The organism is Burkholderia sp. Ax-1719 (genome assembly GCF_011753055.1).
Classification (GTDB): domain Bacteria; phylum Pseudomonadota; class Gammaproteobacteria; order Burkholderiales; family Burkholderiaceae; genus Paraburkholderia.
Genome location: NZ_VWWJ01000041.1, coordinates 1 through 44,544 on the forward strand (window position 1 = coordinate 1; position 44,544 = coordinate 44,544).

General features: G+C 63.4%; 41 protein-coding genes and 3 pseudogenes. 24 read left to right on the forward strand and 20 right to left on the reverse strand.

What is annotated here, in order from left to right; all coding sequences use genetic code 11:
- The first annotated feature begins 788 nt into the window (after positions 1-788).
- Positions 789-1,952: a porin gene (locus tag F3J17_RS34145; protein ID WP_167069961.1), complete on the forward strand. Its 1,164-nt coding sequence runs from the start codon at positions 789-791 to the stop codon at positions 1,950-1,952.
- 96 nt (positions 1,953-2,048) lie between these two features.
- Here the strand turns inward: F3J17_RS34145 and F3J17_RS34150 are convergent, their stop codons facing one another.
- Positions 2,049-2,507: a DUF2917 domain-containing protein gene (locus F3J17_RS34150; RefSeq protein WP_167069962.1), complete on the reverse strand. Its 459-nt coding sequence runs from the start codon at positions 2,505-2,507 to the stop codon at positions 2,049-2,051.
- Positions 2,508-3,015: 508 nt separating this feature from the next.
- Here F3J17_RS34150 and F3J17_RS34155 point away from each other — a divergent pair.
- The 5 genes from F3J17_RS34155 to F3J17_RS34175 all read left to right on the forward strand — a co-directional run bounded on the left by F3J17_RS34155 (position 3,016) and on the right by F3J17_RS34175 (position 7,598).
- Positions 3,016-3,240, forward strand: a complete 225-nt coding sequence (locus F3J17_RS34155) for a hypothetical protein (RefSeq protein WP_167069963.1) — start codon at positions 3,016-3,018, stop codon at positions 3,238-3,240.
- A 48-nt stretch (positions 3,241-3,288) separates the two neighbouring features.
- Positions 3,289-4,017 carry a GntR family transcriptional regulator gene (locus F3J17_RS34160; protein WP_027817178.1) on the forward strand — a complete coding sequence of 243 codons (729 nt, stop codon included), beginning with the start codon at positions 3,289-3,291 and terminating at the stop codon, positions 4,015-4,017.
- Positions 4,018-4,437: 420 nt separating this feature from the next.
- Complete coding sequence (gene frc / locus F3J17_RS34165) at positions 4,438-5,685, forward strand: formyl-CoA transferase (RefSeq protein ID WP_167069965.1); 1,248 nt, start codon at positions 4,438-4,440, stop codon at positions 5,683-5,685.
- 93 nt (positions 5,686-5,778) lie between these two features.
- Complete coding sequence (locus F3J17_RS34170) at positions 5,779-6,591, forward strand: fumarylacetoacetate hydrolase family protein (protein ID WP_167069966.1); 813 nt, start codon at positions 5,779-5,781, stop codon at positions 6,589-6,591.
- Between the two features lie 41 nt (positions 6,592-6,632).
- Complete coding sequence (locus F3J17_RS34175) at positions 6,633-7,598, forward strand: hypothetical protein (protein ID WP_167069968.1); 966 nt, start codon at positions 6,633-6,635, stop codon at positions 7,596-7,598.
- Positions 7,599-7,633: 35 nt separating this feature from the next.
- Here F3J17_RS34175 and F3J17_RS34180 read toward each other — a convergent pair whose 3' ends face one another.
- On the reverse strand, positions 7,634-8,578 hold the full coding sequence (locus tag F3J17_RS34180) for a LysR family transcriptional regulator (protein ID WP_167069969.1): 945 nt from the start codon (positions 8,576-8,578) through the stop codon (positions 7,634-7,636).
- A gap of 362 nt (positions 8,579-8,940) precedes the next feature.
- On the opposite strand from F3J17_RS34180, the gene oxlT reads away from it, so the two are divergent.
- Together oxlT and F3J17_RS34190 are read left to right on the forward strand one after the other, a co-directional pair.
- Positions 8,941-10,269 carry an oxalate/formate MFS antiporter gene (oxlT, locus tag F3J17_RS34185; protein ID WP_167069971.1) on the forward strand — a complete coding sequence of 443 codons (1,329 nt, stop codon included), beginning with the start codon at positions 8,941-8,943 and terminating at the stop codon, positions 10,267-10,269.
- A 22-nt stretch (positions 10,270-10,291) separates the two neighbouring features.
- On the forward strand, positions 10,292-11,278 hold the full coding sequence (locus tag F3J17_RS34190; protein WP_167069972.1) for a LysR family transcriptional regulator: 987 nt from the start codon (positions 10,292-10,294) through the stop codon (positions 11,276-11,278).
- Between the two features lie 42 nt (positions 11,279-11,320).
- Here the strand turns inward: F3J17_RS34190 and F3J17_RS34195 are convergent, their stop codons facing one another.
- Positions 11,321-12,298: a 2-dehydropantoate 2-reductase gene (locus tag F3J17_RS34195; protein ID WP_167069973.1), complete on the reverse strand. Its 978-nt coding sequence runs from the start codon at positions 12,296-12,298 to the stop codon at positions 11,321-11,323.
- A gap of 171 nt (positions 12,299-12,469) precedes the next feature.
- Positions 12,470-13,675: a sodium/glutamate symporter gene (gene gltS / locus F3J17_RS34200; protein ID WP_167069975.1), complete on the reverse strand. Its 1,206-nt coding sequence runs from the start codon at positions 13,673-13,675 to the stop codon at positions 12,470-12,472.
- Positions 13,676-13,927: 252 nt separating this feature from the next.
- On the opposite strand from gltS, the gene F3J17_RS34205 reads away from it, so the two are divergent.
- From F3J17_RS34205 to F3J17_RS34215, 3 genes and pseudogenes are all read left to right on the forward strand, one after another.
- On the forward strand, positions 13,928-15,337 hold the full coding sequence (locus tag F3J17_RS34205) for a DUF2252 domain-containing protein (protein WP_167069977.1): 1,410 nt from the start codon (positions 13,928-13,930) through the stop codon (positions 15,335-15,337).
- Between the two features lie 112 nt (positions 15,338-15,449).
- Positions 15,450-16,328 (forward strand): LysR substrate-binding domain-containing protein, encoded by an 879-nt coding sequence (locus F3J17_RS34210; RefSeq protein WP_167069978.1) that lies wholly within the window; start codon positions 15,450-15,452, stop codon positions 16,326-16,328.
- A gap of 56 nt (positions 16,329-16,384) precedes the next feature.
- Positions 16,385-16,648: pseudogene (locus F3J17_RS34215) on the forward strand (SDR family NAD(P)-dependent oxidoreductase); the annotation flags it as partial.
- 123 nt (positions 16,649-16,771) lie between these two features.
- On the opposite strand, the pseudogene F3J17_RS36395 reads toward F3J17_RS34215, so the two are convergent.
- Positions 16,772-16,876, reverse strand: a pseudogene (locus tag F3J17_RS36395) (H-NS histone family protein); the annotation flags it as partial.
- Between the two features lie 254 nt (positions 16,877-17,130).
- Here F3J17_RS36395 and F3J17_RS34220 point away from each other — a divergent pair.
- The 3 genes from F3J17_RS34220 to F3J17_RS34230 all read left to right on the forward strand — a co-directional run bounded on the left by F3J17_RS34220 (position 17,131) and on the right by F3J17_RS34230 (position 19,774).
- On the forward strand, positions 17,131-17,496 hold the full coding sequence (locus tag F3J17_RS34220) for a tlde1 domain-containing protein (RefSeq protein ID WP_167069982.1): 366 nt from the start codon (positions 17,131-17,133) through the stop codon (positions 17,494-17,496).
- Positions 17,493-17,846 carry a hypothetical protein gene (locus tag F3J17_RS34225; protein WP_167069984.1) on the forward strand — a complete coding sequence of 118 codons (354 nt, stop codon included), beginning with the start codon at positions 17,493-17,495 and terminating at the stop codon, positions 17,844-17,846. The genes F3J17_RS34220 and F3J17_RS34225 overlap by 4 nt, the downstream gene beginning before the upstream one ends.
- A gap of 719 nt (positions 17,847-18,565) precedes the next feature.
- The gene (locus tag F3J17_RS34230; RefSeq protein ID WP_167069986.1) at positions 18,566-19,774 is read left to right on the forward strand and encodes a hypothetical protein; all 1,209 of its coding nucleotides are present in this window, start codon (positions 18,566-18,568) and stop codon (positions 19,772-19,774) included.
- Between the two features lie 7 nt (positions 19,775-19,781).
- Here F3J17_RS34230 and F3J17_RS34235 read toward each other — a convergent pair whose 3' ends face one another.
- Positions 19,782-19,967, reverse strand: a complete 186-nt coding sequence (locus F3J17_RS34235; RefSeq protein WP_167069959.1) for a hypothetical protein — start codon at positions 19,965-19,967, stop codon at positions 19,782-19,784.
- Positions 19,968-20,476: 509 nt separating this feature from the next.
- Between F3J17_RS34235 and F3J17_RS34240 the strand changes: the two are divergent.
- The 7 genes and pseudogenes from F3J17_RS34240 to F3J17_RS34270 form a co-directional block, all read left to right on the forward strand.
- Positions 20,477-20,755: pseudogene (locus tag F3J17_RS34240) on the forward strand (3-oxoacyl-ACP reductase); the annotation flags it as partial.
- A gap of 75 nt (positions 20,756-20,830) precedes the next feature.
- Entirely contained in the window at positions 20,831-21,070 is a 240-nt protein-coding gene (locus F3J17_RS34245; RefSeq protein WP_167069987.1) for an oxidoreductase-like domain-containing protein, read from the forward strand.
- 24 nt (positions 21,071-21,094) lie between these two features.
- Positions 21,095-21,970 (forward strand): NAD-dependent protein deacetylase, encoded by an 876-nt coding sequence (locus F3J17_RS34250; protein ID WP_167069989.1) that lies wholly within the window; start codon positions 21,095-21,097, stop codon positions 21,968-21,970.
- A 51-nt stretch (positions 21,971-22,021) separates the two neighbouring features.
- On the forward strand, positions 22,022-22,639 hold the full coding sequence (locus F3J17_RS34255) for a pyridoxamine 5'-phosphate oxidase family protein (RefSeq protein ID WP_167069991.1): 618 nt from the start codon (positions 22,022-22,024) through the stop codon (positions 22,637-22,639).
- Positions 22,640-22,650: 11 nt separating this feature from the next.
- A complete protein-coding gene (locus F3J17_RS34260; protein ID WP_167069993.1) occupies positions 22,651-23,313 on the forward strand; it encodes a DUF938 domain-containing protein in 663 nt (220 codons plus the stop codon).
- A gap of 205 nt (positions 23,314-23,518) precedes the next feature.
- Positions 23,519-24,931, forward strand: a complete 1,413-nt coding sequence (gndA, locus tag F3J17_RS34265; protein WP_167069995.1) for an NADP-dependent phosphogluconate dehydrogenase — start codon at positions 23,519-23,521, stop codon at positions 24,929-24,931.
- Positions 24,932-25,153: 222 nt separating this feature from the next.
- Complete coding sequence (locus tag F3J17_RS34270; protein ID WP_167069997.1) at positions 25,154-25,483, forward strand: DUF4148 domain-containing protein; 330 nt, start codon at positions 25,154-25,156, stop codon at positions 25,481-25,483.
- A 648-nt stretch (positions 25,484-26,131) separates the two neighbouring features.
- Here F3J17_RS34270 and F3J17_RS34275 read toward each other — a convergent pair.
- A complete protein-coding gene (locus F3J17_RS34275) occupies positions 26,132-26,935 on the reverse strand; it encodes a DUF2968 domain-containing protein (RefSeq protein WP_167069999.1) in 804 nt (267 codons plus the stop codon).
- Between the two features lie 137 nt (positions 26,936-27,072).
- Positions 27,073-27,393, reverse strand: a complete 321-nt coding sequence (locus F3J17_RS34280; RefSeq protein WP_027817161.1) for a hypothetical protein — start codon at positions 27,391-27,393, stop codon at positions 27,073-27,075.
- Positions 27,394-27,741: 348 nt separating this feature from the next.
- On the opposite strand from F3J17_RS34280, the gene F3J17_RS34285 reads away from it, so the two are divergent.
- Complete coding sequence (locus tag F3J17_RS34285; RefSeq protein WP_167070001.1) at positions 27,742-28,485, forward strand: peptidoglycan DD-metalloendopeptidase family protein; 744 nt, start codon at positions 27,742-27,744, stop codon at positions 28,483-28,485.
- Between the two features lie 168 nt (positions 28,486-28,653).
- A complete protein-coding gene (gene ltaE / locus F3J17_RS34290; protein ID WP_167070003.1) occupies positions 28,654-29,658 on the forward strand; it encodes a low-specificity L-threonine aldolase in 1,005 nt (334 codons plus the stop codon).
- Positions 29,659-29,691: 33 nt separating this feature from the next.
- On the opposite strand, the gene F3J17_RS34295 is transcribed toward ltaE, so the two are convergent.
- Positions 29,692-31,092 carry an MFS transporter gene (locus tag F3J17_RS34295; protein ID WP_275692938.1) on the reverse strand — a complete coding sequence of 467 codons (1,401 nt, stop codon included), beginning with the start codon at positions 31,090-31,092 and terminating at the stop codon, positions 29,692-29,694.
- Positions 31,093-31,602: 510 nt separating this feature from the next.
- On the opposite strand from F3J17_RS34295, the gene F3J17_RS34300 reads away from it, so the two are divergent.
- Positions 31,603-34,059 carry a glycogen/starch/alpha-glucan phosphorylase gene (locus F3J17_RS34300; protein ID WP_167070004.1) on the forward strand — a complete coding sequence of 819 codons (2,457 nt, stop codon included), beginning with the start codon at positions 31,603-31,605 and terminating at the stop codon, positions 34,057-34,059.
- Between the two features lie 42 nt (positions 34,060-34,101).
- Here F3J17_RS34300 and F3J17_RS34305 read toward each other — a convergent pair whose 3' ends face one another.
- The 11 genes from F3J17_RS34305 to F3J17_RS34355 form a co-directional block, all read right to left on the reverse strand.
- Positions 34,102-34,509, reverse strand: coding sequence for a DUF6232 family protein (locus F3J17_RS34305; protein ID WP_167070006.1), 408 nt, complete (start codon positions 34,507-34,509; stop codon positions 34,102-34,104).
- A 168-nt stretch (positions 34,510-34,677) separates the two neighbouring features.
- Positions 34,678-35,841, reverse strand: a complete 1,164-nt coding sequence (locus tag F3J17_RS34310; RefSeq protein WP_167070008.1) for a porin — start codon at positions 35,839-35,841, stop codon at positions 34,678-34,680.
- Positions 35,842-36,329: 488 nt separating this feature from the next.
- Complete coding sequence (locus F3J17_RS34315) at positions 36,330-37,445, reverse strand: succinylglutamate desuccinylase/aspartoacylase family protein (protein ID WP_167070010.1); 1,116 nt, start codon at positions 37,443-37,445, stop codon at positions 36,330-36,332.
- Positions 37,446-37,682: 237 nt separating this feature from the next.
- On the reverse strand, positions 37,683-38,450 hold the full coding sequence (locus tag F3J17_RS34320) for an ABC transporter substrate-binding protein (RefSeq protein WP_167070011.1): 768 nt from the start codon (positions 38,448-38,450) through the stop codon (positions 37,683-37,685).
- Positions 38,451-38,910: 460 nt separating this feature from the next.
- Entirely contained in the window at positions 38,911-40,044 is a 1,134-nt protein-coding gene (locus F3J17_RS34325) for an alpha-D-ribose 1-methylphosphonate 5-triphosphate diphosphatase (RefSeq protein WP_167070013.1), read from the reverse strand.
- A gap of 83 nt (positions 40,045-40,127) precedes the next feature.
- The gene (gene phnL, locus F3J17_RS34330) at positions 40,128-40,907 is read right to left on the reverse strand and encodes a phosphonate C-P lyase system protein PhnL (RefSeq protein ID WP_167070015.1); all 780 of its coding nucleotides are present in this window, start codon (positions 40,905-40,907) and stop codon (positions 40,128-40,130) included.
- Between the two features lie 10 nt (positions 40,908-40,917).
- A complete protein-coding gene (gene phnK / locus F3J17_RS34335) occupies positions 40,918-41,688 on the reverse strand; it encodes a phosphonate C-P lyase system protein PhnK (RefSeq protein WP_167070027.1) in 771 nt (256 codons plus the stop codon).
- Between the two features lie 8 nt (positions 41,689-41,696).
- Positions 41,697-42,620 (reverse strand): alpha-D-ribose 1-methylphosphonate 5-phosphate C-P-lyase PhnJ, encoded by a 924-nt coding sequence (locus tag F3J17_RS34340; protein WP_167070017.1) that lies wholly within the window; start codon positions 42,618-42,620, stop codon positions 41,697-41,699.
- Positions 42,617-43,744 (reverse strand): carbon-phosphorus lyase complex subunit PhnI, encoded by a 1,128-nt coding sequence (locus F3J17_RS34345; RefSeq protein ID WP_167070019.1) that lies wholly within the window; start codon positions 43,742-43,744, stop codon positions 42,617-42,619. Before F3J17_RS34345 ends, F3J17_RS34340 begins: the two co-directional genes overlap by 4 nt.
- Complete coding sequence (gene phnH / locus F3J17_RS34350) at positions 43,744-44,403, reverse strand: phosphonate C-P lyase system protein PhnH (protein WP_240161253.1); 660 nt, start codon at positions 44,401-44,403, stop codon at positions 43,744-43,746. Before phnH ends, F3J17_RS34345 begins: the two co-directional genes overlap by 1 nt.
- An 11-nt stretch (positions 44,404-44,414) precedes the next feature.
- Positions 44,415-44,544: phosphonate C-P lyase system protein PhnG (locus F3J17_RS34355; RefSeq protein WP_167070023.1), on the reverse strand; the 130-nt coding region annotated here is incomplete at its 5' end.

The following is a 44,544-nucleotide window of genomic DNA, read 5'->3' on the forward strand; positions in this document are numbered from 1 at the left end:
GCAGATGCCGAGTGCCAGCGCCGGCGCCGCGAAGCGCTGCAGGCGCATGACGCGGGCGCGGCGGCGCAGCGCCACGACGGCGGCGCGCGCGAGGCGCGAAGGAGGCGTTTGGAACATGGGTCGGTCCGGCGGATTCCCGGATGCCGCCTTGGCGCCGTGCTGGCGTCCCCGGGGGCGACATCGCATGTTGGACGTTACGTTCCGGGCGGCGGACCTGGCTGGCGGACCGCTGCGGCCGAGCGAAAACGTAAACGTTTGGTAAATGACTGGTAAAGCAGCAAACGCGCGGGGCGTCTGGACGGTTGACTAGGTAGTTAAAGAAACATCAATTGGGTTCGGATGAAAAATTCACCAACCTGACGTGTCGGGCCGGTATTTTACGCATTGTCGTTCTGCATTTCAGCGATTCGGGCGTGACTTATCCGAATCTTCATGTTTGCAAACGAATGGGATAATCGCCGCGAAAATCGGCGATGAATGACGCGGAAATGAGTCGGCCGTAATGTTACCGGCATCTCAATTAACGGGGCGCTTCGGACACTCAACGCCCGGCTGGTCAGCCATTGCGTCGCGGCGCGACTCAATGCTTTACGGCAACCGCCAACCCTTTCTGAATCCGCTGTTACCAAATCGAGACACACTTTTTAATTCTTTTACTTCGCGTCGCGGTGGAGTTAGTCTGATTCAGTCAAGTGATGTGAACTGCGCCAGGGATCCTGCGATATGCGATCCCGCATAAGGTCTTGCATCGGACCGGGGCACGGACTCCGGTCGACAAGGAGAATGACGTGAAGAGACTCGCGTTGACTTCGCTTTCGCTCGTCGCGCTCGGCGCCGCCGGCGCAGTGCATGCCCAGACCAGTGTCACGCTCTACGGCACCATCGACACTTCGATTACCTACGTCAATCACGCCAACGGCGATAAAAATCTCTGGACGCTTGGCAACAGCAGCTACGGCAATCTCTCGGGTTCGCGCTGGGGCTTGAAGGGCGCGGAAGACCTGGGCGGCGGCCTCAAGGCGATCTTTCAGTTGGAGAGCGGCTTCAATCCGTCGACGGGTTCGTCGGCGCAGGGCGGACGGCTGTTTGGCCGCCAGGCGTACGTCGGCCTGACCGCCGAGCAATATGGATCGCTTACGTTGGGTCGCCAGTACGATCCGCTGATCGATCTCGTCCAGGGGATCACCGAGGACAACTACTTCGGTTCGGCCTTTGCGACGGCCGGCGACGTCGACAACTACGACAACAGCTTCCGCGTGAACAACGCGGTCAAGTACACCACCCCCGTCTGGAATGGCCTGCAGGCCGCCGCGATGTACTCGTTCGGCGGCATTGCGGGCACGACCGGCTCCGAGCAGTCGTATTCGGCGGCGGTTGCCTATAACAATGGGCCGATTGCGGTTGCGGGCGGCTACTTCTACGCCGCCAACAGCCAGGCCGGCCTTGGCGTGCGCACCGATGGCTGGACCAGCACGTCGGACGGCACGTTCGACGGTCCGATCAACACCGGCTATGCGAGCGCTCACTCACTTTCGATCGCGCGGGCGGCGGCGCAGTATTCGCTGGGCCTGTTCACGTTCGGGCTGGGCTACAGCAACGCGCAGTACGCGCCGGATGCCAGTTCGGTGTTCCGCGATACCGAAAAGTACAACACCGGTCAGGGCTTCATGAATTACCAGTTGAGCCCGGCGCTGCTGCTGGGCCTGGGCTACAGCTACACGCACGCGAACGGCGACACCAACGCCACTTACCATCAGGTGTCGATCGGTGCGGACTACAGCCTGTCCAAGCGTACCGATCTCTATATGACGGCGGCCTGGCAGCACGCGAGCGGCGATCAGGGCGACGGCTCGGGCGGTTCGATGCCCGCCGAGGCATCGATCGGCTCGTATGGTTACAACGGCACCTCGTCGCAGACCATGATCAACCTGGGCTTGCGCCACAAGTTCTGAAGACGGCCGCGATACGCTGGCCAATCCAATCACGCCGGGCGTGCCGATTCAAGGCACGCCCGGCGTTTTTTCATGACGGGCGCGGGCCGCTGAGCGCTAGCGCGCCCGGCGCAACGTCAGCAGCGACAGCCACGAAAAACGCGTGACGCAATGCTCGACGATCCGACGCGCGCTGGCCAGCGGAGGCCGCCAGGCGCAGGTAATAGTCACGCGCGCGGTGGTCAGTTCGTTATCGGCTAGCGGAACGGTGGACGCTTCGCTGCTCAGCCAGAGCCGCTCGCCGCGCAACACGCGCAGCGTGTCGCCGGGGTTCAGCCAGTGGTCGTAGGGCGAACGTGCGCGCGTGAGCCAGACGCGCGAGCCGTGCACGCGCACGGTGCTGTCGGCGGCGACGCGCCACGTGAGCGTCTGTCCGGCGGGCACGGCGAAGTGGATCGATTGCGCGGGCAGCGCGGCATCGAGCGGGAAGCGTTCGAGACGTTCGATGCGCTCGAAGCGCTCAAGTCTCAAGGCGGAACAGGCGCCGTCGGCGTCCTGCTGTGAAGCTTGATCCATCGTGTTCTCCATTTCTGAAGCCGACGGACGGAGCGTTACTTCTGCCACCCACAATACAAAAAGCCCCGTCGATTCGGCGGGGCTTGTGGTTTGCGTAACGACAGACTGCCTGGATTGCCTATACGCACACATTCCCCCGTGCCATGCCATGTTTCGGCATATGCCACGGGCGATGAGTCGCGGTCGTGTGGGGAAGGGCGGCAAAGGTGTGCATGGATCGAATGTACGGGGACATTGTTTGCGCTGTCAACAGAATTCCCCGCGAATGTTCCGGACTGCCATGCAAAACGCAAACAACGGCGAGCCGGGTGAACCGGAAGCGCTTGCGACCCTCTTGCCGCGTGCGAATGTTTGGTCCAGCATGAATGCTTCGCAGTTGAGGCCGGGATGTATCGAAGACACCACAGAGGAATCATTGTCTTTGATATATCACATACAGAATATTGATTTTTGTCGCGACGCAGCATATGATTCAGTCATTCGATGACTCAATCTTGCGGAGCTTCAAATGGATTTCGTCTCTCTCGCACTCTTCGGCGCGGCAGTGGTGGGTTTAGGCGCGGCTGCAACGGTTATGATCGCCAAATGGCTGCCGCAGTCGGCCATCGATCAGGCAGGCCAGCATGGACGCTTCGCCGGATTGGGCGAAGCGCCACTTGCGCAGCCGGTTCGCCAGCCAGTCCGTTCGCACGTCGGTCCCAAGGTTGGGCCGCAGGTCGGTCGCATCGGCTGAGTTGGCTGGGCGGCAAAGAAGAGTCAATGAAGGGCAAAAGGGCAATGAATGTCGTCAGAGCACACTGAAGCTGTCGCCACCCGGGACGCCGCGCCGCTTACGCTGGCGCTGCAGCCCATCAATGCCACGCTGAGCCTGCGCGATCAGGCTTATGCAATGTTGCGCCAGGCCATCGCCGACGCGGACATTTACCAGTCGCGCGAAGAAATCCGTCTGGACGAGCGCGTGCTGAGCGAAACGCTCGGCGTCAGTCGCACGCCCGTGCGCGAGGCCATGACGCTGCTGGAGCAGGAAGGTTTTCTGCGCATGGTGCCGCGCCGTGGCATCTATATCGTGCGCAAGAACAAGCGTGAAATTGTCGAGATGATCCAGATGTGGGCCGCGCTGGAAAGCATGGCCGCGCGTCTCGCGACGCTGCACGCCACGGACGAGGAAATCGCCCGGCTGCGCCACATGTTCGACGCCTTCCGCGACAGTACGCCGGCCGAGCATATCGCTGAGTATTCGGATGCCAATATCGCCTTCCATCAGGCGATCGTGGAACTGTCGAAGTCGCAGATCATCCTCGACACGATCAAGAACATCTTCGTGCACGTGCGCGCGATCCGCCGCATGACGATCTCGCAGAGCGACCGCGCATCGCGTTCAATCGTCGATCATCTGCGCATTATCGAAGCGCTTGAAAAGCGCGATACCGAACTTGCCGAGCGCCTCGTGCGTCAGCATTCGCTGGATCTTGCCGTCTTTGTCGAGAAGAACTGCGATTTCCTCGATTGATTGAGATTGCGGCGCGGCATCGGCGCCATTGCTTTGCGAACAACGGGAGACCTTCGGGTCTCCCGTTTTCGTTTGCGGAGAGCCTTCGGGCGCTTGTGCAGTCAGCGTATTGGTCAGAACTTTATGCGCATCAAGGCGCTCGGCCAAGGTAGCAGCCCACGCATCCCGAACACCAAATCTGAAATATCTGCGTTCAAAAGCGTCGGGGTTTTCCCGCGCCTGCAACGCCACATTCCGCTTCCCTTCCAACAAAGCCATACGGGAAAAGGCTGAGCGCGGGTTTGACCGGCCTTTTCAGCGGATAAACCCGCTCTTGCCTCATTGTGATATATCACATACCGTATTGAACAAGGACGCATCAAACAGCTTTCGCGGATTTCGTTTCTCTCGCCCGGCCACGACTAATCAAGGAGACCTGACATGGGCAAGGCACTGGACGGTGTGCGCATTCTCGATTTCACGCATGTGCAGTCGGGCCCGACCTGCACGCAGTTGCTTGCGTGGTTCGGCGCGGATGTGATCAAGGTGGAGCGCGCGGGCGCGGGCGATATCACGCGCGAGCAACTGCGCGATCTCCCCGACGCGGACAGCCTCTACTTCACGATGCTCAACGGCAACAAGCGCTCGCTTACGCTCGACACCAAGAACCCGCAGGGCAAGCGCGTGCTGGAGCGCATGATCCGCGAGTGCGACGTGCTGGTCGAGAATTTCGCGCCGGGTGCGCTCGATCGCATGGGATTTAGCTGGGAGCACATCCAGTCGCTCAATCCACGCCTGATCGTGGCTTCGGTGAAAGGCTTCGGCCCTGGGCCCTACGAGGACTGCAAGGTCTACGAGAATGTGGCGCAATGCGTGGGCGGCGCGGCCTCCACGACGGGTTTCGACGACGGGCCGCCGGTCGTGTCGGGCGCGCAGATCGGCGACAGCGGCACGGGACTGCATCTGGCGCTGGGCATCGTCACGGCGCTGTTCCAGCGTACGCACACGGGGCGCGGCCAGAAGGTGCTGGCGGCCATGCAGGACGGCGTGCTCAATCTGTGTCGCGTCAAGCTGCGCGACCAGCAGCGTCTTGAGCGTACCGGCGTTATGAAGGAGTACCCACAATTTCCTAACGCCGCCTTTGGCGATGCAGTGCCGCGCGCAGGGAACGCATCGGGTGGCGGCCAGCCCGGCTGGATTCTCAAGTGCAAGGGCTGGGAGACCGATCCGAACGCCTATATCTACTTCATCGCCCAGGCGCCGGTGTGGGATCGCATCTGCAAGCTGATCGGCCGCGAGGAATGGATCGACGATCCTCATTACGCAACGCCCAGTGCGCGTCTGCCGCATCTCAAGGATATTTTCGCGGAAATCGAACACTGGACCATGGCTCGCACCAAATTCGAGGCGATGGCCGTGCTCAATCGCCACGACATCCCCTGCGGGCCGATTCTCTCGATGAAGGAAATCGCCAACGATGCTTCGCTGCGCGCAAGCGGCACCATCGTCGAAGTGGAGCATCCGGTACGCGGCAAGTACCTCACGGTTGGCAATCCCATCAAGCTTTCGGATAGTCCAACCGAAGTCACGCGTTCGCCGATGCTGGGCGAGCACACCGATGAAGTGCTCGCCGAGTTCGGCTATAGCGAAACGGAGATCCGTTCGCTGCGCGCATCGGGCGCGATTTGAGGCGCTATCGGCTCAGAGCGCAAAGCGCGGCCACGCGCACGATATCGACTATCGATGCGCGCACAACGAATACCTGAAACGCTGGAGCAGAGCATGGATACATGGATGCGCTTGATGGCGAACGACGGCAGCATCGTGTTCGGTCGCACAGAAAACGGCTATCTGCACGAATACGAAGGGATCGACCATCCCGTGCCGACGGGCGCCGTGCTCTCGCTGCGTGCGCTCACGCCGATTGCGCCCTGTGCGCCTGGCAAGGTCGTTGCGCTCTGGAACAACTTCCATGCGCTCGCGCGCAAGCTGGAAAAGCCGGTGCCGGAACATCCGCTGTTCTTGCTGAAGCCTGCGGAATCGGTGATCGGTTCGGGCGAGACGATCCGGCGACCGGCCCACTATGCGGGAAAAATCGTCTTCGAAGGCGAGTTGGGCATTGTGATCGGCAAGCGCTGCCGCAATGCGAGCCTCGAACAAGCACAGGCGGCGATCTTCGGCTACACCGTCGTCAACGATGTGACGGCGGCAGGACTGCTGACCGAAAATCCGCACTTCCCGCAATGGTGCCGGGCGAAGGGATTCGATACGTTCTGCTGTCTGGGACCGGCGATCGTCTCGGGCTTCGACTGGCGTCAGGCGCGCGTCGTAACGTTGCTCGACGGTGTGGAGCGGCAGAACTATCCACTCGACGACATGGTGTTTTCGCCCGCGCAACAGGTCAGCCTGATTTCGCAGGATCTCACCCTGGAGCCGGGCGACGTGATTGCTTGCGGGACGTCACTGGGCGTGGGTTCGATCGGCGAGGGCGCGATGGTGTCGGTGACGATCGAGGGCATCGGCACGCTTGCGAATACGCTGCGCTCGCCCTTAGCCAGTGAACAGTCGCAAACCGAAGACGCACGCGTGGTTTGAGCGCGGCCCCGCGCCTGGAACGAGACGCACAAGGAGACGAGATGCCCGAGCCCATGGCTGACGTGGCGATATCGCTAGTCGCTGCGGTGCTGTTTGCCTGGTTTGCCTGTGCATTTGCACAGTTTGCGATGCACGGGGCGAGCTGGAAACGCGGGGCGACGACGCGTGCGAAGCCCTCCTGTGTACGCAAAGACGCGCCGCCACGCCGGGCGGCGCGCACGATTTCAGTCGCATTGACAGCGATAGCGATGCCGGGCCTGCTGGCAGCGCTGTTCGTCCATCACGCCCTTGCTGTGGCGGCGGCGGAATCGGGTGTGCTCGTCGGCTGTTGGCTGGCGGCGCACAGCGATTTCATTCGCTGGAAACGTGCGATTGCGGCCGTGGGCTGCGCGCTCGCACTGGCGGCGATGTGCGCGAGCGTGGCGGGCATGCTTGTGCTGCCGCTTCACGCGGTCACGCTACGCATAGCGCTCTACATCAGCGCGATGCTGGGGGCGCTGGCCTTCGGTGCCGCCGCCACCGTTTTTCGATTTGCGCGCGATACGCGCACGATTTCACGTCATCCACTCGCGCCGAGCCGGGGAGAGCACGCGCTCTATCTCGCAGCGTTTGCGCTGATCGTCGCGCTTGGAGCGGGCATCGCGTTGTCCCCGGCGTCAAAAGAGTTCGACGTATCTGCGCTTGGGGCGGCCTGTATGCTTGCCGCCGCGCTGGGCGTGTGCTTGATGGGCGGCGCGCGGTACACGCGGCACAGAGCCAATGTGCGCGTCACGCGCGCGACGCCTGACACGTCAAAACCACCAGCGCCATCCCGATGGAGCGTCGTGCCCGATGCCTGGCTCGTCGCTGCATGCGGGCCAGCCGCCTACGAACCCACCAACTTCGATGACTGGCTCGCCGTGTACCAGCCGCCCGCCGCGCAGACCGGGCCGACCATTCACCGCGCCTCACGCGACTGCCCACGCCGAAGGCGGCGTTCAACGCGCAGAATTGCCGCCGATCATTAACCCGAGCTAAACGTTACGCCTGTAACCATAGTGCCTTACTTATGAAGTGAGGCCTGTGAGACTTGTGTAATGTTCTCGATCAACTGTGCGCCTTCTTCCATGAGGAAGCGCTTGAACGCGAGCGCAACGGGCGGCAAACGCTTGTTCTTGCGGTGCACGACGTACCAGTTGAGCATGACCGGAAAGCCTTCGACATCCAGCACGGTCAGATGACCGACCTGCAGTTCGAGGCTGATCGTATGCGCCGATAGAAACGCGATGCCCATGCCCGCGATCACGGCTTGCTTGATCGTTTCCGTGCTGTGAATCTCCATCGCGATCTTCAGGTTCGTGAGCTTGCCCGCGAACCCTTCTTCCATTGAATTCCACGTATCCGAGCCGCGTTCGCGCACGATGAACGCCTCGTTGGCGAGCGCGCTGAGCTTGATATTGCGCTTGTGCGCAAGCGGATGCGACGGCGCGGCGACGATCACATAGGGATGCGGCGCAAACGTTTCGTTGACGGCGTCCGTCGCATGCGGAGGCCGCACCATGATCGCGAGATCGGTCTGGTTGCTGGAAAGCTGATGCAGCAATTGCTCGCGGTTGTGCACCGAGAGATTGAGCTCCACGCCCTTGTAGCGCCGCGTGAATTCCGCAAGCAGACGCGGAAAAAAGTAATCGCCCGCGCTGATCACCGCCACATTGAGCTTGCCGCCCGAAACGCCCTTTAGCTGGCTCATGGCTTCGTCGACTTCATGGAACTGCTGCATGATCGCGCGGCTGTAATGGAGCATTTCCGTACCGGCCGGCGTGAGATAGATCTTCTTGCCCAGTTGTTCGAAAAGCGGCAGGCCCGCGTGTTCTTCGAGCTGTTTGACCTGAGTGGAAACGGCTGGCTGGGTGAGATGCAACTCTTCGGCGGCACGCGAAAAACTGAGGTGGCGCGCCACGGTCTCGAAGACCTTCAACTGGCGCAGCGTGGCGTTCCGCATGGTCATGGCCGATCCATAAAGGATGGTGAATCCACATACTAACAAACTTTAATTGTGAGTAATTGAGCATTCACCCTAGCATGAGTTGAAAGGAGTCCGAATGCATTGGATTCTGCTTGCGGGTTAACGCGCAAATTCACCAAAAACTGCGTGTTTATAGCGGGAAAACCCGAATCAAACGAATGCCTTTTAAGCGAATTCACGAATCAAAAGAAAGCGGTGCTTCAAAACGATTCAACGAATTTCAATGCGAATTTTCGTGTGACGAATCGAAAAAGAACAAGGAATAGATTCAGAACCATAAGTTGAAGACTATGCAGGCCGGCAAAAGCACCGGCCCCCATGAATGGATAGCGGAGACAAGCGAGATGAATGCAATCGGTCAGAGGAGCGAAGGCGGTCCGTTCTGGACGAACCGCTGGTGTCAACTGGTGGTCGGCATGCTATGCATGGCGCTCGTTGCCAATCTGCAATACGCGTGGACGCTGTTCGTCGCGCCCATGAATGCACGTCATCACTGGGGCGAAGCGTCGATTCAACTGGCGTTCTCGATCTTCATCCTGACCGAAACCTGGCTCGTGCCTGTTGAAGGCTGGCTGGTCGACAAATTCGGCCCGCGCCCGGTCGTGGCGGTGGGCGCGATCTGCGCGGGCCTCGCCTGGGTGCTCAATGCCTATGCGACCACGCTGCCGATGCTCTACGCGTCGTCGGTGATCGCGGGCATTGGCGCGGGCGGCGTGTACGGCACGTGCGTGGGCAATGCGCTCAAACTTTTCCCGGACCGGCGCGGCCTGGCGGCTGGCCTCACAGCGGCGGGCTTCGGTGCGGGCGCAGCGGTCACCGTCATCCCCATCGCCAACATGATCACGCGCTCGGGCTACGAGCAGACGTTTCTTTTCTTCGGCATCCTGCAGGGCGCGGCGATTCTCGTGCTGGCCTTCCTGCTGGTAAAGCCGGTGCCGCGTGCCGTGGGCGCAGCTCGCCGTCTCGTCTCGCGGGTCGATTACACGCCGGGGCAGATGGTGCGCCAACCGGTGTTCTGGATCATCTACGTCTCGTTCGTGGCGGTAGCGGCTGGTGGCCTGATGGCGACGGCGCAGATCGGCCCGATCGCGAAGGACTGGGGCCTCGCACGCATTCCGATGACGGTGTTCGGCGCGACGCTGCCGCTGCTCACGCTCACGCTGTCGATCGACAATATCTGCAACGGCTTTACGCGTCCGCTGTGCGGCTTTATCTCCGACAAGATCGGCCGCGAGAACACCATGTTCATCATCTTCGTGGGCGAGGGCCTGGCGCTGCTGGGCATGATGCAGTACGGCACGAACCCCTATGCGTTCATGACGTTCGCCGCGCTGATCTTCCTGTTCTGGGGCGAGATTTTCTCGATCTTCCCGGCGATCTGCGCCGATACCTTCGGCAGCAAGTTCGCCGCCGCCAATGCGGGCACGCTCTATACCGCCAAGGGCACGGCCGCGCTGCTCGTACCGGTAGCCTCGGTGTTATCGGCAACGGGCGGCTGGAGCGCCGTGTTCATCGTCGCGGCAGTCATCACGATCGCCGCGGGCGTGAGCGCGAAATTCATCCTCGCGCCAATGCGCCAACGCCTGATCGAGCAGAACGGCGAAGCTTCGTCGGCCACGCTCGCGACGCATTCCGGCGCGCTTCAGCAGTGGCAGAACCAGACCGGCGAATGACGCACACACACCGCCGATGTCGATGAACGTTTCACTCCAGCAACTCAAGGTATTCGTCGCGGTCGCGCGCTCGCGCAGCTTCACGCGCGCGGCGCGCGAGTTCGGTCTCACGCAGTCCGCCGTGAGCCGCTGCGTGCGCGAACTCGAAGAGGCCGTCGACCTGAAACTGTTCGATCGCACTACGCGCCAGGTCGAACTCACCTCGGCGGGCAGCGGCTTCGAGCGGCGCATCGCACGACTGCTCGACGAAATCGACATGGCATTGAACGAAGGCCGCGACGCCCATCAGGCGCATCGCGGCGTCGTCATGGTGGCGAGCAACCCGGCGCTGTCGTCGGGCTGGGTGCCCCATGCGATTGCGCGCTGTGCGGCTGCGTTGCCCGCTGTGACGCTGCATTTGCAGGACTCGCCGCAGGAAGCCGTCTTGCAGGCGGTCGAACAGGGCGAGGTGGATTTCGGCTTGATCGCCGAAGTCATTCCCGCGCTGCGGCTCGCGGGCGGCCAGTTCGACGTGCAGCCAATCGCAGCCACGCCGCTGTGCGCCTTGTTGCCAGCGCAACATACGCTCGCGCGAACTGCTCCATTGCATTGGCGCGCGCTTGCCGACGAAGCGCTCGTCACACTCAATCGCGATTCCGGGTTTCGTAGCGCAGTCATGCACGCGCTGGATGGCGTGCGCGCGCCCGATCACGGCCTGCAGGAGCTTGCCCACGCGGCGGGCGTTGCGCGCATGGCGCAGCTCGGCATGGGGATCGGCGTACTGCCCGTTTCGACTGATGCCGCCGATGGCGATACGAGACACTGGCCGTTGCCTGACGGGCCGCACGTCGTGCGTGTGCTGCATCCGGTCGTGCAGGTGAGCACGCTGCTCGTGCGTCGGCGTCATCGTTCGTTGAGGCCGTGCGCGCAGGCCGTGTGGTCGCAGTTCATCGACGCAGGGCATATCGGTCGACCTGCTGCGCAAGAACGTGAAGTCGTCGTTTCAGCCGTCGTTTCAATCGCCCAATAAAAAAGCCGCGCTATCGCGCGGCTTGTCACCTCCACCCTGCCTTCAGGCGGCCATTTTCATCATCTGCTCGCGTTGCTTGACCAGCGCAAGCACCGTATCGATAGCGGGCGTCGCTTCGCCCACCAGCATGCCCATTTCCTGCACCACCGTCAGCAGCGGATCGATCTCCATCGGTCGGCGCTGCTCCAGATCGACCAGCATCGAGGTCTTGTGCGCGCCCACCGCGCCCGCGCCGTCGATGCGCCGTTCGATATCCACGCGGAAATGCACCCCAAAATGCTCGGCGATGCGTTGCGCTTCCAGCATCATCGTGCGCGCCACGGCGCGCGTCGCGGGGTCCTGCGTGATGACGTCGAGCGTCGCGTGCGTGAGCGCGCTGATCGGGTTGAAGCAGAGATTGCCCCACAGCTTGAGCCAGATTTCGTCGCGGATAGTGTCGCGGATCGGCGCTTCAAAACCGGCTGCCGTCATCGCTTCCTGCAACTGCACGATGCGCGAGGTGCGTTCGCCGGACGGCTCGCCGATGGGAAACTTCTTGCCGTACACGTGGCGGATCACGCCGGGCGCATCGATTTCGGCGGCGGGGTAGAGCACGCAGCCAATCGCGCGCTCGGGGCCCAGGCGCGCCCATTGCGTACCGTCGGGATCGATGCTTTCGAGCCGCGTGCCTTCGAACTTGCCGCCGTGACGGTGAAAGTACCAGTACGGAATGCCGTTGGTGCCCGTCACGATGGCGGTATGTTTGCCCAGCAGCGGCTGCATCGCGTCGATTACGCCTGTCACTGAATGCGCCTTGAGTGTGACGATCACGACATCCTGCACGCCTAGCTCGCGCGGATCATTCGTGCACCGAACCTTTGCGACGAATTCCTCGCCATCCATCAAGAGACGCGCGCCGTGTTCGCGCATGGCGGCCAGATGCGGACCGCGTGCGACGAAGCTCACGTCGGCGCCCGCGCGCGCGAGTTGCACGCCCATCATGCCGCCAATCGCGCCGGCTCCGAAGATGCAGATCTTCATGTGATTCCCCAATGACGTTGAAAACCGCGTGTCCGTTGAGCGCTTGCCTGACTTGCCTGAAGCAGACGGACGATGGTTCGAGCATAGGGGCAGCCATCGATTAACGACAGTTAAAGTTTCTCCGCAGGATCATCAAGGATGACTTATGGAATCGACGCTTGTTGCTGCGGGTCACTGGAAGATCGGCAGCGCGAGAAACAGCTTGATGACGATGGCATTGGCGATATCGATGAAGAACGCAGCCACCATCGGCACGACGAGAAATGCGAGGTGCGAGTGACCGAAGCGCGCCGTCACGGCCTGCATATTGGCGATGGCGGTGGGCGTCGCGCCCAGGCCGAAGCCGCAATGGCCCGCCGCAAGCACGACGGCGTCGTAGTTCGCGCCCATCACGCGGAACGTGACGAACATGGCGTAAAGCACCATCAGCACGGTCTGCGCGATGAGGATCGAGAACACCGGCAACGCCAGCGCCGCGAGATCCCACAAACGCAGCGTCATGAGCGCCATCGCGAGGAACAACGCGAGGCTGACGTTGCCGATCAGCGCCACCGCATGCGCGGCGACGGGGCGGCCAGCGAGCGCCAGGCCGTTGGCGAGCAGCACCGCCACGAACAGCACGCACACGAACGCGGGCAACTCGGCGGGCGTGCGCGCGAGCCAGCTCGCAATGACGTTGCCCGCCGCGAGGCTGATGGCGATCAGCGTGAGCGTTTCGATGAAAGCGGCGGCGGTGGTGGCTTGTTCGGCTTTGGGCGCCTCGAAAGCGCGCGACGCGGCTTCGCCGTTTGTATCGGCATTGGCGCCTTCGCCGCGCCCGAGCCGCTTGAGCAGACGCTGCGCGACCGGGCCGCCGAGTATGCCGCCCATCACGAGGCCGAAGGTTGCGCAGGCAATCGCGGCTTCGGTGGCGGACTGCAAGCCATGATGCTCGGTGAAGACCTTGCCCCACGCCGCGCCGGTGCCGTGTCCGCCGGAGAGCGAGACCGAACCGCCCAGCAAGCCGAACAGCGGATCGACGCCCAGCGCATAAGCGAGGCCGATGCCCACCAGGTTTTGCAGCACCAGCAGTCCGACCACCACGACCAGAAAGCGCGCGAGCATCGGGCCACCCGCCTTGAGGCTGGCGAGGTTCGCGTTGAGGCCGATGGTGGCGAAAAACGCCAGCATGAGCGGCGTTTGCAGCGAAGCGTCGAAACTCACATCGACGTTAGCGAACGCGTGTAGACCAAACAGAACGAGCGCGGCCACGAGACCGCCCGCCACGGGTTCGGGAATGGTCCAGCGGCGCAACAGCGGCAGCGCGGCCACCAGCCGGTTGCCGAGCAACAGGACGAGCGACGCGGCGACGAGCGTGCCGTAGACGTCGACATTCATTGAGGCCTCGCGATGCGGCGAAGGTCGAGCCTGGACGGCGTCCAGGACTGCACCCAGTGACGCCGTCTCCGCGTGCGACGTCCATTGCGCAAGGTACACGAGCAGGCCGGACGCTGCGCGCACGGTGGGCGCTTGCGCAAAAGAGGGCCACACGCTTAAATACGGCAGGTGCGTGCTTCTGTCAGATCGACACGCGCGCCGATGCGGGACGAATCACGGCATCCACGAACATCCTCAAAACGGGAGCAGTTCATGAATGGAAAGACCGTTGCGGAACGCGAAGCGGCCGGACGCGCCGCGCGCGAAAAAGCGAAGCGTTCGAGCCACCGCCTGGTGGGCGATATCAAGCGCGATCCGCTCGCGCTGCTCAAGCAAAGCAGCGAGGGCCGCGTGCCCAATCTGGTGCCGCTGCGTTACGGTCGCATGATCGTCTCGCCATTCACATTCTTTCGCGGCAGCGCCGTGCTGCAGGCGCACGATCTCGCCCAGGTGCCCGACACCGGCATGGCGATGCAGATCTGCGGCGACGGTCATCTGCTGAACTTCGGCGGTTTTGCGACGCCAGAACGCCAGCTCGTCTTCGATCTCAACGATTTCGACGAAGTCGCGCCGGGGCCGTGGGAGTGGGATCTCAAACGGCTGGTGGCGAGCTTCGTGGTGGCCGCGCGGCATATGCGCTACTCGCGCGGCGTGGCCGAAGACCTGGTGATGACGGTCGTGAACACCTACCGCGACCGCATGCGCCAGTACTCGGAATACGGTGCGCTCGAACTCTGGTACGACAAGATCACCTTCGACCGCATGGCCGAAAGCGCGCTCACGCCCGATGGCCGCCGCCTGATTCGCCGCGGGATGGAGAAGGCCGCGGGACGCACGCACGAAAGCATGCTGGAGAAGCTCGCGTATCGGGACGGCGCGCACTGGACCATCCGCGATGCGCCGCCCGCGCTCTTTCATGTCCACGGCCCGAACACGCTCTACGAATCGGAAGACAACTGGCTCACGCTGGGCGATTGGCGCACGCTCATCATGCCCACTTACGACGCCTATCTGAAGACGCTCGCGCCCGACCGTCGCGAATTGCTGGAGCACTTCGAGATTCAGGACATGGTTTTCAAGGTGGTGGGCGTGGGCAGCGTGGGCACGCGCTGCCTAGTGATGTTGCTGACCGATCATCACGAAAAGCCGCTGTTCCTGCAGATCAAGGAAGCGCGGCGCTCGGTGATTTCGCAGTATTTCAAGTCGCCCGCGTTCAAGCACGAAGGCCAGCGCGTCGTGCAGGGACAGCGTCTGTTGCAGGCGGCGAGCGATCTATTTCTGGGCTGGTCGACGGGGCCTTCGGGGCGGCACTTCTATTTCCGCCAGTTGCGCGACATGAAGCTCTCGGTCGAACTCGATCTGCTCGATAGCACGCTGCTGGCCGGCTATGCGCGCCTGTGCGGCTGGGCGATGGCGCGTGCGCACGCGAAGTCGAGCAACGCGGCGATCGAGATTGCCGCCTACATCGGCCGCAGCGACCAGTTCGCGGAAGCGCTCTCGGGCTACGGCGCGGCCTACGCGGATCAGGTCGAGCGCGATTACGACGCGTTCGTGAAAGCGGCGCGCAGCGGCGAGATTTCCGCGCGCGGCGACGAAGACATGGCCGCCGATTTCCGCGTGTGAGCTTGACGCACGTTCGCTTACGTCGGCGCATGCGAACGCGCTATCCTTGCGCTTTTGTTTCGCCGCATGCGGGCCGCGATTTCGCGCTTGCCCGCCCGCCGCTCGCGCCCCAATGCGTCTACGTCATATCGAAGTCTTCCACGCGATCATGCGCACAGGCTCGCTCTCGAAAGCCGCCGAGCTGCTGTGCGTCTCCCAGCCCGCCGTAAGCAAGGTGCTCGCGCATGCCGAGCGCAGCGCGGGCCTCAAGCTGTTCGCGCGCGCGCATGGCCGTCTGCAACCCACGCGCGAGGCCGAACTGCTGTTCGCGGAAACGCAGAAGCTGCAATCGAATCTCGATAGCATCCGTGACCTGGCGCGCAACCTTTCGTTGCGTCCGCAAGGATTGCTGCGCATCGGCTGCTTGCCGAGCCTGGGCATGAGTCTGATTCCGCAGGCCGTCGGCGCGTTTCGCGCAAGTTATCCCGAGGTCTCGCTCAAGATCCAGACGCGCCACACGGCGGAATTGCTCAACGCCTTGCTCACGCGCGATCTGGACGTGGGCGTGGCGCTTAATCCGCCCGCGCGGCCCGGCATCGAAGCGGTCGAACTCGGACGCACTGCGGTGGTCTGCGTCGCGCCGCCCGACGATCCTTCCCCTGCGGACGCGCCGCTTGCGCTGGAGGCATGCGTCGCGGGCGACTGGATCAGCATCGGCAATGTCGATCCGCTGGGCGAGGCCATCGGCCATCTGCTTGAAGCGCAGGGTGTCGACGGACAGCTGGCCGTTGTCGAAGCGCAGACCTGGTATGTGGCGCGCTCGCTGGCGGCGCGTGGCGTCGGGCGCGTGCTGCTCGACGAGATCACGGCGCGCAGCGCGGGCGAGCCGGTGGCGATCCGCCGGGTGGAGCCGGAGCTGACGGTGGGCGTGTTTGCGCTGTGGCGCGACGGCGGCATGGATTCGCAGGCGGGCAGGGCGTTCGTGGAGGTGTTGCGCGCGGGGCTGGGCTGAATGGTGATTTCTAGCGGAGAAAGGGACCATGACTGAAGCGGATCGAGCATTGCAGAATGCAGACACAAGCGGCGCGCAAGGTGGCGCTTGTCACCGGCGCGGGCAGCGGGATCGGGCGCGCCTGCGCGCGCAAGCTGCTGGCGAGCGGCTACGCCGTCGTGCTGGTTGGGCGTCGGGCGCAGCCGCTCGAAGCTCTTGAAGCGCAAGCCCGTGCAGCGGGTCACGAGGCGCTGGCCGCGCCCTGCGACGTGACGGACGCTGCCGCCGTCGATGCGCTCTTCGAGACCGTGCGCACGCGTTTTGGCCGTCTCGACCTGCTTAAGCCGTTGTCGCGGAAAAGCGCTAGTCGATTTGTTTTCGCGAGGCAGGCAGTGAGAGCCCGTGATTCACAAGCAGGAACGTGAACAATTCAGCCCTCGTGTCGGAAGTACGAGGACAGCGCGTCACTGCTCGCCAGGCCACCAAGGTTGCGGATGTGGCGCGTCGATCGCATAGTCTTCGAGGCGTTTGCCTACGAGCCATTTAGGGCGGACTCCTCTACTCGACCACTTTTAGGACCGCTTCCGTATGCGGGCGTGTAACGGGGAACTGAGAACCGAGCCTATCAGTACGCGATGCAACTTCGCTTCGGCAATATCCGGGCGGCAGCAGGTCACTTTTCCTATGAAGATTTGCTATCGAGGCTAGAATCCTCGGCTGTGCGAACAGTGGTGATCAGTATTCTATTCGCATAAAGCGTGAAATATTTATCGCGCATTTTCTGTGTGTCGCGAACAGCTTAAACAGCAGAGAGAGTCAAGTAATGCCTTGGACCTACAGTCAGCACAATGGCCGCATCTATCACGACGGTAGCCTTATTGGAATTGGCTACGCAGGGAAGGACGATGGGAAGGACAATCCCGCCGCGCAAAACCTCGTGGGCATCGGGCCGATCCCGCGTGGCATCTATACGATAGGCGCGCCGTTTACCCATCCGCACGCCGGCGTTTATACGCTGCGTCTGGCTCCGCAATCCGGTACGAACACGTTTGGTCGCTCAGGCTTCATGATGCATGGCGACAGCATTGAGCATCCGGGTCATGCGTCGGATGGTTGCATCATCCAGAACCTGATGGTGCGTCGTCAGGTTTGGGAAAGCGGTGATCACACGCTGGAGGTTGTGCAATGAGGGCGCTGACGGTTGCCTCCGTGTTGTTGCTCGCGCCGATCGCGTCATTTGCCGCTTCACCAACTCAATGTGTTAGTTGGCCGAGGAACATCGCAGAAGTGAAGCTCAAGAATGCGGGCATCGTGGAGCTAGCAAATCTCGACAGATCGAAGACACACGCAGTTCGCATCGCGTCAGAGAAGGTTGGAAAAGACCTATATCGCGACGTGTACGACATCACTTTCTACGAGAAGTCGGGTCGGGCCATTGAAGTCATTACGTCAAGCGAGGCATCGTCGTATGAGTGCTCGATGGGCGCCGTCGACGTGTTTGTTGTGAAAGAAAAACTCGCTGATGATTCCGACAAGTAACGTCGCAGGCGATTTACGTTTCTACCGTCCGACCTTCCCGTGAACTCATCGATGAAGCGATGGCTTCTGCTTCAATTGTCCTGTCTTTGGCTGCCTGCCCATAGTGCCGTGATAACTGGCATTTCGTGCTATGGATCAGAGCACGATCTGAAAAAGGCTGTAGCTGAAAATGCTCCGTTTCCTGTCCGCATCGAACTGCGCGTTGAAGAAGATACGGAGACGATGCGATCAAGTGCTGCAGTGAAATACGGCGCAGCGAAGCCATGGATTTCCTTGCGGTACGTGGGCGAGGCCACGGAGAGCCACGGTGGCGAACTGTCCACAACGTGGTCAGAGATTATCGCTGGGCGGCCACATGGGCAGTATGTCGTCACGACTTTCCAGGGTGCGGCTGGTACTGTGACATATACGAACCACACTAAGGGTAAGCGCGTCACTTTCGTGTCAACAGGTGAGGAGGTCGGCACCGCATACGATTCGGCTAGAGAATGCAGGTGGCCAAATTCCGATAACGAATTAAGGTAGAGCCCCCAAACACCGGGAATGATTTCCCCATCGTCCAATTTCGTGCAATCCCGCAAGGCTTGATCCGACACCGGAAGAAGCTGGGCACTTCGTTGCTTTAGTTCGAACGTTCGAGACTCAATGGCAGGCCGCATATTGCGGCAGACAAGCCGCGATAATGGCCTTTGCGTGGCATCCGCGCGTAACGAGATCCCATGATCTTCAACGTGTTCCTCAACAAGCTCCTTCAGAAGATTTCAGGCAAGCGAGAGGGCGGCATCGTCACTGCAGTCACCGGCTACTCTCCTCGCGCTGTCAAGCGGCTCGAAGAAAATGAGGGTGGAGTGGCAACGGTGCTCAGGGCTATCCTGGAGCGAAAGCGCGCGTCGCTCATGAAGGAGGGGGCTTCCTTGGATGAGGCTAGCGTCATCATGGCGCAGATCCCAAGCTTCGCGGGTGACATGTTGACTCCCCGCCCCTTCGGCGATCTTGCGTTCCTGAGCCCAGGAGCGACGCAGGGCCACTATTCGCAGACGCGTTCTGTCGCCCGACGTCTTGACGATCTGAGCGAACGGCTCGCGGCCGTTCGGGGACACGAACCGGTTGACGCTGCACGACAAATTCTCGAAGCAGAAGGATTTCTATCGCCGCTCTGGTTTGCCGACACCAATGAGAGTTCCGATTCAGACCCAGCGGCGTGGCGTGCTCTATTTGCCGCGCGAACATGGGAAGAGATCGATGCCCCGCTGCGAATCTTCGCTTGCCGTGCCTTGTTCGATTGGCTTGCGTGCTGGGATGTCGACTTCTACCTGAGCAATTTTGGTCGTTACACTCCTCGTTCAGTCTTTTCTTTGGTTACACCTCAGCTTTCGCCTCGCGTCCAGGTTACGGATGCCGATGGCCAAGGGCAACAAGAGAATGTCGATAAGCCTACGGTATCAGGGGGTGGCCCCCGGCCACGCAAAGCTCGGCGCGGCTTGATCGTGACGCCCAGCAGCAGGCTACTTGAGGTAAGTGCGACGTTACTCGCCAAGCTTCGGCTTCGGAAATGGCCCGTGTCGACGCCTAAACTAGCGGATCTTGCGTTGTGGTCAGGTGAAGATGCTGGCTGGCTAGCCAAAGTTGGAGCTGGAGAGCGGCCGTTGCCGTTTTCGAAGTTCGAGCAGCTTTGGGATACGGCTGCTACAACTGATGTGATGACAGCAGCAGGCTACGGTGCGGTGTCCGCTCCGTTTCCGCTCTACGCGGCGACACAGGCGTTCGAACTTTTACTCGTGCGACGCCGCAACGCGACACGAAGTGTCGTTCCTGATTCATTCATCATTCTGGGTGAAGATCTTTACCCGTGGGAGGCCAGACTTGAAGCCGCTCGCGCCGGCGGAGCGGCTATTGGGTCCGAGCCTTGGCCCACGGTACTGGGGTGAGGATCCTTCAGTCACCTTTACGCGCGCGGTCTTGCCAGTCCGTTGGACGGCTTTCCTCTCCGCGTGACTGCCAGTACTTATCGTTGTTGTGGTTTAGCTGTTGCTCACGGTTGTGATCGCGCGCTCGGTCCCGCGACGAACCGTTCGAACCGCTGGCATTTCCCTTGCCACCGTTGGTGCTGTTCTTGCTCATTTCAGTCTCCGGTTATGTTCGCCGCCTCAAGTGACGGCGAACACATTCTGATCTGTCGACGACCGAAATTAATCCCGATTGCTTGCGCGGTTATCGTTCGCTCGTTGTCCAGAAGTTCCACGCATTCTGTGTACAACATTGACGCAGAGCTGCTGACCTCGCCATCGGATTGGCCGTCGCCGTCTTCGTTGCGGTTAGCCCGGTTACCGCACGCATGTGCATGTCGTCGATATCCCTTTGCATCGAGCTGTGCGCCGGTATGCGGGCATTCTCGACGATCAACGTCGGCGCGCCGAGCACCTTAAAGTGGCCGTGCCTGGTGACTACCTGCTATTGCGAGCAAGGTGCTCGGGGCCCGGGCGGGAAAAAAGCACCTGCTTGGTCTGTGGGGGCTAGCGGTGCGCCACCTCTGTTTTTCTTGGCGGACGTTCGGGCGAAAGGCGGCCAAAGCTATACCGGCAAAGGCTGTCGGCTGATTTCAGTGAAAGTTATATAAGAGGACGGTGTACAAGCACGCCATCACCGGCCTGACGAAATCGGTCTCGCTCGACGGGCGGCGCTACGACATCGCCTGCGGCCAGATCGACATCGGCAATGCGGCGACCGAGATGGCCGAGCGCATGGCGCGGGGCGTGCCGCAGGCGAACGGCGAGATCGCGGTCGAACCGTTGATGGACGTGGAACTGGTCGCCGATGCGGTGCTGCACATGGCGCAACTGCCGCTCGCCGCGAACGTGCAGTTCATGACGATCATGGCGACGAAGATGCCTTTCGTGGGGCGTGGGTAAGCCAGGCAGAGCGCCCGGCGCGCCAGCGCGCGCTCCCGTATACTGGAAGGCGTTCAGCCCAAACGCCTTTCCCTCATGTCTTTGCCTCTGCGTCCCGAGGACGATCCGCGCCCGCAGCCGCCCGAGCGGCCCGACGACAACGCCTGCTGCCAAAGCGGCTGCGACCCTTGCATCTTCGATCTGTACAACGACGAAGTGACCCGCTATCGCGCCAATCTCGCGGTCTGGGAGCGACGCGAGGCACAGCGCCAGGCAAGCACGGCAGACGCAACAGACGCGGCGAAAACCGCAAAAGCCGAAAAAGCCGCCGGTTAAGACGCCATCCCGCCAAGCCGAGTCATGTCCGATCCCGCCCCGCTCATTGCCGTCCCTCCCGCCGCCGCGCCTGATCCCGCCGCGCTCGACGCGTTGCAGGCCTTCGTCGAGCGCCATCCGCGCCTGTTCGTGCTCACCGGCGCGGGTATCAGCACCGATTCCGGCATTCCCGGCTACCGCGACGACAACGGCGCGTGGAAGCGCTCGCCGCCCATTACGCTGCAGGAATTTCTGGGCTCGGAGAGCTGGCGCCGCCGCTACTGGGCGCGCAGCATGATCGGCTGGCCGACCGTGGGGCTTGCGCAGCCCAACGGCGCGCACCGCGCGCTTGCGCAGCTCGACGCGACGCAGCATGTGGGTGCGCTGGTCACCCAGAACGTCGATGGCCTGCATCAGCGCGCAGGCAGCCGCGATGTGATCGAACTGCACGGCAGCATCGGCCACGTGCATTGCCTCGATTGCGGCGCGCAGTACACGCGCGCTTCGCTACAGCCGCAACTGGTGGCGCGTAATCCGGCCGTCGCCGGCGCATTCGCCGAACCGGCCGCCGATGGCGACGCGCATCTGGATTTCGACGGCGCAAACGCTTTCGACATTCCCGCCTGTGAGGCCTGCGGCGGCATGCTCAAGCCGTCAGTGGTGTTTTTCGGCGAGAACGTGCCGCGTGAGCGCGTCGCTGCGGCCTCGGCGGCGCTCGATGCGGCGGATGCCGTGCTGGTGGTCGGTTCGTCGCTGATGGTGTATTCGGGCTACCGGTTCTGCGCGTGGGCGCAGCAGCGCGGCAAGCCGGTCGCGGCCATCAACCTCGGCAAGACGCGCGCCGATCCGCTGCTCGCACTCAAGGTGGCGGCGCCCTGCGCGGCCACGCTCGAGGCGCTGGTCGCGCGGCTGGCGGTCTGACGTTTTCGTTTCGCCTCGATTTTGCATTGCTCATCCATCAGGAAGCCGCTCATGCTGAACACGACCGCCGAACTCGAAGCGCACTACGGCGCGCCGAACGAACGCTCGCTGCGCAAGGAAATCGACTACATCAACGCGGACTACCGCCGCTTTATCGAGCTGTCGCCGTTTGTGGTTCTGGCCTCTGGCGGCCCGGACGGGCTCGACTGCTCGCCGCGCGGCGACGCGCCCGGCTTCGTGCAGATCCTCGATTCGCGCACGCTCGCGCTGCCCGACCGGCCTGGCAACAACCGCGTCGATAGCCTGCGCAACGTGGTGGCCGAGCCGCAGGTCGGCCTGCTGTTCATGGTGCCGGGCGTGGGCGAGACGCTGCGCGTGAACGGCCGCGCGCGCGTGAGTCTGGATCCTGCGCTGCTGCAAAGCTGCGCCGTGGACGGCAAGCCGCCGCGCTCGGTGCTGCTGATCGAAGTCGAAAGCGTGTACTTCCATTGCGCCAAGGCGATCGCTCGCTCGAATCTTTGGGACCCGGCGCGTCACGTCGAGCGCTCGCAACTGCCGAGCGCAGGCGAAATGCTGCGCCGCGTGAACGACGAGCAATACGGCGAGGGCTTCGACGTCGATCGCTACGAAGCCGATCTCGCCGAGCGCATGAAAAAGAGTCTGTACTGATACCGAAACCGATGAACGAACCGCAAAACCCGCAAGCCAGCCTGCGTTTGAGCGCACCCGCCGCCGCGCGCAACGCCGCGCCGATCCTCGATGTTCTGCGCGCGGCGCTGCCCGCGCACGGCACGGTGCTGGAAATCGCCAGCGGCACGGGCCAGCACGCCGTACATTTCGCCACGGCGCTGCCTGGCGTCGACTGGCAGCCGAGTGACGCCGATCCGCGCGCCCGCGCCTCGATTGCCGCCTGGCGTGCGCACGCGGGGCTCGACAACCTGCGCGAGCCGATCGAGCTGGACGTGCGCAGCGAACCCTGGCCAATCGATGCCGTCGCTGCGATCGTCTGCATCAACATGATCCATATCGCCCCGTGGGAGGCCGCGATTGCGCTGATGAAAGGCGCGGGCGCGCGCATCGCGCCCGGCGGCGCGCTGGTGCTCTATGGGCCTTACCGGCGTGACGGCGCGCACACGGCGCCGTCCAACGAAGCCTTTGACGCCGACCTGCGCGCGCGCGACCCGGCATGGGGCGTGCGCGATCTGGAAGCCGTCGAGGCGCTCGCGCGCGCCGAAGGCTTTGTCCGCGAGGCCGTCGTGCCGATGCCGGCAAACAATTTCACGGTAGTTTTTCGCAAGGAGAAGCAGGCGGCGAGCGCTCATGCGGCGACAACTGAGCGATAATCGCGGCCCTCGATAAGCGGCGCGCACTCACGAAGCGCGTGCCGGACACGACGACGATGACAGCGATGCTTGCCGGGTGAAAGCACTTTGTCGCCCGTGCGCGCGAGTACGCATCGTTGAAGCGTTTCCCTTATCCTTGCACGATCGACGTCTCTCGCAAGACCTGCGCGGGCGTCACCCCAATCGATTGAAGTGGAGAGTCAACATGAGCAAACAGGCAATCGGCGTGGTGGGTCTGGCCGTGATGGGGCGCAATCTTGCGCTCAACATCGAGAGCCGCGGCCATGCGGTGTCGGTGTTCAACCGCAGCCGCGAGAAAACCGATGAGCTGATCGCTGAGTTCCCCGAGCGCAAGCTGGTGCCCACTTTCACGCTCGAAGAGTTCGTGGAATCGCTCGAAAAGCCGCGCCGCATTCTGCTGATGGTGAAAGCGGGCGAGCCGACCGACGCCACCATCGCGGCGCTCAAGCCGCTGCTGGAGAAGGGCGACATCCTGATCGACGGCGGCAACACGCACTTCACCGACACGATCCGCCGCAACCAGGAACTCGCCAAGGCGGGCCTGCATTTCATCGGCACGGGCGTGTCGGGCGGCGAAGAAGGCGCGCTCAAGGGCCCGTCGATCATGCCGGGCGGCCAGCGCGATGCTTACGATCTGGTTGCACCGATCCTCACCGAGATCGCCGCGAAGGCGCCGGCGGACGGCGAGCCGTGCGTGGCCTACATGGGCCCGGACGGCGCAGGCCACTACGTGAAGATGGTGCACAACGGCATCGAATACGGCGACATGCAGCTGATCGCCGAAAGCTATGCGGTGCTCAAGCAGGTCGTTGGCCTGTCGAACGAAGAGCTCGGCAAGGTCTACACGGAATGGAATCAGGGCGAGCTGGACAGCTACCTGATCGAAATCACCTCGAAGATCTTCGACAAGAAGGATGACGAGACGGGTCAATACCTCGTCGACGTGATCCTCGACCGCGCCGCGCAGAAGGGCACGGGCAAGTGGACGAGCCAGAACGCGCTGGATCTGGGCGCGCCGCTGCCGCTCATCACCGAAGCGGTGTTCGCGCGCGTGCTGTCGTCGCTCAAGACGCAGCGCGTGGCCGCGAGCAAGGTGCTCAAGGGCCCGGACGTCAAGCCGTTCGCGGGCGACCGCACGGCCTTCATCGAGGCAGTGCGCCGCGCGCTGTACTTCTCGAAGGTGATTTCGTACGCCCAGGGCTTCGCGCAACTGCGCGCCGCTTCGGACGAGTACAAGTGGGATCTGCAGTACGGCACCATCGCCAAGATCTTCCGTGCGGGCTGCATTATCCGCGCGCGCTTCCTGCAGAAGATCACGGACGCCTACGCGAAGGACGCGCAGCTGGCCAACCTGTTGCTCGATCCCTATTTCAGCGACATCGCTGCGAATTACCAGTCGGCGCTGCGCGACGTGGTGATCGAAGCGGTGAAGGTGGGTGTCGCGGTGCCGGCGTTCTCGTCGGCGATTGCGTACTTCGACGCCTATCGCTCGGAGCGCGTTCCGGCGAATCTGGTGCAGGCGCAACGCGACTTCTTCGGCGCACACACGTTTGAGCGCATCGACAAGCCGGGCAGCTTCCACGCCGACTGGTCGTAATTGGTCGTAAGTCTGCGGCTATTGCCCGCATAGTCGTTGCGGGTATTTGTCGAATGAATAGGGGAACCCCAGGGGGTTCCCCTTTTTTATTACCGTTTTCGCAACGGTGTATTTAGTAATTAGGGTTTTCCCTAGAGCGAATAAGAGCCTAGACTTCAGTCAATCGCAGACGGACATGAACACCAGCCCGAAAGCGTCAATAAAACAGATGGAGGTCGAATCATGAAGAAGCTTATCCCCGCAGTCGTCGTGGCAGCCGCTCTTGTTGTTCCGTCGCTTTCGTTTGCCCAGTCGAGCCAGCAAGGCTTGACCCGCGCCCAGGTGCGCGCCGAGCTGGTCCAGCTCGAAAAGGCTGGCTACAACCCGTCGGCTGATCGTGTGAATTACCCCGAAAATCTTCAAGCCGCACAGGCTCGCGTGACCCAGGAAAAGCTGGCAAGCGGCGATACGAGCGGTTATGGCGCGCCGGCAGTCGGCACGTCGCAGGCAGGCGGCCCGGCAGTGCAACCGGCACATGTCACGCCGTCGCAAGCCGTGTATTTCGGCCACTAAGCAGAACGTGGTCGTGAGTTGAAGCGGAGCTATGGTGTAGAGCGGCTTCGCGATGCAGGCGGTTGGAAATGTAGTGCGAGCAGGTGAAGTTGAAGTTGTTGTTGAAGTTGTTGTTGAAGTTGTTGTTGAAGTTGTAGTGAGCAGAGCACTTGCAGGAAGTAGGGAACACAGAGGTGTGTCAGGCAGTTGTAGTTTGTTGTTTGAGTGGTCAGTAGTGGCAGTTAGTAGTGCGTAGTTGAAGTTGCGGTAGGTAGTAGCAGGTCGCAGTAAGCAAAGAGGTGCAGTTGAAATTGCAGTCAGTAGCGCGCAGTTGTTGTGGTTGTGAAGTTGCTTGAGTTAGCAGTAGAAGTTGCAGTGCGTAGTAGAAGGTCGTAGCAAGCAAAGAGGTGCAGTACGCAGTTGCAGTGAGCAGTAGAGGTTGTTGTAGTTGTTGCGTGAGAAAGAGGCAGTTGCAGTAAGCAGTGCGCAGTAGAAGTGGCAGTGAACAAAGAGGTTGCATGAGTTGTTGCAGTAGGCAGTACTCGCAGTGGTATCCGCAGTAGAGGTAGAAAGTGAAGTACGCAGTAGCAGCATGCAGTCCAGCGCGGCCCGGTTCTTACCGGCCCGCGCTTTTCGTTTTGGGGCGCCAGCTTTCACACAAACCCGCACTCACCTTCCCGGCAAATGCGGCACGCCTTCGTTGCTCGTCACGCTGAGCTGATGAATCGTCCGGTGCGCCTTGTTCAACTGGGCCTGGGCGGCGATGCGTTGCGCCTCCAGTTGCGCCACGTCGCGGCGCACCTGATGCTGGCGCGTGCTCACCTGATGTTCCTGCTCCGCGTGGCGTTGCAGGTCCACGCGCAGCCGCTCGGCATGCGCCTCGGATTCCTCGATCTGCTTCGCGAGCATCGCGTTCTGGGCGCCCAGTTGCGCCAGCCGGGTTTCGCCGTCGGCCAGACGCGTCGCCTGTTCTTCAAGGTGATGAAACACGGCGCCGGCAGAATCGAGATCGGCGGCCCGGAAGGCGTGCCAGAGCGTGTTGTCCTGATACATGGCCACGAAGTACGCCAGCGAGCGCGCGTGAAACAGCAGCGTGACCGAGTAATCGAAGCTGCGAAACACGCGGAAGGTGCTCAGCTCGTCGGCGGCGGCGAGCGCGGCGAACGAGGCGCCGTCCGCGAGCTGGACCGGACGATTGGCCAGGTGTGCGGGTACGGCCGGCACCGCGTGCAGCGTGGAGACGGGGCGCGGCGCTGTGGACGCATCCGCCTCATCCACCGTCGCGCTAACTGGCTGGGCCGCCGCACTTGCGGCGTCGGGCGCGGGGTTTGCTATGAGCGCTTCGGCGCTCACGAGTTCGGCGGCTTCGGCTTGAGCACTCGCGCCATCGGACGAAGGTTCGACGTTCACGGCGACGAGGTGAGATGCGCCGCCCGACAGCACGGCGTTACGGCGATGCAGGAAAGACTTCACGGCGTGTCCCCTGAAATATTCCACCGCTTGCCTGGCCATCCCGTTGATCGGATCACGAATCACGGCTTGCGGCAGACGGTCAGGCAGAGCGGGCGCTCGCGCAGCCCGCTCCGGCGTGGCCAGTGATGAGCCAGGACTCAGTGCAGCAGGCGCGGGCGGCGTGCGATGTCGTCGAAGAGTGCGCGGCCGGGTTCGAGCGCGAATAGCCAGGTTTCGTCGTAGCCGCTCAGGGTGTCGAGCGCATCGCGCAGTCGTTCGACGACGATGGCCGGAATTTCGACGGTCGCGTGCAGGCCGCCGGACAGGCGGGCAACGCTGGCATGCTGCACCAGTTCGTCGGCGGCTTCGGCCACGTCGGCGGCGAACACGAGGTGGTTGTTCAACAATTCGACGAGGCCCGGCGATGCCGCGACGTCTTCGACGTTGATCTGCACGGAAAGAAAGGTGGCTTTGTTCATCCTGGGTTCCCTCAGGGACGTACGTGGCACCACGGCGAGAGGCGGGCGTCGGTTTTTTTGTCTGATTATCGGCAGCGGTAAAAGTCAGTATAGGCGAGGGTGCGATCAGGACCAGCCAGTTTGTACGTCCGGTGTAAGAAACATCGACAGGTTGCGCAGATTTAACAGATGCCCGTGCGCGTGCGCGTTAAAAAAGCCGCCACGCCCGGGACGATATAATGGGGGCCGTTCGCCAATTCCGGCTTAATCAACGGAGAGGGTTTCGCGGGCGAACGCCGGCGGCCCCACGCGCATCCAACAATACGTATCCCCGTCGTACGTAGCGAGGAACCAGCGAGGAACAGCAACATGAATCAACAACGGCGAATTCCAGGCGCGTATGCGGCTCTGGCTGCACTCACGCTTGCCTGCAGCGCCTGTACGCTCACGCCCTGGGAGGGCAGCCCGTCCGCGCCGCCCACCCCGACGTCCAACGGCGTGCCCGCCGGTTACTACCGCGTCAATCCTGGCGACACGCTGTCGCGCATCGCGTCGGCTTACGGCCAGCGCACCCAGGATCTGGCGAGCTGGAACCAGTTGCCGCCGAACGCACAAGTGCTGCCAGGCCAGGTGCTGCGCGTCGCGCCGCCCGCGGGCTACAGCGCTGGCAACGCGCCCCCGCCGCCGCCCGCGTTCACGAGCACCGCGCCCGCCGCAAACGGCGTCGCCGTGCCCAACGCGGTCGGCTCGACGCTCACGCTCATGTGGCCGGCGCGCGGTCCGATCCTGCAGCGTTTTGTGCCCGGCAAGTCCACCGGCATCGTGATCGGCGGCGCGCCGGGCGAGCCGGTCAAGGCCGCCGCCGCGGGCCGCGTGGTCTACGCGGGCTCGGGGATCGAAGCATACGGTCCGCTCGTCATCATCAAGCACAACGACCAGACCGTGACGGCCTATGGCCATAACGGCCGCCTGCTGGTGAAGGAAGACGACGCCGTCTCGCAAGGCCAGCCGATCGCCGAAATGGGCGTCGACAACAACGGCGTCGCGGGCGTGCAGTTCGAAGTGCGCAGCGACGGCAAGCCGGTCGATCCGCTGCCGCTGCTTTCGCGTTAAGCCTTTGCGCTGAGTCACGCGAAACCGGCGCGCCGGGGCCATCGCCGTTTTTTCCGCGATTTGCCACGGCGCGCCGTTTGAAAATACACTCGATGGTTTCCACGCCGCACCGGCGTCCAGGTGCGGCGTCCAGCCGTGCGCCCACGGCCTCCACGAGGATTCCATCGCATGATCGACCTGCGCAGCGACACCGTCACCCGCCCGAATCAGCCCATGCTGGCCGCCATGACCCGCGCCGAAACCGGCGACGATGTCTGGGGCGACGATCCCACCGTGCTGCGCCTGCAGGCGCGCGTGGCCGAACAGGCCGGCAAGGAAGCCGGCCTGTTCTTCCCGAGCGGCACGCAAAGCAACCTCGCCGCGCTGATGGCGCATTGCGGGCGTGGCGATGAATACATCGTCGGCCAGGCGGCGCATACCTATAAGTACGAAGGCGGCGGCGCGGCGGTGCTCGGCAGCATCCAGCCGCAGCCGCTCGACAATGCCGAAGACGGCTCGATCCCGCTCGAACGCGTCGCCGCCGTGATCAAGCCGATCGACGACCACTTCGCGCGCACACGGCTTTTCGCGCTGGAGAACACCATCGGAGGCAAGGTGCTGCCGGCGGCTTATGTCGCCGAGGCCACGCAGTTCGCGCACGGCAAGGGACTCGCGACACACCTGGACGGCGCGCGCGTGTTCAATGCGGCGGTGGCGTCGAACCAGTCGCTCAAGGCGATGACCGAGGGCTTCGATTCGGTGTCGATCTGTTTTTCGAAGGGGCTGGGCGCGCCGGTTGGATCGGTGCTGGTGGGCAGCAAGGCGCTGATCGATGTGGCGCATCGCTGGCGCAAGGTGCTGGGCGGCGGCATGCGCCAGGCGGGCGTGCTGGCTGCAGCCTGCGACTATGCGCTCGATCACAACGTCGCGCGTCTGGCCGACGATCACGCGAACGCCGCGCGCCTCGCGTCCGGGCTGGCGCAGATCGACGAGGTCAAGGTGATGTCGCACGCCACCAATATGGTGTTTGCGCAGTTTCCGCAAGCCGATTGCGCGCCGCTGGAGGCGTGGCTCAAGGAGCGCGGGATTCTCACGCAGATGCTCTACGCGTCGCGATTCGTTACGCATCTGGACGTTAGCGCCGCCGATATCGACACGTTTGTCGACGCCGTGAAGGCGTACTTCAAGCGCTGATGTACGAAGGCGGCGCACCGCGCGCCGCCTCGCTCAATGGCCGCCCGACCGATGCGACGGCGCGAACAGGCGCAGACCGCTCGCCACGCTCGCCGCTGCTGAAAAGGCCGCGCCCAGGCTGAGCGCCAGCGTCGGGCCATGCTTGCCCACGATCCCGAAACACAAGGCCACCAGCGCCGCGCCCGTGGTCTGCCCCAGCAGCCGCGAGACGGCGACGGTGCCGCTCGCGCCACCGCTGCGCTCGGGCGGCGCGGCCGCCATGATCGCGCGCAGATTGGGCGACTGGAAGAAGCCGAAGCCCGCGCCGCAAATTGCCATGCGGATCACGATGTCGATCACGCTCGGGTGGACCGGCAGCATCGCCAGCGACGCCATGCCCGCCGCCAGAATCGCAAGACCGATTGCACCGAGCAGGCCCGGCGGATAACGGTCCGAAAGCCGCCCCGCAATGGGCGCGGCGGCGGCCACCACCACCGGCCACGGTGTCATCAGGAAGCCGGTTTCCACCTGGCTGCGCATCAGCACGGTTTCGAAATAGAACGGCAGCGAGACGAACGCCAGGCCCTGGGCCGCGAACGAGCAGACGGCCGTCAGCGACGAGAGCGCGAACACCGGCCGCTTGAACAGATCGACGGGCAGCATCGGCGCGGGATGGCCGTGCTCGCGGCGGATCAGCAGCGCGCCGAACACGAGCGCGATCACCGCGGCGGTCGCTACCTCCTTGCCGGGCGCGCGCTGCGCCGCCTCGCCGAGCGCAAAGATCAGCGCGGCAAAGGTTACGAGATTGAGCAGCGCCGCAAGCGGATCGAACGCGTGCTTGCCGCGCGCCGTCTGCGGCAGCGCGGGCATGGCGAACACCAGCGCGACCACGCCGAGCGGCACATTGATCGCGAACAGCCACGGCCAGGTGCCCGCCGAGAGAATCAGCGAGGCCATCGTCGGACCCACGGCGAACGATACGCCGACGATCAGCGCGTTCATGCCGAGTCCGCGCCCGAGCCGGTGCGGCGGATAAAGGAAGCGGATCAGCGCTGTATTGACGCTCATGATCGCGCTCGCGCCCAGGCCCTGCAGCACGCGCGCGCCGGCCAGCGCTGTGAGCGTCGGTGCGAGCGCGCAGGCGAGCGACGCCACCGTGAAGATCGCCAGCCCGCTGATATAGATGCGTCGGTGCCCGAGGATATCGCCAAGCGCCGCGAGTGGCAGCAGCGTGGCGACCATCGCAAGCTGATAGGCGTTGATGATCCACACCGAGGCGGCGGGCGCGGCGTGCAGATCGGCGGCGATGGCGGGCAGCGCCGTGTTGGCGATGGCGGTGTCGAGCGTCGCCAGGGCGACGGCGAGCATCACGGCAGCCATCGCGCGGCGGTTCTTCGCCGTCATGGGGGCGTCGGCGCGCCCGGTGTCTTTCGGCGCGGATACGGTTTCGGACAAGGCGGTCTCGGGCGTGATCGGGGCTAGCGGGGCGGGACGGTCGGGCACGGCGCGCGGCGTCGTGCGAACGATTCCGCGATTGTTACAGAGGTAGCGCGATTCTGCAGCGCCTGCTTCAGAGCGTGGGCTAGCTGTAAGGTGCGCTTCATTTGCGCCTCTATCGCAACTAACAGCCAACCCGTGACGCTTCCACGAATGCGCCGCGTGATGGCGCACAGCGCGGATCGCGTCGCAGACAGCGCAGCGTAGATGATGCGCCTTGCATGGTTGCCGCGCCGCCGCACGCCTTGAAAATGTCCTACTCTGCAAACTGATCTGCGCCTGCCTGCCCATCATCGTCCGCTGACCGTCCGTGGGACGGAATGCACCGCGAAGGTGCCCCTGCGTGTTGCCGCGAGAGCGCTTTGCGTCCCGCGCGGCACGCGACGTGCAAGCGCAGCCCGAACGCCCGCGCGCCGCGCCCGCCATCCTGGCATCGCGCAGCGCGCCGCTTTTTCCGGGAGGCATTCGATGACAGCCGTCGGTCTTGAGTTCGACCAGTTGAAGAGCAGCGCCGATGCGCTGCGCCGTTCCATTTCGAACCGTCTGATGTACGGCGTCGGCAAGGACGCCGTCACCGCGCGTCCGCAGGACTGGTTGCACGCCGCCGCGCTGGCCGTGCGCGACCGGCTGGTCGAGCGCTGGATGGTGACCACGCGCCGCCAGTACGATCAGGACGTCAAACGCGTCTATTACCTGTCGATGGAGTTTTTGATCGGCCGGACCTTTTCGAACGCGCTGCTCGCGCTGGGCATCTACGACCAGATGAAAGAGGCGCTCGCGGGCGTCGGCGTCGATATGGAAACGCTGATCGATCTCGAACCCGACGCCGCACTTGGCAACGGCGGCCTCGGCCGGCTGGCGGCCTGTTTTCTCGATTCGATGGCGACGCTCGGCATTCCGGGCTTTGGCTACGGCATCCGCTATGACTACGGCATGTTTCGCCAGCAGATCATCAACGGCGAGCAGGTGGAAGCGCCCGATTACTGGCTGCGCTCGGGCAATCCGTGGGAATTTCCGCGGCCCGAAGTGCAGTATCCCGTGCATTTCGGCGGGCGCACCGTGCAGCGCGACGGTCATGTGGAATGGATCGAAACCACGCACGTCAATGCGATGGCGTACGACACCGTGATTCCCGGCTACGCGACCAGCGCGACCAACACGTTGCGGCTATGGTCCGCACGCGCCGACGAGGAACTCGACCTGTCCGCCTTCAATCAGGGCGATTATCAGCGCGCTGTGGAAGCGCGAAATATTTCGGAGAACGTATCGCGCCTGCTGTATCCGGACGATTCGACCATGGCGGGCCGTGAACTGCGACTGCGCCAGGAGTATTTCTTTGTTTCGGCGACCATGCAGGATCTGATCCGGCGTTATCTGCGCACGCACAGCGCTTTCGGGCGTTTCTCGGATAAAGTCGCGGTGCATCTGAACGACACGCATCCGGTGCTGGCGATTCCCGAATTGATCCGCCTGCTGGTGGACGTCCACCATATGCCGTGGGATGAAGCGATGGGGCATATCAAGCGCGTGTTTTCGTACACGAATCACACGCTGATGCCCGAAGCGCTGGAAACCTGGGATGTCGAACTATTGGCGCGTTTGCTGCCGCGCCACCTGGAAATTATCTTCGACATCAATGCGGCGTTTTTGCGCGAAGCGAGCGACAAGGGCGCGCACGATCTCGACTTTATCCGCCGCATTTCGCTGGTGGATGAGTATGGGCAGCGGCGCGTGCGCATGGCGTATCTGGCGATTGTCGCGAGCCACAAGGTCAATGGCGTCTCCAAACTGCACTCGCAGTTGATGACGCGCGATATCTTCGCGGATTTCGCGCGGCTCTTTCCCGATCGCTTCACCAACGTCACCAACGGCATTACGCCGCGCCGCTGGCTCGCGCAGGCGAGCCCGCCGCTTGCGCTTCTCGTCGACGAGGCGATTGGCCCGAACTGGCGCGGCGATCTGTTCGCGCTGGATGGCTTGCGTAAGTTCAGCGGCGATGCGGCCTTCGGCGAGCGCTTTCGCGCGGCCAAGCGCGAGAACAAATTACGTCTCATCGAGCGCATGAGCGCACGCACGGGGCTAAGCTTCAACCCCGATGCGCTGTTCGACATGCAGGTCAAGCGCATCCACGAGTACAAGCGCCAGTTGCTCAACGTGCTGCACGTCATCACGCGCTACAACCGTATCGTGCAGCAGCCCGAAGCGGCCTGGGTGCCGCGCGTGGTGGTGTTTGCGGGCAAGGCGGCGTCGGCGTACCGGATGGCGAAGACCATCATTCGCCTCATCAACGACGTCGCCGAAAAGATCAATCACGATCCGGTGGTGGGCGACCGGCTGAAAGTGGTGTTTGTGCCGAACTACGGCGTGAGCGTGGCGGAAGTGGTGATTCCATCCGCCGACCTCTCCGAGCAGATTTCGACAGCGGGCACGGAAGCGTCGGGCACCGGCAACATGAAGCTCGCGCTCAACGGCGCGCTGACGATGGGCACGCTCGACGGCGCGAACATCGAAATCTGCGACGCGGTGGGCAACGACAATATCTTCATCTTCGGCCACACGTCCGATCAGGTCGATGCGCTGCGTTGCGCGGGTTATCGGCCCCGTCAGGTGTACGAAGAGAATGCCGAACTGCGTACCGTGCTCGACCAGATCCGCACGGGCTTCTTCTCGCCCGGCGATCCCGCGCGCTACTCGGATATTTTCCACACGCTGGTGGACTGGGGCGATCACTACATGGTGCTGGCGGATTACGCCGCGTTCGTGCAGGCGCAGGAGGCGGCCGACGAGCGCTATGTCGATACGCCGCGCTGGACCGCGAGTGCGATCCTCAACGTGGCCGGGATGGGCACGTTCTCCTCGGACCGAGCGATTGCGGAGTATGCGCGCGACATCTGGCACACGAAGCCGGTCGAGCAGGTGGGCTAGCCTTTAAACGAAGCCCACCTGAAACTTACCTGAGTGGAAAGATTACTGAGCGGCAGGGCGCGGCGCCGGATTGTCGGCGCTGGCTGCCTTGGCCGCGCGCACGGCCTGTTCGACGCGCTCGACAAAGGTGCGGTCGCTGCTGGAGACCGCTTCGCGTGTTTCGCCCTTCGTCACCACCAGCAGGCGGTGCGTGACCTCTTGCCAGATCCACGCGAGCCAGCCCACCACGATCATCATCACGCCGCAGCCCAGGCCCGCGCCCGAGTGGTAAGCGCCGCCAAAAGCCGCGAGCGCCACGCCAAACAGTGACAGCAGCAGCGGCACCACGCGACTGCGATGGATCGTGACGACCCGCAGATCGTCGATATCGCGCAGCGCGAAGATCTGTCCCGCGGCGGAAAGCGAGGTACGTGTGACCGAGACGCCGGCTTCGTTGAAAGGGAGTTCCATCGGATCGAAAGCTGCGAAGGGAAAGGGCGCAGCGTACCAGAAGCGCGCGCGAGGCGGCAGGTTGCACGACGCCGCAGGGCGCATGCAAAAAGCAAAAGGCCTCCCGAAGGAGGCCTTTTGCAGATCGCACACACAGCGCCTGCAAGGCAGGCGCTACGTTCGCAATGCTTAGAACTTGTGGCGGATACCGACGCGCAGTGCGAGCTGGTTCTGCGAACCCGTACCCGACGGAGCGAAGATGCTCGACGACGAATCGCCGATCTGCGCCTGAACCGGCGTGCCCTTGTACGAACCCGAAGCTTCTTCGTAAGCCACCAGGCCGTAGACGTCCGTGCGCTTGCTCAGAGCGTAGTCGACCGAACCGTTGACCTGGTTCCAGTGCGCGTTGAACAGACCCGAAGCGCGCGAGTACGTGTAGCCCACAGCGCCCGTCAGAGCCGGCGTGAAGGCGTACTTGACGCCTGCTTCGTACGCGTTGTACAGCGTCGACGAACCCGTGATCGGCTCGAAACGCGTGTTCGTCCACAGCAGCCATGCCGTAGCCGGGCCGTAGACGTAGCGGCCGCCGAAGCCGAACGAACGCAGGTCACGCACGGCGCTCGGCGTTGCAGCGTTGATGTTGGCCAGCGACGTCGAGAACGTCGTGGTCGATGCCGATGCCGGGTACGTGATGTCCGTGTACGCGCCGCCAATGCTGAACGGGCCGTACGCGTAGTTCGCGCCGAAGCTGTAGGCACGCGACGACGACGTCGTGCTGGTCGTCGAAGCGCCGGCGAACGACGTCGTGTTCGAGAAGCCATACAGGCCGCCGAACGTGAAGCCCGAGAAGTTCACGCTCTGGAACTTGACGGCGTTGTTGATACGGCTCGACGTGAGCTGGTCGACGTCGTTGACGTGATACGCCCAGTTGCCCGAAACCGTGTTGCCGCCGGTCGAGTACAGCGAACCGAGGATGTCCGTGCTGAACGAGTATTGACGGCCGAACGTGATCGAACCGATGTTGCTTTGCGTCAGACCGACATAGGCTTGACGGCCGAACATCGACGAGCCTTGACCTGCCTGGCCGTTGCCGCTGTTGAAGCCGTTTTCAAGGACGAAGATCGCCTTGAGGCCGCCGCCCAGGTCTTCCGAGCCGCGCAGGCCCCAACGGCTGCCTTGAGCGACGCCGTCACCGTACGTGAAGGCCTTCGAGCTGCCCTTCGTCGCGTTCTGCGTGTGGTTGATGTAGTTCACACCAGCGTCGATCAGGCCATACAGCGTCACGCTGCTTTGTGCGTGAGCGGAACCGGCGATCAGGCCGAGGATAGCGGTGGTCAGAATCTTCTTTTTCAACTGTTTCTCCGGATGAAGGAAAGTAAGTCTCCGGCCTCGTACGGACCGGTTGATGTGTCGCGCTGCAATTTAAGGGTCGCTAGCGAAAGAAATGTGACAGTAAGGATATGTCGCTGAAATGTCGCTGTTATGTGGTGTGAATGCGACAGTGGGCTTGTGAGCCGCGGAGATTGGCTGAAATCCTTGTGCTTATTGGCTTTGCGCGAAATTGACCAGCGTTTTTCAGCTCCGGCTGGGTGCCGAATAACCTTTATAAGATTTTCTGCTTTGTAAGGTTGGTCAGGCGATTTGCATGAACGTCTTGTTATTTTTTTGATGCAAATGCGGCGGTGCACTGCCAGTGATGGCGCCCCAAATAAGACAAAAAGTGTCTTTATTGTGTCGATTTCTGCAATATTCGCGATCTTCGGCTAGGTGCCAGATCGAGCAGAAATGACAACGCCCCGGCCTGTTTCCAGACCGGGGCGTTCAACTCAAGCTTCGAAATATCAGAGCGACAGCAGCGAACCCGAACGGATGGGCGTATCGCCCGCAATACGCGCGATTTCCATCCCGGCGGTCGCGAATCGCGCGCTGTGACGCGCATACATCACGCCGCTCACGCTCGCGCTGAGCGTGGTCACTTCATCGGTGAGCGGGTTGACGATGTCGGCCACCGGCGTGCCCGCGTCGATCCATGCGCCGCAGTCCGCGCGGAACACGATCACGCCGCTGGCGGGCGCGACGATCGGCTCGGTGCCCGCGAGCGGGGTGGCCGGATGCGCGAGAGGCGGCAGCGGGGACGCCGTGCCGTCGATCACGCCGCGCGTGATCAGGTAATCGACGATGGCTTGTGCGTCGTGCTCGGCGAATTCGTGCGAGACGTCGCGCTGGCTGCGCAATTCCACCGTCACCGAAATCGAGCCGTGCGGAATCGGGAAGCGCTCGCCAAACTGCTCGCGCAATTCCGTCCAGCAGAAGCTGTGAATCTCGTCGAACGGATTACCGATCGAATTGAGCGCGAGCAACGAGGCTTTCGCATCCAGATAACGCGCGAGCGGCTCGACGTCGGGCCAGAGTTCGGGATTCGTGTAGATGTGCATTGCGGCTTCCCAGTCGCAGTGCAGGTCCAGCACGATATCGGCGTCGTAGGACAGGCGTTGCAGCGCGAGGCGCTGCGAGTCGAGTTCGGTCTTCGGCTGCACGGCGGCCAGGCCTTCGCCCATCAGGGCGCGGATCGCCTTGAGGTTGGCGTGGGCGTCGGGGCCCAGGCGCGACTCGATCTGCGGCAGCACGAGCGCCGTCAGTTCGTGGAAGTTGCGGTTGAAGTTCTGCGCGGTGTTCGATTCGAAGCGGCCCGCGAGATGGCCGAGCCATTGCTGGTTCAGGCCGATCGGGTTCGCCACCGGCACGACCACGACTTCGCCGCGCATGCGCCCTGCGGCTTCGAGCGCGGCGAGCTTGCGGCGCAGTGCCCAGGAGACGAGCATGCCGGGCAATTCGTCGGCATGCAGCGACGACTGCACATAGACCTTGGCGCCGCCGGGCTGGCCGTAGTGGAAACTCGTGATCTCTCGCGCGGTGCCCAGTGCGGGCGCAATCAACGGATGGTGGTGGGTTTGCATGATGGGTGTGCGCGTAGCGCTTGAGGCGCGAGGCGCGTTATCCGAGCCTGTCCGGGTGGGTGGCCCGCAGGCGGGCCGGTGCCCATGATCTTAGCCGATCCGCTGGATGGACAGAACTGCGGACGGAATCCCCTCGCGCAAGCGCGCCGCAGCGCGCGGCCCAAAAAGCAAAAAGCCCGAACCGCGAGGGTTCGGGCTTTCAGCGTCGCGTCTACAAAACCGCGCAGTTAAATCAGCTTAGCCGCCGTACACGTCGAAGTCGAAGTACTTGGCTTCGATCTTCTTGTACGTGCCGTCCTTGATCATGTCGGCGATAGCCTTGTCGATCTTGGTCTTCAGGTCGGCGTCTTCCTTACGCAGGCCGATAGCGGCTGCGCCCGTCGGGATTTCCTTGCCGGCGAACTGGAAGCCAGCGCCGCGCGGCGTCTTCAGGAAGCCCAGATCGGCTTGCACTTCGTCTTGCAGCGCTGCGTCCAGACGGCCCGAGATCAGGTCGGCGTAGACCTGGTCCTGGTTCTGGTAAGGAACGACGTTGACGCCCTTGGGCGCCCAGTTGTCCTTCGCGTAGGTTTCCTGGATCGTGCCTTGCTCGACGCCCACCGACTTGCCCTTGAGCGAGTCAGCCGTCGGCTGGAAGCTGGCGCCCTTCTTTTCGACCAGGCGCGTCGGCGTGTTGAACAGCTTCGCCGAGAAAGCGATCTGTTCCTGGCGCTGCGGGGTGATCGTCATCGACGACAGCACGCCGTCGAACTTCTTGGCCTTCAGGCCGGGGATCATGCCGTCGAAATCCTGCTCGACCCAGACGCACTTTGCGTTCATGCGCTTGCAGATTTCGTTGCCGAGGTCGATGTCGAAGCCGACCAGCTTGCCATCGGGGGCTTTCGATTCGAACGGAGCGTAGCTCGCGTCGACGCCGAAGCGCACGGTGGTCCAATCCTTGGCGTAGGCGGCGCTAGCCGAAACGGCCAGCAGGGCAACCGACAGGGTGGCAAGCAGTTTCTTCACTCTTTGTACTCCTCTTATGGTTCATGGCGCGCCATGTGCGGTCGTGCCGCCACGGTGCATTTTTCCGGCGCGGCTCGCGCCGGAGATTCGGTTGTCCTCGCAAGCGTTGCTGCGAGCGGCGGCGAGAAGCTTACCCGGTCAAAAATGCTGCGTCGCTAGTGAAATACCGGATGGCAAGCGAACAGGCGCTCTAACGACCGTTCGCCGCACGGTGCCGATGGGCTTAAAGCCTTGTGTGACAAGGCTTTCGGCGCGAAAACCATAGGTGAAAAGAGGGCTTTGAAAAACGGATTGCGATGCTCTGCCGCAACAGTCGCAAGTAGGCGCCGACGCTTGTCAGGCTTTAAGCGCGGCGCATGAAGGGAAGTTGAAATCGAAACGATGGCGTGCCGTTGGTTTCGTTGTTGGCTTCGGCACGCCTTTGCCGCATTGCAGCAAGCTCAGACCATCAGATCACGCGTCAGATGACGCGTTGGCCCGCGCGATACGTCGCGCGCGGCACCGGCAGCGTATCCAGCATGGTCACGCGCACGAAGTCGGCGCGCAGACCCGGTTCGATTGCGCCGCGGTCATGCAGACCCGCCTTGCGCGCCGGTTCCCACGACACGGTGCCGAGCGCCCGCGGCAACGTCCAGTCGGCCTTGGTCACGAGGTCGAACGCGGCGGTCAGAAGGCTGGACGGCACGTAATCGGACGAGAGGATGTCGAGCAGATCGGCCTGCGCCATTTCGAGCGCCGACACATTGCCCGAATGCGAGCCGCCGCGCACGACGTTGGGCGCGCCCATGATCGTGGCGATGCCGCGCTTTTTCGCTTCTTCGGCGGCGGCGCGCGTGGTCGGGAATTCGGCCAGCACGATGCCTTCGGCGGCGGCCTGTTCGACGTGCTCGACCAGCGTGTCGTCGTGGCTAGCCAGCGGGATATTGCGCGCGTGGCAGCGCTCGACGATGGCGCGGCGGTGCGCGTCAGCGAAGCGCTCCTGCTCGGTTTCCATCTCGGTGAGCAGGTTGTCGGCGTGTTCGTCGGTCCACTTGCCGTGGCGCTCCTGATAGCGGCGCCACTGCGCGCGGTCGTGCCACTGGCGCTGGCCCGGCGTGTGGTCCATCACCGAGGCGAGGCGCAGCAGCGGATGTTCGCTCAGGATGTCGAACAGTTCGATCACGTCCTGCGTGGCGATTTCGCAGCGCAGGTGCAGAAAGTGGTCGGCGCGCAGCAGCTTGCGCTCGGAAAAGCGCGAGAGCGCGGCGGCGCTGGCCAGTTGCACGTCGCGGCCGCGCACGCCCACGGCCAGACGCGTGCCGATGGCGAGCGCGTCGAATACCGTGGTGATGCCGGCGGCGGCGATCTGCGCGTCGTGGATCACGAAGGCGGCGTCGGTGTTCCAGTGCACGCCGGGGCGCGGCGCGAGGTGCTTTTCCAGGTTGTCGGTGTGCAGCTCGACGAGTCCTGGCAACAGGAAGTCGCCTTCCCAGTCCTCGGCTTCGGGCGCGGCGGTCGAACCGCGCGAAATGTCGCGGATCGTCTCGCCTTCGACGTGCAGCGTGCCGGTGAAAACGTCGTCTCGCGTCACGATGCGAGCGTTCTTGATCAACATCGTCAGGCTCCGGAAATCAGTTCTTGAATCACGGTTAAGGGTACGTAAAACGGATTACGAATACATGTTCTGGCAGCCTGCGCTCAGGCGGCCTGCGCGGCGTCCGCCTCTGCCACGCGCGGCGCGCGCAGCGCCAGCACGCGGGTGGCGACGCGCTCGCGCGTGTCCTCGTCATGGAACACGCCGACGATGGCCGCGCCGCGCTCGCGCGCCTCGACAATCAGGCCCGCCACCACTTCGCGGTTTTCCGCGTCGAGCGAGGCCGTGGGTTCGTCGAGCAACAGCACGCGATGCTGCGCGATCAGACCGCGCGCGATATTCACGCGCTGCTGTTCGCCGCCCGAAAACGTCGCGGGCGCAAGCGGCCACAGACGCTGCGGCACGTTCAGGCGTTCGAGCAAAGCGGCGGCGCGGGCGCGCGCTTCTTCCTCGTCGATACCGCGCGACACCAGCGGCGCAGCCACGATATCGAGCGCCGATACCCGCGGAATCACGCGCAGAAACTGGCTCACATAACCCACCACGTTGCGGCGCAGACGCAGCACGTCATGCGGTTCCGCGCCGGTGATTTCGAGGTGCTGGGTGGGCGCGGCGTCGTCGCGGATCGCGATCGAGCCGCCGCTTGCCAGATAGTTGCCATACAGGCAGCGCAGAAACGTGCTCTTGCCCGCGCCCGAGGGACCGACCAGCACGACGCATTCGCCGCGCTCCACGTCCAGCGAAACGCCCGCCAGCGCGTCGATGCCGATGCCGCCCTGGCCATGCAGCGTAAAGGTCTTGCGCACGTCTTCGGCGCGCAGCATCAGCGCGGGGCGCTCGGCGAACGCGCGCGCGGCCGGAGAAACTGGGGAATTCAGTGTCATGACGTTCATCCTAGACCGGCAGCACGGAGGCTACCAACGTCTGCGTGTAAGGGTGTTGAGGATCGTCCAGGACCTGGTCGGTCAGACCCGATTCGACCACCGTGCCGCCTTGCATCACCATCAAGCGATGCGCGAGCAGACGCGCCACGCCAATATCGTGCGTGACGATCAGCACCGACAGATGCAGCGTAGTCGTGAGCGTGCGCAGCAGATCGAGCAGACGCGCCTGCACGGAAACGTCCAGACCGGCGGTCGGCTCGTCCATGAACACGAGGCGCGGGCCCGTGACCAGATTGCGCGCGATCTGCAGGCGCTGCTGCATGCCGCCGGAGAACGCCGAAGGCAGTTCGTCGATGCGGGTCTCGTCCAGTTCGACGCGGCGCATCCATTGCTGCGCGCTTTCGCGGATGCGCCCGTAATGGCGCGCGCCCACGGCCATCAGCGGCTCGCCGATATTGGCGCCCGCCGACACGCCCGCGCGCAGCCCGTCGCGCGGATTCTGCTGCACGAAGCCCCATTCGGTGCGTGCAAGCAGACGGCGGCGCGGCTCGGACAGCGTGCGCAGATCGAGCGTCTCGCCATTCGCGCTGGTGTAGTCGAGCGAGCCCGCATCGGCGTCGGTGCGCAGCGCGAGCGTGTTGAGCAGCGTGGTCTTGCCCGACCCCGATTCGCCGACGATGCACAGCACCTCGCCCGGATACAGATCGAAGCTCACGTCGCGACAGCCGTTGCGCCCGCCATATTGCTTCGTGAGGCCGCGCGCGCTCAAGAGCGGCTTCATCCCTGAATTCATGCTTGCGCTCCCGTTTGTTCGTGCGCCTGTTCGTGATCCTGATCTTCGCGGCGTTCGTGGCAATAGTCGCTATCCGAACACACGAACATGCGCTTGCCCGCATCGTCGACGATCATTTCGTCGAGGAAGCTCTCGCGCGAACCGCATAGCGCGCAGGCATGTTCCCAGCGCTGCACTTCGAACGGGTGATCGTCGAAATCGAGCGATTTGACCGGCGTATAAGGCGGAATCGCGTAGATGCGGCGCTCGCGGCCCGCGCCGAACAGTTGCAGCGCGGCGTTCATATGCAGCTTCGGGTTGTCGAATTTCGGAATCGGCGAAGGCGAGGTGAGGTAGCGCCCGTTGACCGTCACCGGATAGTCGTACGTGGTCGCGATGCTGCCGTGCTGCACGATATCCTCGTAAAGCTTCACGCTGATCAGGCCGTAATCGGCCAGCGCGTGCAGCTTCTTGCACTCGGCCACGCGCGGCTCCAGACGGAATAGCGGCTCGGGCATCGGCACCTGATAGACGAGAATCTGCTTGTCCGTGAGCGGCGTTTCCGGAATGCGGTGGCGCGTCTGCACGATGGTCGCTTCGCTCGTGCGGCGCGTGGTGGCCACGCCCGTGGTACGCGCGAAAAAGCGGCGGATGTTCACGGCGTTGGTCGTATCGTCCGAACCCTGGTCGATTACCTTGAGCGTGTCCTTCGCGCCGATGATCGCCGCCGTCACCTGAATGCCGCCCGTGCCCCAGCCATACGGCAGCGGCATTTCGCGCGAGGCGAACGGAACCTGATAGCCCGGCACCGCCACGGCCTTGAGCAGCGCGCGGCGGATCATGCGCTTGGTCTGCTCGTCGAGGTAGGCGAAGTTGTAGCCGTCGGCGGCCTGCGTTTCGTGCGAGGCGAGCGACGTGTCGAAAGTATCGGGCGCGTTCATGCGGCCTCTCCGGTTTGCAGTGCGTCGCCGCGCGGTTCGTCAAGCTGTTCGCCATGCTGCGCGCGCAGGCGGCGCACGAGTTCGAGCTCGGCCTGGAAATCGACGTAATGCGGCAATTTCAGATGCTGCACGAAGCCCGACGCCTCCACGTTGTCGCTATGCGACAGCATGAATTCGATATCCTGGGTGGGCGAGGCAAGCGTTTCGCCCAGTTCTTCGGCGCGCAGCGCGCGATCGACCAGCGCCATCGCCATGGCCTTGCGTTCGGCATGGCCGAAGGTGAGGCCGTAACCTTGCGTGAAGGCTGGCGGCATGTCCTTGCTGCCCGCGAACTGGTTGATCATCTGGCATTCGGTCAGATCGATCTCGCCGATTTCGACGGCTTCGCCGAGTTCGTCCAGCACCATTTCCACGGCTACCGTGCCAAAGCGGATCTCGCCCGCGAACGGATGCGAGTGCGCATAGCCGCGTTGCGTGGCGTAACCCATCGCGAGCAGAAAGCCTTCGTCGCCGCGTGCGAGGTTTTGCAGACGCACGCTGCGGTCGGCGGGAAACGACAGCGGTTCGCGTGAGAGATCGCCCGGCTCGACGCCTTCGCCAGTGACCGTTTCCTGCTCGATCAGGCCTTCGTTGTTCAGCAGCGTGACGACGCGCGGCATCGCTTCCTGTTGCGCGCGCGGTTGCGCGTTCGATTGGGCATCCGAAGCATCATCGCCTTCCGCGAGCAAGGCGAAATCCAGCAGACGTTGCGTGTAATCGTAGGTCGCGCCCAGCACCTGTCCGCCGGGCACGTCCTTGAACGTGGCCGAAATGCGGCGCTCGACTTCCATATGTTCGGTTTCCACGGGCAGCGTGTAGCCGAAGCGCGGCAGCGTCGTGCGATAGGCGCGCAGCAGAAAGATCGCCTCGACCAGATCGCCCGCAGCCTGCTTGATGGCGAGCGCGGCGAGTTCTTCGTCGTAGACCGAACCTTCGGCCATCACGCGCGCCACGGCCAGGCGCATCTGTTCGCGGATCTGTGCAACGGAAAGCTCCGGCACGCGCGTGTCGCCACGGCGGGCCTTGTCGAGCAGACGCCACGACGCTTCGATCGCGCGCTCTCCTCCTTTGACGGCGACGTACATCAGTTCACCTCCACGCGCGTGGTGCGCGGCAGACCCACGATCTGGGCACCGCAGACGAAATAGAAGTCGATGCCGCACGGAAAGAGCGGCGCGAGCGCGGCGCGTTCCTGCCAGAGCTGCGCGGGCAGGCCGACGGGCGCGAAAGGCTGGGTCGCCTGAATGCCGGGGCCGCTTAGCGTGAGCGGCGCGCCGCCCGTGAGCGCATCGACGCGCACGAACACGGTGGCCGACTGTTCGGGCGATTCGGCCGAGCCGCAGGCGAAGGCTTCCAGCGGCGGCAGCGTGGCGGCGTCGTGTACGTAGGCGAACGCGGCGTCGCGCGGCGTGGCGGCGAGCGGCGCGTCAGCGTGGAAGCGCAGGGCGGCGGCCAAAGCGGCGTCGGGCTGGGCGAGCCAGATCGGCGTGGCGTAGTCGGCCAGCGCGAGCAGCGCGGCGAAGGCCGCAAGACCGGCGCGCGGCGTGTCGTCAGCGGCACCGGCCGCCTCAGCGACAGGCAGCGGGGTTTCGATCGTCTCGATCGTGCCAGGACGCGAAAGCGCGTTCAGCAGCGTGCGGAACACGGCTTGCGTGTCGTGGACCGGATCGGCGAAGCCCGGCGCGAGTACGTCCAGCGACAGGTGCACCGCGGCGGCGGTCGCCCCGGCGAAATCGGCAGTCATGGCGCGTTCGTTCATGCGTCACCTCGAACCATCGTAAAGAATTCGACCTTGGTGCTGGCGGTGTCGTCGCGGCGCGCAGCGCGTTGTTCGACCAGGCGCGCGGCCAGTGGCTCGATCAACTGGGCGTGCAGGCGGGCGTGA

What these genes read in the sequence shown, in the direction of transcription:
- F3J17_RS34305 (WP_167070006.1), bottom strand. Translation starts at nt 34,509, where the DNA reads ATGGAACTCCCTTTCAACGAAGCCGGCGTCTCGGTCACACGTACCTCG.
- F3J17_RS34340 (WP_167070017.1), bottom strand. Translation starts at nt 42,620, where the DNA reads ATGAACGCGCCCGATACTTTCGACACGTCGCTCGCCTCGCACGAAACG.
- F3J17_RS34315 (WP_167070010.1), bottom strand. Translation starts at nt 37,445, where the DNA reads ATGCAAACCCACCACCATCCGTTGATTGCGCCCGCACTGGGCACCGCG.
- F3J17_RS34325 (WP_167070013.1), bottom strand. Translation starts at nt 40,044, where the DNA reads ATGTTGATCAAGAACGCTCGCATCGTGACGCGAGACGACGTTTTCACC.
- phnK (WP_167070027.1), bottom strand. Translation starts at nt 41,688, where the DNA reads ATGAAGCCGCTCTTGAGCGCGCGCGGCCTCACGAAGCAATATGGCGGG.
- F3J17_RS34195 (WP_167069973.1), bottom strand. Translation starts at nt 12,298, where the DNA reads ATGAAGATCTGCATCTTCGGAGCCGGCGCGATTGGCGGCATGATGGGC.
- ltaE (WP_167070003.1), top strand. Translation starts at nt 28,654, where the DNA reads ATGATCGACCTGCGCAGCGACACCGTCACCCGCCCGAATCAGCCCATG.
- F3J17_RS34285 (WP_167070001.1), top strand. Translation starts at nt 27,742, where the DNA reads ATGAATCAACAACGGCGAATTCCAGGCGCGTATGCGGCTCTGGCTGCA.
- F3J17_RS34205 (WP_167069977.1), top strand. Translation starts at nt 13,928, where the DNA reads ATGAATGGAAAGACCGTTGCGGAACGCGAAGCGGCCGGACGCGCCGCG.
- frc (WP_167069965.1), top strand. Translation starts at nt 4,438, where the DNA reads ATGGGCAAGGCACTGGACGGTGTGCGCATTCTCGATTTCACGCATGTG.
- oxlT (WP_167069971.1), top strand. Translation starts at nt 8,941, where the DNA reads ATGAATGCAATCGGTCAGAGGAGCGAAGGCGGTCCGTTCTGGACGAAC.
- F3J17_RS34210 (WP_167069978.1), top strand. Translation starts at nt 15,450, where the DNA reads ATGCGTCTACGTCATATCGAAGTCTTCCACGCGATCATGCGCACAGGC.
- phnL (WP_167070015.1), bottom strand. Translation starts at nt 40,907, where the DNA reads ATGACACTGAATTCCCCAGTTTCTCCGGCCGCGCGCGCGTTCGCCGAG.
- F3J17_RS34190 (WP_167069972.1), top strand. Translation starts at nt 10,292, where the DNA reads ATGAACGTTTCACTCCAGCAACTCAAGGTATTCGTCGCGGTCGCGCGC.
- F3J17_RS34160 (WP_027817178.1), top strand. Translation starts at nt 3,289, where the DNA reads ATGTCGTCAGAGCACACTGAAGCTGTCGCCACCCGGGACGCCGCGCCG.
- F3J17_RS34175 (WP_167069968.1), top strand. Translation starts at nt 6,633, where the DNA reads ATGCCCGAGCCCATGGCTGACGTGGCGATATCGCTAGTCGCTGCGGTG.
- F3J17_RS34300 (WP_167070004.1), top strand. Translation starts at nt 31,603, where the DNA reads ATGACAGCCGTCGGTCTTGAGTTCGACCAGTTGAAGAGCAGCGCCGAT.
- phnH (WP_240161253.1), bottom strand. Translation starts at nt 44,403, where the DNA reads ATGACTGCCGATTTCGCCGGGGCGACCGCCGCCGCGGTGCACCTGTCG.
- F3J17_RS34235 (WP_167069959.1), bottom strand. Translation starts at nt 19,967, where the DNA reads ATGAGCAAGAACAGCACCAACGGTGGCAAGGGAAATGCCAGCGGTTCG.
- F3J17_RS34255 (WP_167069991.1), top strand. Translation starts at nt 22,022, where the DNA reads ATGCTGAACACGACCGCCGAACTCGAAGCGCACTACGGCGCGCCGAAC.
- F3J17_RS34270 (WP_167069997.1), top strand. Translation starts at nt 25,154, where the DNA reads ATGAAGAAGCTTATCCCCGCAGTCGTCGTGGCAGCCGCTCTTGTTGTT.
- F3J17_RS34170 (WP_167069966.1), top strand. Translation starts at nt 5,779, where the DNA reads ATGGATACATGGATGCGCTTGATGGCGAACGACGGCAGCATCGTGTTC.
- F3J17_RS34225 (WP_167069984.1), top strand. Translation starts at nt 17,493, where the DNA reads ATGAGGGCGCTGACGGTTGCCTCCGTGTTGTTGCTCGCGCCGATCGCG.
- F3J17_RS34180 (WP_167069969.1), bottom strand. Translation starts at nt 8,578, where the DNA reads ATGACCATGCGGAACGCCACGCTGCGCCAGTTGAAGGTCTTCGAGACC.
- F3J17_RS34230 (WP_167069986.1), top strand. Translation starts at nt 18,566, where the DNA reads ATGATCTTCAACGTGTTCCTCAACAAGCTCCTTCAGAAGATTTCAGGC.
- F3J17_RS34260 (WP_167069993.1), top strand. Translation starts at nt 22,651, where the DNA reads ATGAACGAACCGCAAAACCCGCAAGCCAGCCTGCGTTTGAGCGCACCC.
- F3J17_RS34150 (WP_167069962.1), bottom strand. Translation starts at nt 2,507, where the DNA reads ATGGATCAAGCTTCACAGCAGGACGCCGACGGCGCCTGTTCCGCCTTG.
- F3J17_RS34220 (WP_167069982.1), top strand. Translation starts at nt 17,131, where the DNA reads ATGCCTTGGACCTACAGTCAGCACAATGGCCGCATCTATCACGACGGT.
- F3J17_RS34245 (WP_167069987.1), top strand. Translation starts at nt 20,831, where the DNA reads ATGTCTTTGCCTCTGCGTCCCGAGGACGATCCGCGCCCGCAGCCGCCC.
- gndA (WP_167069995.1), top strand. Translation starts at nt 23,519, where the DNA reads ATGAGCAAACAGGCAATCGGCGTGGTGGGTCTGGCCGTGATGGGGCGC.
- F3J17_RS34155 (WP_167069963.1), top strand. Translation starts at nt 3,016, where the DNA reads ATGGATTTCGTCTCTCTCGCACTCTTCGGCGCGGCAGTGGTGGGTTTA.
- F3J17_RS34345 (WP_167070019.1), bottom strand. Translation starts at nt 43,744, where the DNA reads ATGTACGTCGCCGTCAAAGGAGGAGAGCGCGCGATCGAAGCGTCGTGG.
- F3J17_RS34280 (WP_027817161.1), bottom strand. Translation starts at nt 27,393, where the DNA reads ATGAACAAAGCCACCTTTCTTTCCGTGCAGATCAACGTCGAAGACGTC.
- gltS (WP_167069975.1), bottom strand. Translation starts at nt 13,675, where the DNA reads ATGAATGTCGACGTCTACGGCACGCTCGTCGCCGCGTCGCTCGTCCTG.
- F3J17_RS34250 (WP_167069989.1), top strand. Translation starts at nt 21,095, where the DNA reads ATGTCCGATCCCGCCCCGCTCATTGCCGTCCCTCCCGCCGCCGCGCCT.